Annotated in this window: 55 protein-coding genes (2 of these 55 only partly in view); 34 read left to right on the top strand and 21 right to left on the bottom strand. The window is 61.2% G+C overall.

What is annotated here, in order from left to right:
* Together fahA and hmgA are read right to left on the bottom strand one after the other, a co-directional pair.
* Nucleotides 1-954: the 5' portion of a fumarylacetoacetase gene (fahA, locus tag ACU688_RS07590; protein WP_448184242.1), read on the bottom strand. The gene continues 333 nt to the left of window position 1, outside the view; the window shows 954 of its 1,287 coding nt (coding positions 1-954); its start codon is at nucleotides 952-954; its stop codon lies beyond the left edge, outside the window.
* 3 nt (nucleotides 955-957) lie between these two features.
* On the bottom strand, nucleotides 958-2,241 hold the full coding sequence (gene hmgA, locus ACU688_RS07585) for a homogentisate 1,2-dioxygenase (protein WP_448184241.1): 1,284 nt from the start codon (nucleotides 2,239-2,241) through the stop codon (nucleotides 958-960).
* Between the two features lie 120 nt (nucleotides 2,242-2,361).
* Between hmgA and ACU688_RS07580 the strand changes: the two genes are divergently transcribed.
* On the top strand, nucleotides 2,362-3,141 hold the full coding sequence (locus ACU688_RS07580; protein WP_448184240.1) for an IclR family transcriptional regulator: 780 nt from the start codon (nucleotides 2,362-2,364) through the stop codon (nucleotides 3,139-3,141).
* Between the two features lies 1 nt (nucleotide 3,142).
* Here ACU688_RS07580 and dacB read toward each other — a convergent pair whose 3' ends face one another.
* From dacB to ACU688_RS07540, 8 genes are all read right to left on the bottom strand, one after another.
* Nucleotides 3,143-4,594 (bottom strand): D-alanyl-D-alanine carboxypeptidase/D-alanyl-D-alanine endopeptidase, encoded by a 1,452-nt coding sequence (gene dacB / locus ACU688_RS07575; protein WP_448184239.1) that lies wholly within the window; start codon nucleotides 4,592-4,594, stop codon nucleotides 3,143-3,145.
* Between the two features lie 54 nt (nucleotides 4,595-4,648).
* Nucleotides 4,649-5,680, bottom strand: coding sequence for a YncE family protein (locus ACU688_RS07570; RefSeq protein WP_448184238.1), 1,032 nt, complete (start codon nucleotides 5,678-5,680; stop codon nucleotides 4,649-4,651).
* A complete protein-coding gene (locus tag ACU688_RS07565; RefSeq protein WP_448184237.1) occupies nucleotides 5,680-8,100 on the bottom strand; it encodes a TonB-dependent siderophore receptor in 2,421 nt (806 codons plus the stop codon). Before ACU688_RS07565 ends, ACU688_RS07570 begins: the two co-directional genes overlap by 1 nt.
* Nucleotides 8,101-8,265: 165 nt before the next feature.
* Nucleotides 8,266-9,201, bottom strand: a complete 936-nt coding sequence (locus tag ACU688_RS07560) for a glutathione S-transferase family protein (RefSeq protein WP_448184236.1) — start codon at nucleotides 9,199-9,201, stop codon at nucleotides 8,266-8,268.
* A gap of 75 nt (nucleotides 9,202-9,276) precedes the next feature.
* Nucleotides 9,277-9,552 carry a GIY-YIG nuclease family protein gene (locus ACU688_RS07555; RefSeq protein ID WP_090409144.1) on the bottom strand — a complete coding sequence of 92 codons (276 nt, stop codon included), beginning with the start codon at nucleotides 9,550-9,552 and terminating at the stop codon, nucleotides 9,277-9,279.
* 37 nt (nucleotides 9,553-9,589) lie between these two features.
* Nucleotides 9,590-10,060, bottom strand: coding sequence for a nuclear transport factor 2 family protein (locus ACU688_RS07550; protein ID WP_448184235.1), 471 nt, complete (start codon nucleotides 10,058-10,060; stop codon nucleotides 9,590-9,592).
* A gap of 165 nt (nucleotides 10,061-10,225) precedes the next feature.
* On the bottom strand, nucleotides 10,226-10,861 hold the full coding sequence (locus tag ACU688_RS07545; RefSeq protein ID WP_448184234.1) for a response regulator: 636 nt from the start codon (nucleotides 10,859-10,861) through the stop codon (nucleotides 10,226-10,228).
* A 181-nt stretch (nucleotides 10,862-11,042) separates the two neighbouring features.
* Nucleotides 11,043-11,777 (bottom strand): response regulator, encoded by a 735-nt coding sequence (locus ACU688_RS07540; protein ID WP_448184233.1) that lies wholly within the window; start codon nucleotides 11,775-11,777, stop codon nucleotides 11,043-11,045.
* 418 nt (nucleotides 11,778-12,195) lie between these two features.
* On the opposite strand from ACU688_RS07540, the gene ACU688_RS07535 reads away from it, so the two are divergent.
* The 11 genes from ACU688_RS07535 (at nucleotide 12,196) to ACU688_RS07485 (ending at nucleotide 21,779) form a co-directional block, all read left to right on the top strand.
* Entirely contained in the window at nucleotides 12,196-12,690 is a 495-nt protein-coding gene (locus tag ACU688_RS07535) for a DUF1120 domain-containing protein (protein ID WP_448184232.1), read from the top strand.
* A gap of 62 nt (nucleotides 12,691-12,752) precedes the next feature.
* Complete coding sequence (locus ACU688_RS07530; protein WP_448184231.1) at nucleotides 12,753-13,331, top strand: DUF1120 domain-containing protein; 579 nt, start codon at nucleotides 12,753-12,755, stop codon at nucleotides 13,329-13,331.
* A 41-nt stretch (nucleotides 13,332-13,372) separates the two neighbouring features.
* Nucleotides 13,373-13,987, top strand: a complete 615-nt coding sequence (locus tag ACU688_RS07525; RefSeq protein ID WP_448184230.1) for a DUF1120 domain-containing protein — start codon at nucleotides 13,373-13,375, stop codon at nucleotides 13,985-13,987.
* Between the two features lie 31 nt (nucleotides 13,988-14,018).
* A complete protein-coding gene (locus ACU688_RS07520) occupies nucleotides 14,019-14,639 on the top strand; it encodes a DUF1120 domain-containing protein (protein ID WP_448184229.1) in 621 nt (206 codons plus the stop codon).
* A gap of 80 nt (nucleotides 14,640-14,719) precedes the next feature.
* The gene (locus tag ACU688_RS07515) at nucleotides 14,720-15,346 is read left to right on the top strand and encodes a DUF1120 domain-containing protein (protein WP_448184228.1); all 627 of its coding nucleotides are present in this window, start codon (nucleotides 14,720-14,722) and stop codon (nucleotides 15,344-15,346) included.
* A 2-nt stretch (nucleotides 15,347-15,348) separates the two neighbouring features.
* Nucleotides 15,349-16,098: a fimbria/pilus chaperone family protein gene (locus ACU688_RS07510; RefSeq protein ID WP_448184227.1), complete on the top strand. Its 750-nt coding sequence runs from the start codon at nucleotides 15,349-15,351 to the stop codon at nucleotides 16,096-16,098.
* A 137-nt stretch (nucleotides 16,099-16,235) separates the two neighbouring features.
* Nucleotides 16,236-18,671, top strand: coding sequence for a fimbria/pilus outer membrane usher protein (locus ACU688_RS07505; RefSeq protein ID WP_448184226.1), 2,436 nt, complete (start codon nucleotides 16,236-16,238; stop codon nucleotides 18,669-18,671).
* Nucleotides 18,672-18,682: 11 nt separating this feature from the next.
* Complete coding sequence (locus ACU688_RS07500) at nucleotides 18,683-19,810, top strand: DUF1120 domain-containing protein (RefSeq protein ID WP_448184225.1); 1,128 nt, start codon at nucleotides 18,683-18,685, stop codon at nucleotides 19,808-19,810.
* Nucleotides 19,811-19,821: 11 nt separating this feature from the next.
* Nucleotides 19,822-20,466: a DUF1120 domain-containing protein gene (locus ACU688_RS07495; protein ID WP_448184224.1), complete on the top strand. Its 645-nt coding sequence runs from the start codon at nucleotides 19,822-19,824 to the stop codon at nucleotides 20,464-20,466.
* A 35-nt stretch (nucleotides 20,467-20,501) separates the two neighbouring features.
* On the top strand, nucleotides 20,502-21,122 hold the full coding sequence (locus ACU688_RS07490; RefSeq protein WP_448184223.1) for a DUF1120 domain-containing protein: 621 nt from the start codon (nucleotides 20,502-20,504) through the stop codon (nucleotides 21,120-21,122).
* Between the two features lie 33 nt (nucleotides 21,123-21,155).
* Entirely contained in the window at nucleotides 21,156-21,779 is a 624-nt protein-coding gene (locus ACU688_RS07485) for a DUF1120 domain-containing protein (RefSeq protein WP_448184222.1), read from the top strand.
* Here the strand turns inward: ACU688_RS07485 and ACU688_RS07480 are convergent.
* Nucleotides 21,776-23,029 (bottom strand): CynX/NimT family MFS transporter, encoded by a 1,254-nt coding sequence (locus ACU688_RS07480; protein ID WP_448184221.1) that lies wholly within the window; start codon nucleotides 23,027-23,029, stop codon nucleotides 21,776-21,778. The two genes, ACU688_RS07485 and ACU688_RS07480, sit on opposite strands and share 4 nt — an antisense overlap.
* Nucleotides 23,030-23,205: 176 nt before the next feature.
* On the opposite strand from ACU688_RS07480, the gene ACU688_RS07475 reads away from it, so the two are divergent.
* Complete coding sequence (locus ACU688_RS07475; RefSeq protein WP_448184220.1) at nucleotides 23,206-23,517, top strand: type II toxin-antitoxin system MqsR family toxin; 312 nt, start codon at nucleotides 23,206-23,208, stop codon at nucleotides 23,515-23,517.
* Nucleotides 23,514-24,002, top strand: a complete 489-nt coding sequence (locus ACU688_RS07470) for a type II toxin-antitoxin system MqsA family antitoxin (protein ID WP_448184219.1) — start codon at nucleotides 23,514-23,516, stop codon at nucleotides 24,000-24,002. Before ACU688_RS07475 ends, ACU688_RS07470 begins: the two co-directional genes overlap by 4 nt.
* Nucleotides 24,003-24,055: 53 nt before the next feature.
* Here ACU688_RS07470 and ACU688_RS07465 read toward each other — a convergent pair whose 3' ends face one another.
* From ACU688_RS07465 to ACU688_RS07450, 4 genes are all read right to left on the bottom strand, one after another.
* Nucleotides 24,056-24,820: an amino acid ABC transporter ATP-binding protein gene (locus ACU688_RS07465; RefSeq protein WP_010444394.1), complete on the bottom strand. Its 765-nt coding sequence runs from the start codon at nucleotides 24,818-24,820 to the stop codon at nucleotides 24,056-24,058.
* Nucleotides 24,821-24,831: 11 nt separating this feature from the next.
* A complete protein-coding gene (locus tag ACU688_RS07460; protein WP_026136786.1) occupies nucleotides 24,832-25,929 on the bottom strand; it encodes an amino acid ABC transporter permease in 1,098 nt (365 codons plus the stop codon).
* 10 nt (nucleotides 25,930-25,939) lie between these two features.
* Nucleotides 25,940-27,121 carry an amino acid ABC transporter permease gene (locus ACU688_RS07455; RefSeq protein ID WP_124527387.1) on the bottom strand — a complete coding sequence of 394 codons (1,182 nt, stop codon included), beginning with the start codon at nucleotides 27,119-27,121 and terminating at the stop codon, nucleotides 25,940-25,942.
* Between the two features lie 72 nt (nucleotides 27,122-27,193).
* Entirely contained in the window at nucleotides 27,194-28,225 is a 1,032-nt protein-coding gene (locus ACU688_RS07450) for an amino acid ABC transporter substrate-binding protein (protein WP_257781572.1), read from the bottom strand.
* A gap of 344 nt (nucleotides 28,226-28,569) precedes the next feature.
* Between ACU688_RS07450 and ACU688_RS07445 the strand changes: the two genes are divergently transcribed.
* The gene (locus ACU688_RS07445) at nucleotides 28,570-29,226 is read left to right on the top strand and encodes an alpha/beta hydrolase (RefSeq protein WP_448184218.1); all 657 of its coding nucleotides are present in this window, start codon (nucleotides 28,570-28,572) and stop codon (nucleotides 29,224-29,226) included.
* A 95-nt stretch (nucleotides 29,227-29,321) separates the two neighbouring features.
* The gene (gene rhlB / locus ACU688_RS07440; RefSeq protein ID WP_448184849.1) at nucleotides 29,322-30,776 is read left to right on the top strand and encodes an ATP-dependent RNA helicase RhlB; all 1,455 of its coding nucleotides are present in this window, start codon (nucleotides 29,322-29,324) and stop codon (nucleotides 30,774-30,776) included.
* Nucleotides 30,777-30,933: 157 nt separating this feature from the next.
* On the opposite strand, the gene moaE is transcribed toward rhlB, so the two are convergent.
* The 5 genes from moaE to ACU688_RS07415 all read right to left on the bottom strand — a co-directional run bounded on the left by moaE (nucleotide 30,934) and on the right by ACU688_RS07415 (nucleotide 35,118).
* Nucleotides 30,934-31,386 carry a molybdopterin synthase catalytic subunit MoaE gene (gene moaE / locus ACU688_RS07435; RefSeq protein ID WP_448184217.1) on the bottom strand — a complete coding sequence of 151 codons (453 nt, stop codon included), beginning with the start codon at nucleotides 31,384-31,386 and terminating at the stop codon, nucleotides 30,934-30,936.
* Between the two features lie 2 nt (nucleotides 31,387-31,388).
* On the bottom strand, nucleotides 31,389-31,631 hold the full coding sequence (gene moaD / locus ACU688_RS07430; protein WP_448184216.1) for a molybdopterin converting factor subunit 1: 243 nt from the start codon (nucleotides 31,629-31,631) through the stop codon (nucleotides 31,389-31,391).
* Nucleotides 31,628-32,101 carry a cyclic pyranopterin monophosphate synthase MoaC gene (moaC, locus tag ACU688_RS07425; protein ID WP_017736740.1) on the bottom strand — a complete coding sequence of 158 codons (474 nt, stop codon included), beginning with the start codon at nucleotides 32,099-32,101 and terminating at the stop codon, nucleotides 31,628-31,630. Before moaC ends, moaD begins: the two co-directional genes overlap by 4 nt.
* 158 nt (nucleotides 32,102-32,259) lie before the next feature.
* Nucleotides 32,260-33,654: a PhoH family protein gene (locus ACU688_RS07420; protein ID WP_032877681.1), complete on the bottom strand. Its 1,395-nt coding sequence runs from the start codon at nucleotides 33,652-33,654 to the stop codon at nucleotides 32,260-32,262.
* Nucleotides 33,655-33,993: 339 nt separating this feature from the next.
* Nucleotides 33,994-35,118, bottom strand: coding sequence for a polysaccharide deacetylase family protein (locus ACU688_RS07415; RefSeq protein WP_448184215.1), 1,125 nt, complete (start codon nucleotides 35,116-35,118; stop codon nucleotides 33,994-33,996).
* Between the two features lie 119 nt (nucleotides 35,119-35,237).
* Between ACU688_RS07415 and yaaA the strand changes: the two genes are divergently transcribed.
* The 18 genes from yaaA (at nucleotide 35,238) to ACU688_RS07325 (ending at nucleotide 56,748) form a co-directional block, all read left to right on the top strand.
* Complete coding sequence (yaaA, locus tag ACU688_RS07410) at nucleotides 35,238-36,017, top strand: peroxide stress protein YaaA (protein ID WP_448184214.1); 780 nt, start codon at nucleotides 35,238-35,240, stop codon at nucleotides 36,015-36,017.
* Nucleotides 36,018-36,892: 875 nt separating this feature from the next.
* Nucleotides 36,893-38,209 carry a nucleotide sugar dehydrogenase gene (locus tag ACU688_RS07405; protein WP_448184213.1) on the top strand — a complete coding sequence of 439 codons (1,317 nt, stop codon included), beginning with the start codon at nucleotides 36,893-36,895 and terminating at the stop codon, nucleotides 38,207-38,209.
* A gap of 106 nt (nucleotides 38,210-38,315) precedes the next feature.
* Nucleotides 38,316-39,797 carry a mannuronan synthase gene (alg8, locus tag ACU688_RS07400; RefSeq protein ID WP_177414092.1) on the top strand — a complete coding sequence of 494 codons (1,482 nt, stop codon included), beginning with the start codon at nucleotides 38,316-38,318 and terminating at the stop codon, nucleotides 39,795-39,797.
* A gap of 36 nt (nucleotides 39,798-39,833) precedes the next feature.
* Nucleotides 39,834-41,000 (top strand): PilZ domain-containing protein, encoded by a 1,167-nt coding sequence (locus ACU688_RS07395; protein WP_448184212.1) that lies wholly within the window; start codon nucleotides 39,834-39,836, stop codon nucleotides 40,998-41,000.
* A 9-nt stretch (nucleotides 41,001-41,009) separates the two neighbouring features.
* Nucleotides 41,010-42,518 (top strand): alginate biosynthesis TPR repeat lipoprotein AlgK, encoded by a 1,509-nt coding sequence (gene algK / locus ACU688_RS07390; RefSeq protein WP_448184211.1) that lies wholly within the window; start codon nucleotides 41,010-41,012, stop codon nucleotides 42,516-42,518.
* Nucleotides 42,515-44,002, top strand: coding sequence for an alginate export family protein (locus ACU688_RS07385; protein ID WP_448184210.1), 1,488 nt, complete (start codon nucleotides 42,515-42,517; stop codon nucleotides 44,000-44,002). Before algK ends, ACU688_RS07385 begins: the two co-directional genes overlap by 4 nt.
* On the top strand, nucleotides 44,002-45,576 hold the full coding sequence (algG, locus tag ACU688_RS07380) for a mannuronan 5-epimerase AlgG (protein ID WP_448184209.1): 1,575 nt from the start codon (nucleotides 44,002-44,004) through the stop codon (nucleotides 45,574-45,576). The genes ACU688_RS07385 and algG overlap by 1 nt, the downstream gene beginning before the upstream one ends.
* A gap of 11 nt (nucleotides 45,577-45,587) precedes the next feature.
* Complete coding sequence (locus ACU688_RS07375; protein WP_448184208.1) at nucleotides 45,588-47,030, top strand: alginate O-acetyltransferase; 1,443 nt, start codon at nucleotides 45,588-45,590, stop codon at nucleotides 47,028-47,030.
* Nucleotides 47,031-47,038: 8 nt separating this feature from the next.
* The gene (locus ACU688_RS07370) at nucleotides 47,039-48,148 is read left to right on the top strand and encodes a mannuronate-specific alginate lyase (RefSeq protein ID WP_448184207.1); all 1,110 of its coding nucleotides are present in this window, start codon (nucleotides 47,039-47,041) and stop codon (nucleotides 48,146-48,148) included.
* Between the two features lie 232 nt (nucleotides 48,149-48,380).
* Nucleotides 48,381-49,805, top strand: a complete 1,425-nt coding sequence (locus tag ACU688_RS07365; protein ID WP_017738662.1) for an MBOAT family O-acyltransferase — start codon at nucleotides 48,381-48,383, stop codon at nucleotides 49,803-49,805.
* Nucleotides 49,806-49,815: 10 nt separating this feature from the next.
* Entirely contained in the window at nucleotides 49,816-51,000 is a 1,185-nt protein-coding gene (locus ACU688_RS07360; RefSeq protein ID WP_448184206.1) for an alginate O-acetyltransferase, read from the top strand.
* Between the two features lie 16 nt (nucleotides 51,001-51,016).
* On the top strand, nucleotides 51,017-51,670 hold the full coding sequence (locus ACU688_RS07355) for an alginate O-acetyltransferase AlgF (protein WP_448184205.1): 654 nt from the start codon (nucleotides 51,017-51,019) through the stop codon (nucleotides 51,668-51,670).
* Between the two features lie 72 nt (nucleotides 51,671-51,742).
* Nucleotides 51,743-53,194 (top strand): mannose-1-phosphate guanylyltransferase/mannose-6-phosphate isomerase, encoded by a 1,452-nt coding sequence (locus ACU688_RS07350; protein ID WP_124527404.1) that lies wholly within the window; start codon nucleotides 51,743-51,745, stop codon nucleotides 53,192-53,194.
* A gap of 266 nt (nucleotides 53,195-53,460) precedes the next feature.
* The gene (locus ACU688_RS07345; protein WP_017738666.1) at nucleotides 53,461-53,925 is read left to right on the top strand and encodes a hypothetical protein; all 465 of its coding nucleotides are present in this window, start codon (nucleotides 53,461-53,463) and stop codon (nucleotides 53,923-53,925) included.
* 14 nt (nucleotides 53,926-53,939) lie between these two features.
* On the top strand, nucleotides 53,940-54,752 hold the full coding sequence (locus ACU688_RS07340) for an SDR family oxidoreductase (RefSeq protein ID WP_448184204.1): 813 nt from the start codon (nucleotides 53,940-53,942) through the stop codon (nucleotides 54,750-54,752).
* The gene (locus ACU688_RS07335; protein ID WP_017738669.1) at nucleotides 54,752-55,153 is read left to right on the top strand and encodes a hypothetical protein; all 402 of its coding nucleotides are present in this window, start codon (nucleotides 54,752-54,754) and stop codon (nucleotides 55,151-55,153) included. Before ACU688_RS07340 ends, ACU688_RS07335 begins: the two co-directional genes overlap by 1 nt.
* A 220-nt stretch (nucleotides 55,154-55,373) precedes the next feature.
* The gene (ssp4, locus tag ACU688_RS07330; RefSeq protein WP_448184203.1) at nucleotides 55,374-56,306 is read left to right on the top strand and encodes an Ssp4 family T6SS effector; all 933 of its coding nucleotides are present in this window, start codon (nucleotides 55,374-55,376) and stop codon (nucleotides 56,304-56,306) included.
* Nucleotides 56,290-56,748, top strand: a complete 459-nt coding sequence (locus ACU688_RS07325) for a hypothetical protein (protein WP_448184202.1) — start codon at nucleotides 56,290-56,292, stop codon at nucleotides 56,746-56,748. The genes ssp4 and ACU688_RS07325 overlap by 17 nt, the downstream gene beginning before the upstream one ends.
* Nucleotides 56,749-56,786: 38 nt before the next feature.
* Here the strand turns inward: ACU688_RS07325 and ACU688_RS07320 are convergent, their stop codons facing one another.
* Nucleotides 56,787-57,134, bottom strand: the 3' portion of a protein-coding gene (locus tag ACU688_RS07320; RefSeq protein WP_448184201.1) for an efflux RND transporter periplasmic adaptor subunit. The gene runs 513 nt beyond the window's last position; only the last 348 of its 861 coding nucleotides appear in the window; the start codon falls outside the window, past its right edge; the stop codon is at nucleotides 56,787-56,789.

Below are 57,134 nucleotides of genomic sequence, written 5' to 3'. Positions count from 1 at the left end.
TTGCTCGCGCATCGCAGCGGTGGTCAGCAGCACTTCCAGTTCGATATCCAGCGCGCCAGCGGCCTGGTCGCGCTTGTCCAGCAGGTACGGCAGCGGTTGTGGATCGCCTTCGGGGCGCGCCGGTTGGGCCTTGCGGAACGGTTCCAGGGCTTCGGCGGTGACGACCCATGGCGAGATGGTGGTGATGAAGCTTTTCGACAGGAACGGCCCCAGCGGCTGGTATTCCCAGGCCTGGATATCCCGCGCCGACCAGTCGTTGAGCAGGCAGAAACCGGCGATGTGCTCGGCGGCGTCGCCAATGGCAATCGAGTCGCCCATGGCGTTGCCCTGGCCGATCCAGATGCCCAGCTCCAGTTCGTAGTCCAGGCGGGCGCACGGGCCGAACGTCGGCTCGGTGTGGCCAGCAGGCAAGGTCTGGCCTTTAGGGCGGCGTACATCTGTACCCGAAGGGCGAATGGTCGAAGCACGCCCGTGATAACCAATCGGCACATACTTGTAGTTCGGCAGCAACGGGTTGTCCGGACGGAACAGTTTGCCGACGTTCTGCGCATGTTCGATACCCACGTAAAAGTCGGTGTAATCGTTGATGCGCGCCGGCACATGCATCTGGCAATCGGCGGCGCGGTGCAGCACCTGGGCTTCACGGGATCGCAGCGGGCTGCCTTCGGCGAGCAGTTCCAGCAGGCGCTCGCGCAAGGCTACGCGCGGGCCACGGCCCAGTTCGAAAAACGCGTTCAACTGGCCACCGGCAGTGGCGTCGACAGCGCGGCGCGCCTCGCCTGCAAACGCATCGATGGCCGCGTGCAGGTCGAGGATCGAATCACCAATCGCCACACCGCTGCGCGGCGCCGAGCCGTTGATACTGAACACGCCCAGCGGCAGGTTTTGCAGTGGGAAATCGGCGTGACCGTTGGCAGAAGATACCCAGCTGCGGGTAGAAGTGGACTGAGTCATGGGTTATCTCCGATTCGGGTTGAAGGTGACGGGCAGCGAAGCCCAGCACGCGTCGTAAGCGGGTTGCAGTTGTGGGCAGTCCAGGGCGAACTGGGTCGGGCGCAGCACTTGGCTGGTCTCGAACATGAAGGCCATGGTGTTGTCGATCTTGTGCGGCGCCAGCTCGACGTTGATCGCCTTCGTGCAGGTCTCACCGTCCGGGCCGTGGGCGCTCATGCAGCTGTGCAGCGATGCGCCACCGGGCAGGAAGCCTTCGGCCTTGGCGTCGTAGGCACCCTGGATCAGGCCCATGTATTCGTTCATCAAATTGCGGTGGAACCACGGCGGACGGAAGGTGTTCTCGGCCACCATCCAGCGCGGCGGGAAGATTACAAAATCGAGGTTGGCCAGGCCGTGCACGCTGGTGGGCGAGGTCAATACGGTGAAGATCGACGGGTCCGGGTGATCGAAACTGACGGTGCCGATGGTGTTGAAGCGGCGCAGGTCGTATTTGTACGGCACGTTATTACCGTGCCAGGCGACCACGTTGAGCGGCGAGTGGTCGAGCTCGCAGGCCCACAGTTCGCCGAGGAATTTCTGCACCAGGGTTGTCGGTTGTTTCAGGTCTTCGTAGTGCGCGACCGGCGTGAGGAAATCACGCGGGTTGGCCAGGCCATTGCTGCCGATGGGGCCGAGGTCCGGCAGGCGCAGCGGCGCGCCGTGGTTTTCGGCGACATAGCCGCGCGCCTGGGCGTCCAGCAGTTCGACGCGGAATTTAAGGCCTCGGGGCAGCACGACGATCTCCAACGGCTCGACGTCGAGCACGCCCAGTTCGGTGGCGATACGCAGGCGGCCTTGCTCGGGGACGATCAGCAGTTCGCCATCGGCGTTGAAGAACACGCGCTCCATCGAGCGGTTGGCGCAGTAGTGGTAGATGCTGATGCCTGAAGGTTTTTCCGACGCGGAATTGGCAACCATGCCGACCAGCCCGTCGATAAAGTCCGTCGGCTCAGCGGGAATATCCAACGGGTTCCAGCGCAAGCGGTTCGGCGTCACCGCCCCCAGCGGCCCACCGGCCAATTGCCGCTCCAGCTTGATAAACGCCGGGTGATTGGCCGACGGCTGGATGCGGTACAGCCAGGTGCGCCGGGCTTCGCTGCGGACCATGGTGAAGGCAGTGCCGGAGAAGAGTTCGGTGTACAGCCCGTAGGGCGCTTTTTGCGGGGAGTTCTGGCCGACCGGCAATGCGCCGGGCAGGGCTTCGCTGGCGAATTCATTGCCGAAGCCCGACAGGTATTCGAGGTTCATGGATCATCCTCTATGCGGAAGTTGTTTTTATCGTAATCCAGTTACGCATAACGTAATTTGATCACTATCGACCGTCAAGCTATAAAGACGCCCATTCATCTCTCGGATTCTCGCCCCTCCATGGAAAAGCCCCGCGACACCGGTAAACAGAAAGTCCGCTCGGCCGAAGTGGGCACCGATATCCTCAAGGCCCTCGCCGAACTGTCGCCGGCCACCTCGCTGTCGCGCCTGGCCGACCATGTGCAGATGCCCGCGAGCAAGGTGCATCGCTATTTGCAGGCGTTGATCGCCTCGGGCTTTGCCGAACAGAACACCGCCACCAACCATTACGGCCTCGGCCGCGAAGCGTTGCGCGTGGGCCTGGCCGCGCTGGGCAGCATGGACGTGCTGAAGGTCGGCGCCCTGCCCCTGGCGGAATTGCGCGATGAATTGAATGAAACCTGCTTCCTGGCGGTCTGGGGCAACCAGGGCGCGACCGTGGTGCATATCGAGCCGGCGGTGCGTGCGATCACCGTGGTGACGCAACTGGGTTCGGTGCTGCCGCTGCTCAGTTCGTCCACAGGCTTGGTGTTCAGCGCTTTCCTGCCGTCGCGGGAGACGGTGGATTTAAGAGCGCGCGAGATCGAGGCCGGCATCGCCCACGCCCTGGCCGACGATCAGGCCTACGCCACCACGTGCGAACAGATCCGCAGCCGTGGCCTGCACTTTGTACATGGCTTGCTGATGCCGGGAGTGGATGCGTTGTCGGCGCCGGTGTTCAACGCCGTCGGGCAAGTGGCGGCGGTGATGACCGTGGTCGGCCCCACCTCGCTGTTCCACGCCGACGAAGACGGCCCGGCGGCGCAGCGCTTGCTGGCGGCGACCCGGGCCGTGAGTTGGCGCATGGGCTATCAGCCCTGAGTCACCAGTTGGCCAGGGTCAGCGCGACGCGGTTTTCCAGGGCCTTGATCTGCGCGCCGCTGGCCAGGTAATTGTTGCTGATCATCGAGAACACCAGGCGGCGCCCGTGGGCGTCGGTGATGTAGCCACCCAATGAGGAGACGCCGGCCATGGAGCCGGTCTTGGCGTGCAGGTTGTTCGCCGCCGGGGTTTCGCGCAGGCGAAAGCGCAGGCCGCCGCCGGTCATGCGCTCGCGGTTGCCGGCAATCGGCAGCGCGTTGTACCAGGCGTCGAACCAGGGTTTTTTGCTTGCGGCCAGCAACAGGTCGGTGAGGGTTTGCGAAGACACCAGGTTCATCCGCGACAGGCCGGAACCGTCCACCTGGCGCAACATCGTCGTATCCAGCCCCTGGCGCTGCATGAAGCCCGCCACCGCCGCCACGCCTGCCGTTGCAGTCCCGGCATTCGAAGCTTTACGCCCCATGGCCTTGAGCAAGGCTTCGGACATGTTGTTGTTCGACAGCTTGAGCAGCGGCGTAATCAGTTCCTGCAACGGCGCCGACTGATGCTCGGCCAGTACATTCGCTGTGGCCGGGCTGGCGCCGCCCATCACGCGACGACCGAGCACCGTGATGCCCTGCTGCGCCAGCGCCTGCTCGAACAGGTTGGCCACCAGTTGCGTCGGCTCCCACACGCTCACCAACTGCTTGCTCTGTTTGCCCGGTGCCACCGCGCCGCTGAGTTGCAACAGGTTGGTGCCGTGGCGCCGGTTGATCCCATAGCTGTTGCCCGGCCCGCTGATGGCGCGGTTGCTCAGTTGCAGGTAGTCGGTGGGCGGAAAGATCGTCACCGCCACCGGCTGACCAACCCGCTGCGGGGCCTTCGCGGTGACCAGCACCGTGCCTGCATCAAAATCCGCATTGGGTGACACCGTCAGCGCCGAAATCTGCGCGCCGTAGTAGGTGCTTTCGTCATCGTGGGACCAATCGACGCCCAGCCGCTCGGCGTCAAACCAGGTGTCATCGAACACCAGATCGCCCTGCACCTGGCGGATGCCCTTGCTTGCCAGTTGTGCGGCCAGGGCCTGGTAATCGGCGAATTGCAGGGTCGGGTCGCCCAGGCCGCGCAGGTAGAGATTGCCGCTGAGGCGCTCGCCCTGTTGCACACCGCTGCTCAACAGTTGGGTGGCAAAACGGTACTGCGGACCGAGCACATCCATCGCCGCCGCGGTGGTCAGCAACTTGAGGTTGGAGGCCGGCACCAGCCGCGTGCGCGGGTTGTGCTGATAGAGCGTGGTGCCACTGCGGGCATCGCGCACCGTCAGCGAAACCGTGGCGCCATGCAGCGCCGGGTCGGCCAGCAGTTGGTCGAGGCTCTGCCCGGTGGCCGTCTTCGACGGCGAGGCGCAACCGGCGAGTAGCAAGCCAAAGCCCAGCGCCATTGCACTGGTGTGTATCCATCGTCCCAACCGCATAAACCTGGCATTCCTGAAACGCAAAGAGTGCGCAGCTTGGTGAATTCACCGCGCTCAATCAAGTGCCAGGGTGGTGATGGAGAACGTGCCGGCCTGAAACTGTGGGTCGGCTTTCGGCTCGGCGGCCGGCAATACGTAGTCCATCGCCGGCAGATACACGCGTTGGCGTAGGGCATCGAACGCCATGTTGTAAGCCATCGGCAAGGTGCTGACGGTGGCGGCCAGGGCGTAGTGATCGGCGTCCTGCTGATCGATCACTTGCAGGTTCGCGTCGACGCCGCTGGGGATCAGCAGCCGACGGTGTTGCGCGTCGTAGGCAACGGCGTTGACGTCACGCCCGATCGGCAACTTCGCCTTCACTTCACCCGTCTCGCGGTCCGCCACGATCAACACCGGCGCATCGCCTCGGCACGCGATGAACAGGCGCTGACGCTCGACATCCTGAGCCAGCGCGCTGGGCTTGGGGCAGTCGGCGAATTGCCAGGTATCCAGCACCGCAAAAGTGCTGGCGGCATAACGCGCCACCTTGCCTTCATCGCGCATCGGCAGGAAGAAACTGCCATCGCCCTTGAGCAGCAACGGGTCGATTTTCTTTACCGCCAGTTCATGGGCGCCGGTGATGCGTTCGCTTTTTGGATCAAACTCAAACAGCGTCGAACGGTCCGCGCGGCGCCCGCTGACGATGATCACCTTGCCGATAGACGGCTCATACACCGCACTGTTGAGGTTGCTTTGCGCCACCGCAATGCGCTTGAGCGGCTTGAGTGTGGATAACTGCACCACGCCCAGGCTGCCGTCGGTATTCAGCACAAAGACGCGGTCCAACTCGGGCACGAACACCACGCCGTTGGCGCCCTCGGACTGGGCCACCGTCTTGACCGCGCGCTGGTGCTGCACGTCAAACACGGTCAGGCCGTTTTCGCGGCGGGCCACAAACAGGTAGGGGCGCGTCGGATCAATCCCGACAAAGCCCCAGCTGTGGCCGGCACCGGGCAAGGTCACCCGGTGTTCGCGGTGGTACGACGGCCCATCGGCCAGCGCTTGAGGGCTGATCAACAAGGCCAATACGGCAGCCAGCTTTTTCATCAGAACTCCAGGGTGCTGGACACCGAGAACTGCCGCGCATCCCCAATCGACACAAACAGGCGGCTGGCCGCCGAGGTGTAGTAGGTGCGGTCGAACATGTTCTTCACGTTGAGCTGGAACTTGACCTTCTGCCCATCGATCTTGGTGTTGTAGGTGGCAAACGCGTCCGCCACGGTGTAGCCCGGCAGGGTGAAGTCATTGGCCGCATCGCCTGCGCGCTCGCCGACGTAGCGGGCGCCAGTGCCCACGCGCAGCTGGTCGCCGCCGAAAATGCTGCCGAAGTCGTAGGCCACCGACAGCGAGCCGGTGTGCTTGGCAACGTTTTGCAGGCGGTTGCCTTCAAGCGTTGGGTCCTTGTCCTTGACGTCTTCGGCGTCGGTGTAGGCGTAGCTGCCGATCACGCTCCACTGGTCGGTCAACTGGCCGGTAGCGTCCAGTTCCAGGCCACGGGAGCGCACTTGGCCGGCAATGCTATAGACGGTGTTCGCGCCAGAGCCGACGGAAACCAACACGTTGCGCTTGTCGATATTGAACAGCGCCGCACTGGCAGTGATGCGACCAGGAATATCGAGCTTGGCCCCCAGTTCCCAGGACTTGGATTTCTCCGGCGTCAGGTCGCCGGTCAAGGTGCTGCCATCGGCCAAGGCGGCGATGGTGGAGTTGGGTTTGAACGATTCGGTATAGCTGCCATAGAACGACAGCTCATCGGTGTAGCGATACACCAGGCCCGCGCGCGGCACCCAAGCCTGGCCATTGCCGTTGGTGTTGGCCTTGAACGGCACGCCCTTGCCGGCGTATTGGTCGTACATCTGGTAGCGCGCACCGGCGACGAAGATCCACTGGTCGGTGAGGTGGATCGCGTCCTGGAAGAACAACGAGTCGCTGCGCAGCAGGTCGGTCTGGGCGCTGTCGGCGGCGCTGACGGTGGTGCCGGCGACTTCGTTGCCGTAGACCGGGTTGTAGTAGTTGAAGCTGCTGCGCGAGTTCTGGCGGATCAGGTCGGCGCGGTAGATCTTGCGGTACTCGTCGTCCATGCCGAACACCAGGTCGTTCTGCAGGCCGAACACATTGACCTTGCCTTCGAGGCTGGCGGTGGTGAAACGGTCGGTGGTGATCGCGCCCTTGGTGCCGTCCATCTTGCGGGTCAGGGTGCCGTCGGTGGCCACCGCGCTGACGCGTACTTGGCTGGCGTCGTAGGTCTCGCGGTTCCAGCTGTAGCCGAAGTGGGCTTTCCAATCGTCGTTGAGGTCGTGGTCGGCTTCGAAGCGGTACAGGTCGGAGCGGCCTTCCATGTTGTTGAAGGGCTCGTCCAGACGGCGGGTGGACGGGATGTCCAGCGGGTGGTTGGACTTGTCGATGGCGGTGCCACGGTCGAACGGTGAGAGAAACTCGCGGTGCTCGTAGGCAAACAGCAACTTGGTGTTGTCGCCGTACCAGGCCAGGGACGGCGCCACCAGCGTCTCGCGGTGGGTGCCGAAGTTGCGCCAGTAATCTTCGTCTTCATGGTCGACGATCAGCCGGTAAGCCAGACCGCTGTCGCCAATCGGGCCGGTGGTGTCGAGGCTGCCGCCGCTGCCGTTCTTGCCGTCGCCAAAGGTCGAGCCGCGCACGGTCAGGGCGGTGGATTGCACCAATTCGGGCTTTTTGCTGACGATATTGACCACGCCGCCCGGGTCCTGGATGCCGTACAGCAACGACGACGGGCCCTTGAGCACTTCGACGCGCTCGGCCGTGGCGTTCAGCGCCCGGCCCTGCACCACGGGCATGCCGTCGCGCATGATCGAGCCGTTACGGTTGTCGCCAAAGCCGCGCAGCATCACCGCATCCTGGGTGCTGGCGAGGGTGTTGGCCTGGGTGATGCCGCTGATATTGCCGAGGGCGTCATCCAGGTTGCGCGGGGTCTGGTCGCGCAGCACTTGGGCCGGGACGACGTTGACGGTTTGCGGGGTTTCCAGCAGCAGCGCCTTGGAGCGCATCACCGAGCTGGTGGGCGGCGGCTGGTAGCTGGTGCTGTCCTGGGTCTGTTGGCCGACGCCGCTGATGGTGGTGGCGCCGAGGTTGACCGCGCCTTCGGTCGGCAGCGGTTCAAGCGCCAGGGTGCGCGCGTCGATCTGGCGGAAGGTGAAGCCGGTATTGCTCAGCAGGCGTTGCAGGGCCTGAGTCGCGCTCATCTGCCCGCTGACCGCCGGGGCCTTGAGGCCGTAAGGCGCTTCATCGGTGTAGATCACGCTGATCCCGGTGACGCGGCTGAAATCGCTCAGGGCCTGGGGCAGCGGTTTGGCTGCCAGGGCAAAGTTGAACTGGGCGCTTTGTTGTTCCTGCGCCTGCGCCACGGCCAGGGGCAGCAATGCCAACCCCGAGACCGCCAATACCGAGGCTCCCAGCCACTGTTTAACCCAACCGCCCGCCGTCAACTTCATGCTGTGAGAACCCGTGTAGAAAACGCTGTTAATGCGAATTGATCGCAGTTTCAAGCACTACACGGATGGGCCGCAGGTTTACCTCACATAAAATTCAAAATATTTCCGAGCGTGCAAGACGCGGAGCGTCGGGGATGCGTTCCCACGCGGAGCGTGGGGACGATCTTATTGCGCCTGAATGCGGAAACCCATGCGTGGGAAATGCACATGCACGGTGCCGGCACGTTCGTCGCTACGGCGCAGGATCAGCTCTTCACGCCCGGCAAACAGCAGCTCACCGGCAACCGGGTCGGTGCCGTAGTCGGTGGCGCTGATGGTCACCTGCTGGCCCGGCGTGAAGCCATTCAAGTCGTCGAACACTTCGTCCGGCAGATTGGCCGGCGTGGCGTTGCGGGAAATTTCCAGGGCTTGCGCAGCAGTCATCTGCGTGGAGGTGCCATGGCCGAAGCTGAGCACGCGGTCCAGCCAGGCGGCGACAGTTGGGTATGCGTCCACCAGCGGCGCAGTCACCGAGGAGCCTTTGAGGAACCACAACGGATGAGCCAGCGAGAAGTCGGCAATCGAAGGCGCGCCGAACAGGAAGTCCCCGGCCTGGTGCTTCAATTGCTGATCGATGCGGCTGATGATCGCCGGCCACTGGTGCAGGGCCTGGTCCAATTGCACACGTGTTGCCGTGCCACCGCTGAACAGTTTGCCGCGGTCGGCCACCAGCACCTGGATCATTTCCGGTGGCACCTTGGCGAATTTCACCGCCAGGGATTCGGGTTGGAACACCAGCGCCACCGCATGGGAAAACACCACCGAATCGGCCCAGGCGGCGAAGCCTTGGGTGACCAGTTCCAGGCCTTGGGGAAACAGCGCCGGGGCGGCCTTTTCCTGCTCCAGGCGGCGGGCGATCAAGGCGGTGTCGCAGTAGATATCGGCGCCGACTTGCAGCACCGGGGTCTTGCGATAGCCACCGGTGAGGGCGGTGAAGTCCGGTTTTGGCATGACCGGCGGGATCAGCACCGAGTGCCAGGACACGCCTTTGAAGCCCAGCAACAGGCGGGCTTTTTCTGCAAAGGGGGATTGTGGGTAGTGGTGCAAAATCAACTCAGACATGCCGGACTCCGCTCTAGAAGTGAGCCGCTAGCTTAGCCTGCAAAAACCCGATTGGGGGCGATGGGAACCCATCAGTCAAATCAATGAGCCACTGGCCGCCAGGCACTCCTTGGCGCTTTTCTTCAACTTCTTGATCAGCCGTTCCTGGCGCAACGCCTCGCCCTTGCTCGCGCATTGCTCGGTGTACACCAGCGCCACGGCCGGGCTGGAGAGGAAAAACCGCGCGCCCTTGCCACTCTGGTGGGAGGCAAAGCGGCGTACCGGGTCATTGCTGATGCCGCAGTACAGCGCGCCATTGGCAGCGCGTACCAGGTAGACGAACCAGGGTTTGGGTTCAGAAGGATCAGTCACGGGTCGATTCGGCAAAACCAGAGGAGCGCCAAGCTTATCAACGACTGGCCTGGAATGCCTTCAAACCACGCAGCGCCTGGGCACGCACGGCGTTTTTGACGATAGGCGTCCAGCCCAGCAACAAGCCTTTGGTGCCCAGGGCCTGGCGCGACCAACGCCACAGGTCGAAGCTGTCATGGTGTTCGCAAATCTTGCCGTCGCGAAACACAAAGCGTGCCTGGATATCGTTGACCACAGTGTTGCCGGTAGCACTGAACAGGTAGGTGGCGACCCAGTGCGCACCACCGCTGCGTTCATCGCTGCGCACATTGTCGAAGGTCAGGGAGAAGTCCTTGGCGCGGGTGGTGAGCATGCGCCACATATCACCGGCATCGCGCCCGTGCAGTTCGCCGAAGGCTGGGTCGCTGAACACCACATCATCGGTGTAGCAGGCGGCCATGGCCTCGGCGTCCAGGCGCTGGAAGGCCTGATAGAAATGGTGGATCAGGGCGGTGTTGGCATCAGTCATGGGCAGGCTCCGGGTGCGAGTGTTATCCGGCTTGCACGATAGTCTGCCGATGCGCGCAACGCCATGCCCATTTGTGGCCGAAATGAAGGGGGTGCGATCAGAGATAGACCACGCCCAATATAAAGACAGCGCGGCATTCAAATATGCCTGATGCAACTTCTGCAACTAAGGCACCATCCCTACATCCCGCGCATACGCATATAAGTCCACATCCGTTGATATACACAATCTATTCATCGCCGTGCTCTTCTGCTTACTAATCGTGGAAATACTGCGATTAACCCGCGCGGCAATCTGGCTGACGGTCATGCCACTGGCCAACATACGCACCACCTCCTGCTCCTTGCCGGACAACTTGGGTGCCTGGGTCGGCTGCGCCAAACAGGCTTGATCAAGTTGCGCACGCAGACACTCACCGACAAATTGGCGGCCCTGCACCACGGTTTTCAATGCGATGGGCAACTCCCGCGCCGACGCACTCTTGGCAATCACCCCGCGTGCGCCATGGCCGAAAGCGGCACGCAGGGTGGCGATATTGGCGAACATGGTCACCAGAATCACCGGCACATCCGGGTACTGGCGGTTCAGCAACCCCAATAACCCGTAACCGTCGGCTTGTTGATTACCGGGCATGGCGAAATCGGTCACGATCACATCGCAGGGAATACGGCTGACCAACTCTAGAAGTTGATCCGGGCCATCGGCCTCGCCCACCACTTTGTACTTACCACTCGCTTCAATCACCACTTTCTGGCCTACACGAACAATAGGGTGATCGTCAGCAATAATGATGCGGATCATCAGTTTTTCCATGATGGCAATTTGAGACTGGCAAAATAACGCGATCGTGTTTTTGCAACAACAGGTAATAAATCATCAATTACGTGTTCCACCCCGCATTTAAAGGGTCATACATAACTGCCTACATAATTAAGAGAAATTACATACGGAAAAGGACTACGTAACAAAAGGATATATTCCTTCAAAGATGCGTCAGGTAATTCAGATATCGCTCGACATCATGGCGAAATTCATCCAGCGCCGAGCGACTCAATGCCATGCCGGTCAGCTGCACGCGTCGGATCAACTCCACGGCGCCTGCTTCCAGTCCGGTTTCTCCCAGGAAAGCCACACTCCCCACCAATCGGTGCAAACATTGGGCGGCCATCCTTGCATCCAGGACGGTCTGCGCGTGAAGCAACACGGCCAGGTCCGCGTGGGCCTCCTGGATCAGGCTGAACAGCATCGGCTCCACCACATCCCAGGAACCAAACGCCTCGATCAGGCTGGCCCGGCTAGGAAAGGTACTGCGCCGTGCCGAGGCCGCACCGCCACACTTGCCGGTGGTCGCGGCGATTTCGGACGGTGGCAGCCAGCAACGCAACACCTCGCGCAATTGCGCCAATCCAATGGGTTTGATCAGCCAGCCGTCCATGCCACTTGCCACGCATTGGCGGATGTCTTCCGGCCCCAGGCTGCCGCTCAGGCCCAACACGATGATCGGCCCACGGCCTTCGGCCTGCTCGCGCAGGCGCAGTTCACGGGTCATGGCGTAGCCGTCCATGACCGGCATGCGGCAGTCGCTGATCACCAGGTCGAACGGTTCGGCGCTCAGGGCGTGCAGGGCTTGCTGGCCGTCGATGCAGCAGCGGTGGGCCACGCCGAGCTTTTCCAGCAGTGAGCCCAGCAGCAGGCGATAGGTGTAATGATCGTCCACTACCAGCACTCGGGCTTCAGGCCATGTGCCAGGGGGATTTGGGTGTGAGCAGTGGCCAACCATATTGCCCTCGAAGAGAGCGATCGACTCACCCTGGCTTTTCGCAAAAAGACGATCACCCACAACCCGAATGAATGGCTAAAGGCAATCAAAGACCGCGGAAAATATCCGAATGCATGACCAACAGCGATACAACAACTACGACAACAGGCGCCAAACCCGGTTATTGCACGCCACACCCCCCTTTTGTCATTGCCACCCTGTCATTCGTATTAGTTGCATTTCCTGCCCCGCGTCCCGGCGATAAATTTCCTCCCGCTTTCCCTGTAATGGCGCGTGCCCTCAATAAAACCAGAACCCTGGGCAACTTCATCGCGCCGATCTGCCTCCCTGGCCCTTGTATAGGAATACCGTTCGCATGAAAGACTCTCTCGCGGCCCTCACCGGCGCCCTGTTGATCGTCTACGGAACTGTGGCGCTGGCCGCAAGCTCCGTGGACCTTTCCGTAAAGGGCGCGATCATCCCGAGCGTGTTCGCGCTGGATGTCCAAGACAATCGTTCGTCAATCGCGGGCCCCAGCGTGTCCTTCGTACTTGGGCGTATCAGTCCGACAAACTGGATCGCCGTCTACCTATTGACCATGGAAAACGTGAGCACTGACGACCCCGCGGCCTATCCGATCTACTCGATCGATAACGGATCGACCTGGATTTACAGCCCCCAACAAGACATACCCGCCAATACATTGAATGCTTTCGGTAATCGGTCTTCAGGTACGCGGGCACCGGTGCCTCTTTCTGAAGTGTCGCTCGACCTGGTAGTCCAATCCTTTATCTTTCCGAAAAACTATGTGCCGGAGGGTGAAACCATCGCTCTGGACGGTTCCGCCACTTTTGAGTTGCGCTATCTATGAATCGTCCGGCGCTGTGCCTTTGCGGCACATTCAGTTTATGGCTCGGCCTGGCTGCCACCGTTATGGCCGCCAGCAGTATCGATTTAGCGGTGCGCGGCAGCATCACGCCCAGTGCCTGCACCCCTGGTTTGAGCCAGGGCGGACAGATCGATTTCGGCAAAATGCCCGCTAAAGACTTGTCCGCCGACAGCCCCACCCGGCTACCGACGGTCATGCTCAAACTCACGGTCAACTGCGCGGCCCCGACACTGTTCGCCCTGCGCAGCAAAGACAACCGCGCCGGCAGTGCCTATCTGGACGATGGCTACACCTACGGAATGGGACTGATCAATGGGAACCAAAAAGTCGGTGGCTATCTGCTGACGCTGCGCGACCCCGTTTCGAGCACCGATCAGTTGTCCACCTTGACCAGCGTCAACGGCGGCGCGTCCTGGTGGAACTTCCCGCAGGGGGTTTTCCTGGTGTGGCACAACCTGTCGGCTTTCGGCAACAACGACAGCGGTGTTGCGGCGCCGGTGCCATTGCTTGATGTCACGAGCGACCTGTACGTCGAAAGCAAGATTGCCCCAGCCAACGGGCTCACCCTCGACCAGCAAGTGCCGCTGGACGGCGCCGCCACGCTGGACCTGATTTACCTGTGACACGCACCCACTCAACCCACACCTCACAAGGACTTGTGCCCATGGATAAACCCACCCTCGCCTTGCTGCTGGCGGCCCTTGCCCCCGGCGCTTTTGCCGCCAGCAGTACCGACCTGAACGTCTCCGGGACCATCACCCCCAGCGCCTGTGCGCCGGTGCTGTCCAATGGCGGCGTGATCGACCACGGCAAGATGACGTCCAAGGATCTCCAAGGGACATCACCCACCAGGCTCGATCCGGCCGAGATGCGCCTTGAAGTGCTGTGCGAGGGTGAGACCTTTTTTACCTTGACCACCGTGGATAACCGCGCGGGCACCTCCGCCATCAACCCGAGACACCATGGTCTGGGCCTGACCCCCGAGAAAGAAAAACTGGGCAGCGTGGCGTTCTCGCTGTTCGACCCGGTGGCCGACGACAAACCCGTCAAGACCATCATCTCAAGCAACGGTGGCGCCAACTGGTCCCCCTCAATCTACCTGGGGCATGAGGCGCTGACCTCGTTTGCTGCCCTGGACGGCCCCGACACACCCATCGCCCTGAAAACCCTGAATGCCCGACTGCGCGCATTCACCATCATCGTGCCTGCCGAAGCCCTGACGCTGCTTGATGAAGTACCGATCGATGGCCAGGCCACCTTGCAACTGAAGTACTGGTAAGCCGCTTTTTTACTCACTTAGGAGCAACACTATGAAAACCCTGAACGCCCTGTTCGCCACCCTGCTGCTCACCGGCGCAGGCACCGCCCTGGCCGCCTCCAGCGTGGACCTGACCGTACGCGGGCTGATCACGCCAAGTGCCTGCGAGCCGACTCTGTCAAATGGCGGAGTCGCGGATGTCGGCAAAATTTCTGCCAAGGACCTGAATGTTGATCGGCCAACAGGACTCGTACAACAAACCCTGCAACTGACCGTTATGTGCGATAGCGCAACCCTCATGGCCCTGGAGGCTACGGACAATCGCGCAGGTTCCAATTACGAAGATTACATAGGGAACTACGGCCTGGGGTTCATAAACACCACAGAAAAACTGGGCGACATGGAAATGCGCATTCTCAATCCAGTTGCTGATGGCGTGGCTGCCCGGGTAATCGTATCGGAAGACAGCGGATTGACTTGGTCCAACGGTCGTTATTTCGCGCGCGACAATATCGTTTCAGTCGCCAATACCAGCGTCGACGCCCCAATCCCCGTCCAGTTGTTCACGGGAGACCTGACTATTGCCCCGCGAATCGCGCCCACCAACACCCTGACCCTGACCGAAGAAGTGCCCATCGATGGCGCCGCAACCCTCACCGTCAAGTACCTGTAACGGAAACCGGGCGTAGCGCTCAAGCGTGCGCCCACCGCTGTTCTCACGGATGTCCCTCAACACGGTTCCAACAACAGACCATGAACACGCTCTCACGCCGCTTGATGACGCTCTGTCTATGCCTGACAGCCACCCCTGCACTGTGCGCCTCTAAGGTCGATGTAACGCTGAGTGGCAGTATCACCCCCAGCGCCTGCACACCGATTTTGTCGCCCAGCGGCATCGTCGACCATGGGCGGGTGCCGGCTCGCTCGCTCAACCAGTACGAGTTCACCGAACTGCCCATGCGCACGCTGGATATGAGTGTGAGCTGCAATCAGCCCGTGCTGTTCGTGCTGGTGGGTGTGGATAACCGTGCCGACTCCTCCGTGGGGCCAGGTTTCTATTACGGTCTGGGCAACAACGTCCACGCGCCGACCGAGCGCCTGGGTTCAGTGTCCCTGGCCATTCGCGAAGCGGTGGGCGATGGCCAGCGCGCCATTGTGCTGGCCTCCAGCAATAGAGGCCTGACCTGGTTTCCCGAAACCAACGCCTACCCGGATAACTACATGGGCTTTGCGCACCCCGGCACCCTGGTTCCGGACCCACACAGCGAGCTCACCGCCAAGCTGGAAATCAAAACATTGATCAACGCCGCCGCCTACCTGACCCTCGACCAAGAGGTGCCGCTGGACGGCTCCATCGTGCTAGACCTGAGGTATCTGTAGTCATGTTCCCTTTCCCTTGCGTTGCCAAAACCATTACACGGGTGTTCAACCTGGTTCGCTACACCTGCCTCTACCTCGCCGCCCTGACCCTGACATTGTGGGGCCCGACCCTGGTACTGGCTGACGGCATGGTGCCGGACACCTCGGTGGTGATCGTGCATGAGGCCGATGGCGAGGCCTCGGTGTCGGTGACCAACACCGACGCCAAGCTCGCCCTGCTGCACGTGACCCTCGAAGACATCCCCGAGGACACCGCGCCGCTGCTGTTTGTCACGCCACCCTTGACCCGGGTCGAGCCGTCCAAGAGCCAGTTGATCCGCTTCATCCTGCAATCGCCCACGCCCTTGACCACCCAGCGCTTGAAACGGGTGATCTTCGAAGGCATGCCCCAAGGCCGCGCCGAAGGCCAGGCCGGACATGCGCGGGTGGGTGTGACGGTGCGCCAAAACTTGCCGGTGATTTTGCATCCCAAAGGGCTCGCCCCCAATCGAACGCCCTGGACCGGCTTGGTCTGGAGCCTGAAAAACCAGCAACTGAGCGTGAACAACCCGACGCCCTACGTCGTACGCCTGGCCCAGGAACTCACGCTGCTGCCCGGCAAAGGCACGGCGTTGCTGCCACGTACCTACGTGCTGCCCGGCGAAACCTTGAGCGTCACCGCCAGCCAGGCCCAGGCCAGCACCGTGCAGATGCAACCGGCCACCGTCTACGGGTTTGCAGTGGCACCTTACGAAGCACCGATCACCCTCTGATCGCAGCGCCGGCGGGATCAATGCCGGCGCCCTGATAACGAAGTGGCCTCCCATTGAAGGTCACCGGGAGCTTGCCCGCCGCGAAGGATAGGCGCGGGCCTGCCTCCATTATTCGAGTACCACTTGTGAGCACAGTTATGACTGATCGCGACGGCGAAGCCGTGCCTGGCGTTTCATCCCAGCGGGCGCGCAGATGGCTGGCCAGCCTTGCGCTGGCCCTGGGCACCACACTGCCTACAAGCGAGCCATTGGCCGACGAAACGGCCGGCTCATTCGACCCGCAAACCCTGGCCCAACGCGGCATCGATCCGCAATTGGCCAACCTGTTGCTGGAAGCCCCGCGCTTCACCGCCGGGCGCCATGCGCTCAACCTCAACGTCAACGGTCAGCGACGGGGCCGGGTCGACGTGGTGTTCGACGGGCAAGGCGCGCTGTGTTTCAACCAGGCACTGCTGGATGCGGGCAACCTGCGCGTGCCGGGAGATGAAGCCGAGTGCCATGCCTTTCTCGGCGCTTACCCACAGACCGTGATCGAGCAAGACCCGGCCACCCTCAGCGTGTCGCTGGTGGTGCCCACCGATGCGCTGCGCCCCTCGGTGCGCGACGTCTCCGGCTACCAGACCGGCGGTTTTGCCGGGCTGCTCAACTATGACCTGAGCGGCCTGTACAACGACTATGGCGACGACAACAGCCGCTTCGGCTCGGCCAATACCGAGGTGGGTTTCAATGCCGGCGACTGGATCGTGCGCAGCCGCCAGGTGCGCACCTGGCAAGACAAGGTGACGCGCACCACCCACCTGGACGCCTACGCCCAGCGCACCTTTGCCGAACAACAAGCGGTGTTCCAGGCCGGGCAGATCAGCCTGTACAACCCGGTGCTGGCCGGCGCGCAGATCACCGGCGCCCAAGTGCTCACCGAGACGGCGCTGCAAGACCAGAACCAGGGCGCGACCATCACCGGTATTGCCAATAGCCCGGCCCAGGTGGAGATTCGCCAGAACGGCACGTTGATTCACTCCACCGTGGTGCCCGCCGGGCCGTTTGCCCTGGCCGATGTACGGCGCTTGAACAGCCGCTCGGATGTGGAAGTCACGGTCAAGGAAACCAGCGGCGAAGAACGCCGCTTCACCGTACCCGCCGCCATGCTTGGCCTGGGCCTGCCGGCGCCGGGTTACTCGGTGGCGGCCGGGCGCGTGCGCAAGATCGGCGCCGGCGACGGTACCGAACCCTGGGTGGTCAGTGGCGGCTGGAGCGGCGCGCTGCACCCGCAAGTCAGCGTCGGCGCCGGCGTACTGGGGGCCGAGGACTATCGTGCGGCGGGCGCCAGCCTGGGTTGGTTGCCGTGGCAAGACAGCCAGTTCCAGGTGTCGACCCAGATCGCCCAAGCCACGCGCAACGGCAACGAGCGCGGCGTGCAAACCGACCTGTCGTGGTCGCAACGCCTGGGCGAACGCTGGGCGATCACGACCGCCGGCTCCTGGCGCAGCCTGGGTTATCGCGACCTGGAAGACTCCACCTACGTCACCGAAACCCGCGAGCAACGTCAGTCCCGCTACCGCGACCAACAAAGCGCCACCGCATCCTGGTCCCACCCCGCGCTGGGCGCGTTCAGTGCCGGCATTTCACGTTCGTCGTCCTTTACCGGCGAAAGCAGCAGCCGCGCGCTGGCGTCGTGGGGCACCAGTTTTGGCCGGGTGTCGGTGTCCGCCAGTGCCGAGTGGCAAGTGGGCGGGCGCCAGCACAGCGATGACAGCGTGTACCTCAATATCAGTGTGCCTTTGGGCGAGAACCGTCGCGGCCGCGCCTGGGCACGCAATGCCGACGGCGAGCACCGCATCGGTGCCGGGGTCAGCGAGCAAATCAACGACCAGCTGAGCTACCAGGTCGGGGTCGAACGCGACAGCCGCGACCGCGAAGTGGAGTCCTCCGTAGGCGTTTCGGCGCTGCCCTATTACAGCCAGCTGGACTTCAACTACACCCGCAACAACCAGGAACGCTCCAGCTACCAGGGCGGCGCGCGCGGTGGCGTGGTGCTGCACGGCGACGGGCTGACCTTCTCGCCCTACCCGGTGCGCGAGACCTTCGCGCTGATGTCGGTGGGCGACATGGCCGGCATCAAGGTCAGCACCCCCAGCGGCCCGGTGTGGACCGACTGGCAGGGCCAGGCCGTGGTGTCGCAGTTGAGCCCCTATGGCCGCAGCCCGGTGGAAGTGCAAACCCGTTCGCTACCGCGCAATGCCGATATCAGCAATGGCCTGGCGGTGCTGTCGGCCGGGCGCGGCGCGGTGGACAAAGTCGAGTTCGGCGTAGCGCTCACTCGCCGTGCGCTGCTCAAGGTGTCGGGTGCAAACGGCCAGCCGTTGCCCCGTGGCGCCGCCGTCAGCAGCGCCGACGGCGAGTTCGTGACCCTGGTCCAGGAAGGCAGCCAGGTGTTTTTGCCGGATGTACTGGAGCGTCGCGAACTGTGGGTCAGCGCCCCCGGCCAAGCCCGTTGCCGCCTGGATTTCGAGCTGCCCGAGCGCGGCGATCCCGAGGTGTATTTCGAAACCGCACCGGCACGGTGCCTGCCATGAGGAACCTCACCATGGGCCTGAAACCTGTGTTGTTGTCACTGAGCCTGCTCGTGGGCGCCAACGCCTGGGGCATGGATGAATGCCAGTTGAACCTGAGCGAAACCGCCGTGGATTTCGGTCTGGTGAACCGAGCCGTGACCCAAGGATCGAGCACCGAACACCTGCTGGGTGAACGGCGTTTGAGCCTGACCCTGAACTGTCCCAACCCAAGCGAGCTGAGCCTGTTCTATCGCGCGTTTGCGGCCGGTGGCGAGCGCTTCCAATTCACCCCGCGCGGCAGCTACAGCCTGCGCGCCAGTGATGCGCTGCTCGACGGCCAGGCCGTGGAACTGGGCTTGTTGCCCGGCAGTGGCCAGCCTGCGGTCAGCAGCGGCTCGACCCTGGCCTGGCGCCCTGACCACGGGATGGTGCCGATGCGCGCTGGCGTGCCGGTGAGCGGGCGCAGTCTGTCGCTGCAACTGCTCGTCAGCGCCTGGGCCAGGGACAACGCCTTGCGCGTCAGCGATGCACTCACCTGGGACACCAGCGGCGTGTTCGACGCGGTCCACACCGGGCGCTCGCGGGAGCTGCGCCTGCAAGCACGCTTCGCCCCGGCGGCCTGCACGCCCAGCCTGTCCAACGGCGGCACGGTGGCCTTGGGCAAGTTGTCGGTCATGGACCTGCACCAGGACAAGGAAACCGCCCTGCCTGCCCGGCCCCTGGTGGTGAGTGTCACGTGCGATGCCCCGGCGACCTTCGCCCTGCGCCTGCAGGACAATCGCCAAGGCTCTGCCACCGGCCCGGCGGACGACACCACTTACGGCCTGGGCCTCGACGCCCGGCAGCAGAAGATCGGGCGCTACCGGTTAGTGTTCGACCCGCAACGCACCACCGCCGACAACCTTCCTCAGTTGTACCGCACCGACTCCCCCACCGGCGCCTTGCCCTGGAGCAGTGCCAGTGCAAGCCCGCTGGCGATTGGCGCGAGCCGCTTCCTCGGCTTCAGCGCCAGCGCCGGCACCACCAGCGGCCCCGAGCCGATTCAGAACCTGAGCGCCACCACGAGCCTGGAAGCGGTGATCGCACCGCTGGGCACGCTGGACCTGGGCAGCGAAGTACGCCTCGACGGCGCCGCCACCCTCGAACTCAACTACCTCTAGGAGCCTTCCCCATGAAACCGATCCTGCTGCCCGTGGCCGCACTGGCCATGCTCACCGGCACCGCCCACGCCGCCTCCACCGTCGACTTGGCCGTGACCGGGCTGATCACGCCCATGGCCTGCACGCCGCTGCTGTCAAGCGGCGGTCTGGTGGACTTCGGCAAGATCTCGCGCAATGACCTCAACCTCACCAATGGCACGCGCCTGCCCCACAAGTACCTGACCCTCACCGTCAACTGCAACGCGGCCGGGCGCTTTGCCCTGCGCATGCGCGACAACCGCGACGGCACGGCCCACGTCAACAGCGAGATTTTCTACGGTCTGGGCCTGGATATCAGCGGCAACAAGATTGGCGTGTATTCGGTGAGCTTCGACCCCAAGCAAACCGTGGTCGATGACCTGGCCGTGGTGTACGGCACCGAGTCCACCACCGGTGGCCTGGCGTGGCGCACCGCCAACCTCAACCCCATCGATGTCGGCTCGCGCAGCCTGCTCGGTTTTACCGATGTAGTGGGCAGTACTGCCGGCCCATCGGCCATCCAGACGCTGACCAGCACCTTGAAGCTGGAAGCCACGATCAACGCCCGGCAGAACCTGGACCTCAGCGTGGAAACGCCGATGGACGGGTCGGCCACGTTGGAAGTTGTGTACCTGTAACGCCCTTTTTCCTTCCCCCCTGTAGGAGCAACACCATGAGCATCACCCGTAACCTGTTGATCACCGCCTTACTGGCAGCAACCGGCAACGCAATCGCCGCCTCCAACGTCGACCTGAGCGTCAAGGGCACAATTACTCCAAGTGCCTGCTCACCCGCCCTTAGCAACGGCGGCGTGGTCGATTTCGGCAAGCTGTCAGCCAAGGACCTGCGCCCGACGCAGCACACCTACTTGCCCTTTCAGACCCTGCAAATGTCGATGACCTGCGAAGCCGCGACGCTGTTTGCGATTGCCGTCAAAGACAACCGTGAAGGGACCGAGTCCAGTCTCGACTATTACAACTTCGGCCTTGGCTTGAACAATGGCAGTGAAAAAATCGGCTATCTCACGATGGGGCTGACAGGCCCGATGGCGGATGACGTTTACGTACACGGCATTGCTTCACGGGACGGTGGCGTGTCCTGGGAGAACGATAGTTCGTTCATCGACGACGGACTTACGAGTGTTGCCCAATCGGGCTCCGTGGTGCCGATCCCAGTGCAACGCCTGGCCACGGGCCTGCAAGTCCAAGCGGTTATTGCCCCCTCCCAGGGCCTGACGCTGACCAATGAGGTCCCCCTCGATGGTTCCGTGACCGTGACAGTTAACTACCTGTAATCCCTTTAACTATCCCTGTAGAGGAGCAACACCTTGAGCAAATCCCTGAACGCCCTGATCGCCAGCCTGATTTTGGCCGGCACCGGCCACGCATTCGCAGCTTCCAGCACTGATTTGACCGTGCGCGGGTTGATCACGCCAAGTGCGTGCACACCCAGCCTGGGCAATGGTGGGAACATTGAACTGGGGAAGGTTTCCTCCAAAGACCTCAAGCCCAACGACTTCACCGGGTTGGGCGATTTTGTCACTCAAATCGCCGTTACCTGCGATGCGCCGACCCTGATGGCCATTGAGCCAAAGGATAACCGCGCAGGCTCAGAAGCCATGGGCGAGTCCGTCTACTTTGGCCTAGGGCTGATCAACGGCAACGAAAAGCTCGGGTCGATGTCCGTGTTCCTGGAGAAAGCGTTCGCCGATGGCGTAGCCAGCCGACCGATCGATTCGCTTGATGGCGGGGCTACCTGGGAACGCCACTTCGCCATTGGGCCGGACCGCATCACCTCGGTTGCCGACACTTCGACTTACGCGCCGATCCCGGTTCAGGCCTTTGAGGCCCAGATGACCGTCAGCCCGATGATTGCCCCCACCAGCGGCCTGACCCTCACCCAAGAAGTGCCCATTGACGGCTCAGTCACGCTGACCGTGCGTTACCTCTAAACCTTCTCGCTGGTCACCCCGACATACCGGGAACGACCTGCCCCCAACCCGGCGATGATCGCGCCCAGGCCGATGACGCCGAACACCCAGCCGGTGGCTGCCCAGCCACCGGTCCAGTCATGCAGCACACCCACCGCCAACGGGCCCAATGAGGCCAGCGTGTACCCGATACCCTGGGCCATGCCCGAGAGGTTGGCGGCCACGTGGGAATCCCGCGAGCGCAACACGATCAACGTCAGCGCCAGGCTGAACGTACCGCCCTGCCCCAATCCCAACAGAATCGCCCAGCCCCACAGCCCCTCGAGCGGCGCGTACAGGCAGCCGAACAGGCCGCCGAGGGTCAGCACCATCACGACCACAATCGCCAGGCGCTGGTCCTTGCCACGGGTGGCCAGCCACGGCGCAGTCAGGGCGCTGAGCAGTTGCACGATGATGGAACCGGACAACAGCAAGCCGGCTTCGGTGGCACTCAGGCCACGACTGATCAAAATTGATGGCACCCAGCCAAACACGATGTAGGCCAGGGAGGATTGCAGACCCATGTACAAGGTGACCTGCCAGGCCAATGGGTCGCGCAGCAAGCCTTTCACGCGATAGGCGACCTGATGGGCGCCGTGCTTCTGCCCGACTTGGGGTAGCCAGAACAGCGCCGCGACCAGCGCCGGCACAATCCAGAAACCCAGGCCGAGGGTCCAGCTGTCACCAAAGTAGTGACTCAGCGGCACCGTGGCCCCGGCCGCCAACGCCGCGCCCAGGCACAGCGCCATGGTGTAGACGCCGGTCATGGTCCCGGCCTGCTTGGCAAAGTCGCGCTTGACGATACCGGGCAACAGCACGCCGATGATGCCAATGCTGGCACCTGCGATCAGGCTGCCGGCGAATAGCCCGGCTTCGCCGAATGAGCTGCGCAGGATGATGCCGCCAGCCAGCGTGAGCAAAATCCCCAGCACCACCCGTTCGGCGCCAAAGCGCCGCGCGAGGATCGGCGCCAGCGGCGCAAACAGCCCCAGGCACAACACCGGCAAGGTGGTCAGCAAACCGGCCTTGGCGGCCGACAACCCCAGGCTGTCGGACACTTCACTAAGCAACGGCGAAAGACTCGACAGCGCCGGGCGCAGGTTCATTGCCACCAGGACCAGTCCCATGATCAGCAACCACGGACGACTCACCACCGGCGGGCGGTGTTGCACCACTTCGTCATCGGCTTCGGCGTCGATCAACAGTTCTTCGAGCTTGGTTTCGGAGGTCATTGATCCACTGCCGGCAGAGGGATGGGCATTTGCCCTGATCACAGGTTGAAAAGTCCCACAGCCTATTCGGACGCGCCTACAAGAGCAACGCACTAGGTTTTTTAGGCAGGAAAAGGAGCAGTATTTTCGATTGGTAAAATTACCCTTAGAGGGTAATTATTGGACTCAGGTGTCTTATGGAAAAGTACACACCTCATTACGATTTGGCGGTGGTAAAGGCGGATGTGAGACGGCTTGGCGCCAAGGCGTTCACACGTGCAGCAAAGAAAACCGCAGGAGCGCTCGACCTTGATCTCAGCGAGATGCAATCGATCATTTTCGCGCTGAAAAACAGGATGTTGTACAAGTCGATGACCACCTATGCCGATCATCGTGTCTGGCAGGACGTCTACCACATCCATTCACACGGTCTGGAGATTTACATCAAGGTGACGTATTGCTCCGGCAGTAACCCACCGGTGATCTCCTTCAAAGGGATGAACCTATGAATACCCAACATTGCTTCATCTGCGGAGCCCCCGACGCCATGGTGCGTTTTGAAGGCCGCAGTGAAACCCTGCGCATCAAAGGCATGGAGCGGTGCATTGAAGGTCTTTCGGGCTGGGAGTGCCAGGTGTGCGAGGACGGCATGTACGACCCCGATAGCTGCGAACGCCACGCCGAGGCCAGTGATGAGCTGCTCCACGCCGCACGGCGGAAGATGGGCGCCGAACTCAAGCGTATCCGTCGCAAGCTGCACCTCACGCAAAAAGAAACCGTGGCGTTGCTGTCCGGTGGCGGGCACAACGCCTTCTCACGCTACGAACGCGGCGAAATAACACCGCCCAAACCGTTGATGGTGTTGATGCGCCTGCTGGATCGTCACCCCGACTTGCTCGCCGATGCCAAAGAGCTGGCCGATGGCGCAGACCTGCGCAACGCCTTCACTTACACCCTCAACAACGAAACGCCAGAAGCCCTCAAAGCGTCCTGATCCTCAAAACAATAAACCCGGCACCAGGCCGGGTTTATTTATTCACACATTGATCAATGCAGAATCTGGCTCAAGAACAACTTGGTCCGCTCATTCTGCGGGTTGTCGAAGAAGTCATTCGGCGCTGCCTGTTCGACGATCTCGCCCTTGTCCATGAAGATCACGCGGTTGGCCACGGTGCGCGCAAAGCCCATTTCGTGGGTTACGCACAGCATGGTCATGCCGTCTTCGGCCAGGCCGATCATGGTGTCGAGTACTTCCTTCACCATCTCCGGGTCGAGTGCCGACGTCGGCTCATCGAACAGCATGATTTTCGGCTTCATGCACAGCGCCCGGGCAATCGCCACACGCTGTTGCTGGCCGCCGGACAGTTGCCCCGGGAACTTGTGGGCCTGCTCCGGGATACGCACGCGCTCCAGGTAGTGCATGGCGATTTCTTCGGCCTTGCGCTTGGGCATCTTGCGCACCCACATCGGCGCCAACGTGCAGTTTTGCAGGATGGTCAGGTGCGGGAACAGGTTGAAGTGCTGGAACACCATGCCGACTTCGCGGCGGATCGCTTCGATCTGCTTGAGGTCGTTGGTCAGTTCCACGCCATCCACCACGATGCGGCCTTGCTGGTGTTCTTCCAGGCGGTTGAGGCAGCGGATGGTGGTGGACTTGCCTGAACCCGACGGGCCGCACAGCACGATACGCTCGCCCTGCTTGACGTTGAGGTTGATGTCTTTCAACACGTGGAACTGGCCGTACCACTTGTTGACGCCCTGCATCTGGATAATGCCTTCAGGGCTCACAGGCTGTTTGATCGCTTCGCTCATAACATCAACTCCTAACGCTTGTGGCCTGTGTCGAGCTTGTGTTCCAAATGAATGGAATAGCGCGACATACCAAAACAGAAAATCCAGAACACCAGGGCGGCGAACACGTAGCCTTCGGTGGCCATGCCCAACCATTTCGGGTCGGCGGCGGCTTGCTTGACGCTGTTGAGCAGGTCGAACAGGCCGATGATGATCACCAGGCTGGTGTCCTTGAACAACGCGATAAACGTGTTGACGATGCCGGGGATTACCAGCTTCAGGGCTTGCGGCAGAATCACCAGGCCCATGCTGCGCCAGTAACCCAGGCCCATCGCGGCGGCCGCTTCGTACTGGCCCTTGGGAATCGCCTGCAAGCCACCGCGCACCACTTCGGCCACGTAGGCCGACTGGAACAGGATCACGCCGATCAACGCTCGCAGCAATTTGTCGATGCCCATGCCTTCAGGCAGGAACAACGGCAGCATCACCGAGGACATGAACAGCACGGTGATCAACGGCACGCCGCGCCAGAACTCGATGAAAGTCACGCAGACCACACGAATCGCCGGCATGTTCGAACGCCGCCCCAGTGCCAGCACAATGCCCAACGGCAAGGCGCCGGCGATACCGACGGTGGCGATCACCAGGGTCAGCATCAGGCCGCCCCATTGGCTGGTCGCCACGTTGCTCAGGCCGAAGATGCCGCCGTGCAACAGGAAGAACGCGATGATCGGGTACAGCACCAGGAAGCCCAGGCCGTAGATCGCCTTGCGCGGGAAGCGCGAGATGAACAACGGCGCCACGCCGACGATGGCCAGCCACACGGTCAGGTCCACGCGCCAGCGCAGGTCGCCGGGGTAGTAGCCGTACATGAACTGCCCGAAGCGCTGTTGGATAAACACCCAGCAGGCGCCTTCCTTGGTGCAATCGGCGCGTGTAGTGCCAACCCAGTTGGCATCCAGGATCGCCCAATGCAGGATCGGCGGCACCACCAGGTAGACCAGGTAGAACGCCAGCAACGTCAGCAGGGTGTTGAGCCAACTGGAAAACAGATTGGCGCGCATCCATGCCACCGGGCCGAACACTTTGCTCGGCGGCGGCATATCAGGTTTGAAAGTATGCGTACTCATGGGTGTGTCCTCACCGCTCGATCAGCGCAATGCGCTTGTTGTACCAGTTCATCAGCAGCGAAATGCTGATGCTGATCGCCAGGTACACGCTCATGGTGATGGCAATGACTTCGATGGCCTGGCCGGTCTGGTTGAGCACCGTGCCGGCAAACAGCGAAACCATTTCCGGGTAACCGATACCGGCGGCCAGCGAGGAGTTCTTCGCCAGGTTGAGGTATTGGCTGGTCAGCGGCGGAATGATCACCCGCAGGGCCTGCGGGATGATGACCTTGCGCAGCGTCGGTCCAGGGCGCAGGCCCAGGGAGCGCGCGGCTTCGGTCTGGCCGTGGCTGACGGACTTGATGCCCGACCGCACGATCTCGGCGATAAACGCTGCCGTGTAGACGGTCAGTGCCAGGGTCAACGCCAGCAGTTCGGGGATGAGTACCCAGCCGCCGACAAAGTTGAAGCCCTGCAACTTGGGCATTTCCCAGTGCAGCGGTGCACCGAAGATCAAGGCGCACAACGCCGGGATCACGATGAACAGCGCCAGGCCCGCCCAGAATTTGTGGAACGGTACGCCGGTCGCTTCGAAGCGCTTGTTGGCCCACCGCGCCATCAGCACGATTGCCACGATGGCCACCACGACGCTGACCACAAACGGCCAGAAGCCATCAGCGGCAAGCGCGGCCGGCATGTTCAGGCCACGGCTGCTGACAAAGAAGGTATCGCCGAAGTTATGACTGTTACGCGGCCCCGGCATGGTCAGGAACACCGCGAAATACCAGAACAGGATTTGCAGCAGCGGCGGAATGTTGCGGAACACTTCCACATACACCGTCGCCAGCTTGTTGATCATCCAGTTCGGCGACAGCCGTGCCACGCCGATGATGAAGCCCAGCAGGGTCGCGAGGATCACGCCGATCACGGTGACCAGCAAGGTGTTGAGCAGACCGATGACAAAGACCCGGGCATAGCTGTCCGATTCGGTGTAGTCGATCAAATGCTGCGCGATGCCGAAGCCGGCACTGCGCTCAAGAAAGTCGAAACCCGAGGTAATGCCCCGGTGCTGAAGGTTGGTCTGGGTATTGTTGAAGAGGTACCAGCCCAGCGAGACCACCGCCACAATCGTGATGATCTGGAAGAGCCACGCACGCACTTTGGGATCGCTGAAGCTGAGCTTCTGCTTGGGTGCGCCGATTTGATTTTGCATGAAGTGCCCCGGAAATAATGGAACAGAACATCACCCGGCGGTTGGCCCACCGGGTGACAGAACCATCAGCGATCAGCGCACAGGTGGTGCGTATTGAATGCCGCCGTTGTTCCACAGCGCGTTCAGGCCACGGTCGATTTCCAGCGGGGTGCTCTTGCCGAGGTTGCGCTCGAACACTTCGCCGTAGTTACCGACTTGCTTGACGATCTGTACCACCCAGTCTTTCTTCACTTTCAGGTCTTTGCCGTATTCGCCGTCGGCACCGAGCAGACGGGCGACGTCCGGGTTCTTGGTGGACTTGGCTTCAGCTTCAACGTTTTTCGAGGTGATACCGGCTTCTTCCGCGTTGAGCATGGCGTAGCCAACCCAGCGCACGATGGCCAGCCACTCGTCGTCGCCGTTACGCACGACCGGGCCCAGTGGCTCCTTGGAGATGGTTTCCGGCAGTACCACGTAGTCCTTCGGCGACGCCAGCTTGCTGCGCTGGGCGAACAGCTGGGACTTGTCGGAGGTCAGCACGTCGCAACGCCCGGATTCCAGCGACTTGGCGCTTTCATCGGAGGTATCGAAGGTGATCGGGGTGTATTTCAGGTTGTTGCCACGGAAGTAGTCGGAAACGTTCAGCTCAGTGGTGGTACCGGCCTGGATGCAGATGGTTGCACCGTCCAGTTCCTTGGCACTTTTCACGCCCAGCTTGTTGTTAACCAGGAAGCCGATACCGTCGTAGTAGGTAATGAAGCCTGGGAATTTCAGACCCATGCCGGCATCGCGGGAGCTAGTCATGGTGGTGTTGCGGGACAGGATGTCGACTTCGCCGGATTGCAGCGCGGTGAAACGCTCCTTGGCGTTCAACTGGCTGAACTTGACCTTGGTCGCGTCGCCGAATACGGCAGCGGCAACAGCACGGCACACGTCAGCGTCGATCCCGAGGATCTTGCCGCTGGCATCCGGCACCGAGAAACCCGGCAGGCCGTCACTCACGCCACATTGCACAAAGCCTTTCTTCTGCACGGCATCCAGGGTGGCGCCGGCTTGGGCGAAACCACTGACACCCAGTACAGTCGCCGCAGTCACGATGGCCAGGGTGGATTTCAATACCTTCATTCAAACCTCCAGTTGCTCTTGTTGTGTCGGAGCTAAAACCTCTGCGCACCCTTATGAGGCGATATCGACCCGTGTTGGCTTTTTTTAGGGTCAAGCAGCATGAGGCTTTCGCGGTAATTCCAGCGGCTATCCCACAACGGCAGTCACTGATAGTGTTACCGGCCCGGGATAGTTCTGACATCGACCTACACATAGCAAGGCGCGTACCAGAGTGGTGGCTGAGTCGTTTCAGCCCACTATCAAGAGCAAAAGATTCAACCTTGCGACATTCTCTTAACAGATCAACCTGTCGCGCACCGTTCCGTCGCACTTAATCGGAGCGCACGCACATATATGGAGCAGACATGACCGAACCCTTGATTCTTCAGCCCGCCAAGCCCGCAGACGCCTGCGTAATCTGGTTGCATGGCCTGGGTGCCGATCGCTACGACTTCCTGCCGGTGGCCGAAGCCCTGCAAGAAAGCTTGCTGACCACTCGTTTCGTTTTGCCCCAGGCACCGACCCGTCCGGTGACCATTAATGGCGGCTACGAGATGCCCAGTTGGTACGACATCAAGGCCATGAGCCCGGCCCGTTCCATCAGCCTCGAAGAGCTGGAAGAATCGGCGCGGATGGTCACCGATTTGATCAAGGAACAAAAAAGCAGCGGGATAGACGCTTCGCGGATTTTTCTCGCCGGTTTTTCCCAGGGTGGCGCGGTGGTTTTCCACACGGCGTTTACCAAATGGCAGGGTGCCTTGGGTGGCGTGATTGCACTCTCCACCTATGCTCCGACCTTCAGCGATGAGTTGGAGTTATCCGCCAGCCAACAGCGTATTCCGGCCCTATGCCTGCATGGCCAGTACGACGACGTGGTGCAAAACGCCATGGGCCGCAGCGCCTATGAGCATTTGCAGAGCCGTGGTGTCACCGTGACATGGCAGGAATACCCAATGGGCCACGAAGTGTTACCCGAGGAAATCCGCGATATCGGCGCTTGGTTGACCGCACGCCTGGGCTGAAACCTAAGTTTATGTAGCCGTATGACAGACGCACTACGCCGCGCCCGTTTCTTGCATTACACTGGCCGGCGTACATTCCTTAACCAATTAATGAGATCACCGTGCTCGAAGCACTCAAGAAGATGTTCGGCAAAAGCGAGGCCGAGCCGCTCGCGCCTGTTCCCAGTGCTCCTGTCCCGACTGCCGGCAGCCGCAATGACGGCCAACAGCCTGCTCGGACTGCGCCTGTCGCCCAGCCGACGACGCCTACGGTGACCGCGCCCGAACCGGTAAAAGAAGCTGCGCCGGCCCCCAAGCCGCGCCGTGAGCGCGCGCCCAAGCCGCCGGTAATCCCGTGGAAACTCGAAGACTTCGTCGTCGAGCCCCAGGAAGGCAAGACCCGCTTCCACGATTTCAAACTCGCCCCGGAACTGATGCACGCCATCCAGGACCTGGGTTTCCCGTACTGCACGCCGATCCAGGCGCAGGTGCTGGGCTTCACCCTGGCCGGCAAAGACGCCATCGGCCGCGCCCAGACCGGCACCGGCAAGACCGCCGCGTTCCTGATCTCGATCATCACCCAGCTGCTGCAAACGCCGCCGCCGAAAGAGCGCTACATGGGTGAGCCGCGCGCACTGATCATCGCCCCGACCCGCGAGTTGGTGGTGCAGATCGCCAAGGACGCCGCCGACCTGACCAAGTACACCGGCCTCAACGTCATGACGTTCGTCGGCGGCATGGACTTCGACAAGCAGCTCAAGCACCTCGAAGCCCGCCACTGCGACATCCTGGTGGCCACGCCTGGCCGCCTGCTGGACTTCAACCAGCGCGGCGACGTGCACCTGGACATGGTCGAAGTGATGGTGCTGGACGAAGCCGACCGCATGCTCGACATGGGCTTTATCCCACAAGTACGCCAGATCATTCGCCAGACCCCGCCGAAGAACGAACGCCAGACCCTGCTGTTCTCCGCGACCTTCACCGAAGACGTGATGAACCTCGCCAAGCAGTGGACCACCGACCCGTCCATCGTCGAGATCGAAGCGGAAAACGTTGCTAGCGAAAACGTCGAGCAACACATCTACGCCGTGGCCGGTGCCGACAAGTACAAGCTGCTCTACAACCTGGTCAACGACAACGGTTGGGAGCGCGTGATGGTGTTCGCCAACCGCAAGGACGAAGTGCGCCGCATCGAAGAGCGCCTGGTGCGGGATGGCGTCAACGCCGCGCAACTGTCGGGCGATGTGCCACAGCACAAGCGCATCAAGACGCTGGAAGGTTTCCGCGAAGGCAAGATCCGCGTGTTGGTGGCGACCGATGTGGCGGGCCGTGGGATTCACATTGATGGCATCAGCCACGTGATCAACTTCACCCTGCCGGAAGTGCCGGACGATTATGTACACCGCATTGGTCGTACCGGTCGTGCTGGCGCGGCGGGTGTGTCGATCAGCTTTGCGGGGGAAGATGATTCGTATCAGTTGCCGTCGATCGAGACACTGCTGGGGCGCAAGATCAGTTGCGAGACGCCGCCGACGCATTTGTTGCGAGCTGTAGAGCGCAAACGCCCGTAAAGCTGAAATACGATAAAAATGTGGGAGCGGGCTTTTGTGGGAGCTGGCTTACCTGCGATGGCATCACCTCGGTTCAACTGAAAAACCGAGGCGCCTGCATCGCGGGCAAGCCCGACTCCCACAAAAGCCCGCTCCCACATTGGGTTTTGTGTTCGACCTAAGACTTCCAGCGATCCGCTGCGGCATGGTCGCTACTGCGCCCTTCCACCCAACGCGGCCCTTCGCTGGTATTTTCCTTTTTCCAGAACGGCGCCCGCGTCTTCAAGTAGTCCATCACAAACGCACAGGCATCAAACGCCGCCTGCCGATGGGCACTGGCGGCGCCTACAAACACAATTGGCTCCCCCGGTTCCAGCGCGCCGATGCGGTGCAGCACTTCCAGCTTGAGCAATGGCCAGCGCTGTTCGGCTTCCACGGCAATCTTGGCCAGGGCTTTTTCGGTCATGCCCGGATAGTGCTCCAGGAACATCCCCGCCACGTCCAGGCCATCGTTGAAGTCGCGCACGTAGCCGACAAAACTCACCACCGCGCCAACGCCGACATTGGCCGCGTGCATGGCATTCACCTCGGCACCCGGATCGAACGCCTGGGCCTGCACCTGAATGGCCATGATCAGCCTCCGGTCACGGGTGGGAAGAACGCCACTTCGTCACCCGCCTGCACCGGCTCATCGCGGCGGCACAACTCTTCGTTGCGCGCGCACATCAGGCTGGGCTCGTTGAGTACGGCAAACTCCGGGTCACTGGCCAGCGCGAGGCGCACCGCATCGACGGTGGCGAAGTCGCCTTCCACTTCCAGCGAATCAAAGCCTACCGCCTCTGCGTAACGCGCAAAAAACAATACGTTGATGCTCATGCCTGATCCGCCTTGAAGTGCCCGCTCTTGCCGCCCAGCTTTTCCAACAGGCGGATGCTTTCGATGGTCATGCCACGGTCCACGGCCTTGCACATGTCGTAGATCGTCAGGGCAGCGACGCTGGCGGCGGTGAGGGCTTCCATTTCCACGCCGGTCTGGCCGGAGAGTTTGCAGCGCGCCAGGATGTGCACCGAGTCTGCGCCATCGGCGCTCAGTTCGACCTTGACGCCCGTCAACATCAACGGGTGGCAAAGCGGGATCAAATCACTGGTTTTTTTCGCCGCCTGGATCCCGGCGATGCGGGCCACGGCAAACACGTCGCCCTTGGGGTGGGCGCCGTCGACAATCATTTGCAGGGTCTCGGGCAGCATGCGCACCCGGGCTTCGGCCACCGCTTCACGGAACGTCACGGACTTGTCGGTGACGTCGACCATATGGGCGCGACCTTGGGAATCGAGATGAGTCAGCACAGGGATACTCCTGATCAGGAGCACCGATTGTAAACCCGGCGGTCAGATTTGCGCATGCCTTTGTGGGAGCTGGCTTGCCTGCGATGCAGGCACCTCGGTGGATCAGAGAAACCGAGGTGATGCTATCGCAGGCAAGCCAGCTCCCACATTGACCGCGTTTATAGATGAGATTCGGCGTATTCAGCCAAGATCGAACGTGGAACACCCTGCAGCGCAATGTGCACGCCGTTCGGGAAGTCCTTGAAGCGTTCCGTCAGGTAGGTCAGCCCGGAGCTGGTCGCGGACAGGTAAGGGGTGTCGATCTGTGCCAGGTTGCCCAGGCACACCACTTTGGAACCAGCGCCGGCACGGGTGATGATGGTTTTCATCTGGTGCGGGGTGAGGTTCTGGCATTCATCGATCAAGATCAGGCTTTGCTGGAAGCTGCGACCCCGGATGTAGTTGAGGGATTTGAACTGCAACGGCACTTTGCTGAGGATGTAGTCGACGCTGCCATGGGTGTTTTCGTCATCCATGTGCAAGGCTTCGAGGTTGTCGGTAATCGCCCCCAGCCACGGCTCCATTTTTTCCGCCTCGGTGCCGGGCAGGAAGCCGATTTCCTGGTCCAGGCCCTGCACGCTGCGGGTGGCGATGATGCGGCGATAGCGCTTGGTCACCATGGTCTGCTCGATGGCGGCAGCCAGGGCGAGAATGGTTTTACCGGAACCGGCGGCACCGGTCAGGTTGACCAGGTGGATGTCCGGGTCGAGCAGCGCGTACAGCGCCAGGCTCTGGTAGATGTCACGCGGTTTCAGGCCCCAGGCTTCCTGGTGCAACAGGGGTTCCTGATGCAGGTCGAGGATCAGCAGCTTGTCGACCTGGATCTCTTTGATCCAGCCCACGAAGCCCTGTTCATCGACGATGAATTCATTGATATGCACCGCTGGCAGGTTGTCGATCAGTTGCACCTGGTGCCAGGTGCGGCCATGGTCCTGGCGGGTTTCAACCTTGCTGACACGGTCCCAGAACGAGCCGGTCATCATGTGATAACCACGGGACAGCATCGACACGTCATCGACCAGTTGGTCGGTGCTGTAGTCCTCGGCCGCGATCCCACACGCACGGGCCTTGAGGCGCATATTGATGTCTTTGGTCACCAGCACCACGCGCAGGTCCTTGTCACGCGCGTGCAGGTCGATCAATTGGTTGATGATCTTGTTGTCGTTGAGGTTTTCCGGCAGCAGGCTGTTGGGCTCGCTGCGCTTGCTCATCAGGATCGACAGCAAGCCCTTGGGCCCGCTTTTGCCACGCTGGATCGGTACGCCCACCTCGACGTCTTCCGGCGACGCTTCGCCCAGCGTCTTGTCGATCAGGCGGATGGCCTGGCGGCATTCGGCGGCAACGCTGTGGTGCCCGCTTTTGAGTTTGTCGAGTTCCTCAAGCACGATCATCGGGATAGCGACGTGGTGTTCTTCGAAGTTGAGCAGTGCGTTTGGATCGTGGATCAATACGTTGGTATCAAGCACATAAAGGATTGGCTGGTCGGAAGAAGGGGTGCGTCCATGATCATCCATACTCGGTCACCTTTTGTGGGAGCCAGTCGACGCAATACCTGGGCGGTGCTGCGCCTCGATTCGACCACCGAATGCACCTGAGGGACGTCAAGTGCATGCCCACATGAGGAGTCTGGAAAGACGCCACCTGTGTTGCAGGTTTCGGCGATCTGACTTCGTAATACCGCAAAACATGTGACAGGAAAAAGCACTTTGACGCTTTTTTGAAGTTTATTTTTCAGGATGACGAATAGCACTAGCCGAGTGCCATGCACCCCGTTAAAGTCGGAAGTCCGCCTGCATCGATTTGTCGCACAAAATCACCCCACAAATGCCCCGAACCCAACAGGGCCGGGCACTTCAGCGAAACGCCTCGCGGCAGTCCTGCCAACCCAAGCCACTCTGTGCCGTCGCCTGCATCAACTGCGGTAAAGCGACCCGCGCCTTGTCCTGGGTGTCGTGAAACACAATCACGCCTTTGCGCCACAGCAGCATCAGCGTCAACACCCGCTGCGCCGACTCATCGGCCTTGAGTTTGCCCGGTTCGTCCTGGGAATCGATGTCCCACAACGCCACCTGCAAGCCCTGGGACTGGAAAAAACCCTGGCTGTCAGCGCGGCGCTGGCCGTACGGCGGGCGGAACAGCGGCACATAGTTTTCCGGCATCAGGTTCTGCGCCAGCGAGGCGCTGCGGGTGATCGAGCTCTGCCAATCGACCCAGTGGCTGTGGGAACGGTACTGCCAGCCCTGGGTGCCCACGCACTGGCCCTGGTACAACGCCTGCACATCGGCGGCGGAACTGCGCTCCACCCGCGTTTGCAGGCTGCTGCCGAGGACAAAGAAGGTGGCGTTCATCTTTTGCTTGCGCAGGTAGTCGGCGAGCCAGTCGGTATTGCCACTGACCGGCGCGGGGCCACCATCAAACGTCAGCAGGAACAGGCGGTCGTTGAATTCATCGCCATTGCGCTCGTGGTCGCCGAAGCGCGCGATTTCGCTGCTGATCTGCGGGAACAGCGCGGCCTTGCGCAGCAGTTCATCCAGATAGCGTTCGTGAAAGACATGGCTGGGCGCGGCCCAACCTATATAGAAAGAATTTTCGCTGACCTCGAACTTGCCGGCCTGCTCGCGCAAGTCGTCCATGTTCTCCACCAGGTAGCAGAACGAGGCGTCCTCCTCGCAGCTCTGCTGGGCGAAGGTGTAGTTCTCCAACAAGCGCTGCCAGAGTTGCCGGCGCAAGTCGTCGATAGCCGCCAGGTTGACGATCTTCAACCCCAGGCGCTGTTTGAGGGCGCTTTCATCCTGGGCTTCGCTGGCCAGCAGGCTGTGGGCGAACATGAGGATTTCTGCGCGCGAGGCCACATCGAACAGCGCCGGGCTGCTGAGCTTTTCGGGCCAGGTGCCACGGTCCAGGCTGGCTACATCCGCCGGGGCGGCCTGGACATTCAGGCATAGCAGGCATGCCGACAATAAAAGCGCTATTCGCACGCAGGGTCTTCCTTTCCAGAGTTACCGCCCATCATAGCGGATCATGCCTATCGCCATCATAGGTGGAGTCAAACCGCCCAACCCCCTAGAATCCCCGCACGATTTAAGGAGACGACTTCATGCTGACGGTGATTTCCCCCGCCAAGACCCTCGATTTCGAGACCGCGCCTGCCACCGAGCGCTTTACCCAGCCGCAGTACCTGGACCATTCGCAGGCGCTGATCGAGCAACTGCGCGAACTCAGCCCGGCGCAAATCAGCGAGCTGATGCACGTCTCCGACAAGATCGGCGGCCTCAACGCTGCGCGCTTCGGCAGCTGGACCCCAGCCTTCACCCCGGCCAACGCCAAGCAGGCGCTGCTGGCGTTCAAGGGCGACGTGTACACCGGCCTGAACGCCCAGACCTTCAGCGACGCCGACTTCACCTACGCCCAGGACCACCTGCGCATGCTCTCGGGCCTCTACGGCCTGCTGCGCCCCCTGGACCTGATGATGCCGTACCGCCTGGAAATGGGCACCAAGCTGGCCAACGCCCGTGGCAAGGACCTCTACGCCTTCTGGGGCACGCGCATCAGCGAATGGCTGAACGAAGCCCTGGCCGAGCAAGGTGACGACGTGTTGCTGAACCTGGCGTCCAACGAGTACTTCTCGGCGGTCAAGCGCACGGCCCTGAACGCGCGGATCATCAACACCGAGTTCAAGGACCTGAAGAACGGCCAATACAAGATCATCAGCTTCTACGCCAAGAAGGCCCGGGGCATGATGAGCCGCTTTGTGATTGAAGAACGCATCAACGACCCGGCCAAGCTGAAAGAATTCGACGTGCAGGGTTATCGCTTCAATGCGGAGCAGTCCAAGCCGGACAAGCTGGTGTTTTTGCGCGATCACGCACCGGAATAAAGCTCTCAAAAGCACAGATATTCCAATGTGGGAGCTGGCTTGCCTGCGATAGCGGTGTATCAGTAGTAGAAATGCTGGCTGATCCACCGCTATCGCAGGCAAGCCAGCTCCCACATTTTTGCCTGCATTTCACCGCCGAAATAGTCATTATTTTGGCGTCAAAAAACATTTTGACGTACTCCTAACAATTCTTTCACTCGACATTCGTCATTTTTTTTCGTAGTGGCACCACTTTTTTCAAACACTAGTGGCACAAAACTATCCCCGCGCACCAACTCCCCATAACGACTGGCCCAAATAGCAAGTGCTATCAATATAGTACTAGTGCCATCTTTACTAATATTTCAAGAAATTTCTGGAAACAGGATGAGCGGGCTGGAACTTCGTCAAAATGGACGGCTCATACCACCGGTAACGAAATTCTCTGTTTCTGTAGGAGATAACTTACACAGCGATCCAAGGAAGTAGCAAAGTTGCCCCCGCAACTTTGACTCATGGGTCACATCATCAACTGATATGAGTTGAGGGCAGCGATAAGGATTAATTGCTAACCCCTATAGGCCAAGGCAGCGCTTACCCAAATGTGTCAGTGATGACACCCAAGGTATTGATATTTAAGGGCCTAACGCCTCTATCAAGACCCTGCGGCACTGGCGCCGAACCCTTCCCCCAGGAAGGCCGGCTGCATTTGAGGGCAAGCCCCAATAACAAGGCCAAGTTGCGCACAACTTGAGTGCAATAGTTAGTCACTCGTTATTCAACATGCCTGTACACGGTAAGTCGGCGTCTATTCGCCCAACTTTCGTGGCATCAGTGACGCTTGCAAACATGAACTCCGGCCAATTATTGGCATGAATATTAAAGAGGTAAATGCGATGCGCATCAGCATATTTGGTCTCGGTTACGTTGGCGCAGTGTGTGCCGGTTGCCTGTCTGCCCGTGGCCACGAAGTGGTCGGCGTAGACATCTCCAAGGACAAGATCGACCTGATCAATGCAGGCAAATCGCCGATCGTTGAACCAGGTCTGGGTGAACTGTTGAGCCAGGGTATTGCCACCGGCCGACTGCGCGGCACCACCAACTTCGCCGACGCCATCCGCGATACCGACCTGTCGATGATCTGCGTCGGTACGCCGAGCAAGAAAAACGGCGACCTGGAACTAGACTACATCGAAGCCGTGTGCCGCGAGATCGGTTTTGTCCTGCGTGACAAGACCACCCGCCACACCGTCGTGGTGCGCAGCACCGTGCTGCCCGGCACCGTGGCCAACGTGGTGATCCCGATCCTCGAAGACTGCTCCGGCAAGAAAGCCGGCGTCGACTTCGGTGTGGCGGTCAACCCGGAATTCCTGCGCGAATCCACCGCCATCGCCGACTACGACCTGCCACCGATGACCGTCATCGGCGAGTTCGACAAGGCCTCCGGCGATGTCCTGCAGTCGCTGTACGAAGAACTCGACGCGCCGATCATCCGCAAGGACATCGCCGTCGCCGAAATGATCAAGTACACCTGCAACGTGTGGCACGCCACCAAGGTCACTTTTGCCAACGAGATCGGCAACATCGCCAAGGCCGTCGGCGTCGATGGCCGTGAAGTGATGGAAGTGGTGTGCCAGGACAAGACCCTCAACCTGTCCCAGTACTACATGCGCCCAGGCTTCGCCTTCGGCGGTTCGTGCCTGCCCAAAGACGTGCGTGCCCTCACCTACCGCGCCAGCTCCCTGGACGTGGAAGCGCCGCTGCTCAACTCGCTGATGCGCAGCAACGAGTCCCAGGTGCAAAACGCCTTCGACATCGTCAACAGCCACGACAAGCGCAAAGTCGCCCTGCTGGGCCTGAGCTTCAAGGCCGGCACCGATGACCTGCGCGAAAGCCCGCTGGTGGAGCTGGCCGAGATGCTGATCGGCAAGGGTTTCGACCTGAGCATCTACGACAGCAACGTCGAGTACGCCCGTGTCCACGGCGCGAACAAGGACTACATCGAAGGCAAGATCCCCCATGTGTCGTCCCTGCTCAACTCGGACTTCGATGACGTGATCAACAACTCCGACGTGATCATCCTCGGCAACCGTGACGAGAAATTCCGCGCCCTGGCGCAGAACGCCCCGCACGGCAAGCAAGTGATCGACCTGGTGGGCTTCATGTCCAAGGCCACCTGCACCACCGGCCGCACCGAAGGCATTTGCTGGTAACAGAAGAGTAGCGGCAAGTTTCGAGCCGCAAGCCGCAAGTAAAAGCATTTCCACATGCAGCTTGCGGCTTGCAACTTGCCGCTTTCATCACCTTCGGATGACGCTTATGTCCAAGTTAAAACATGTACTGCTGCAATCCGCCGGCTGGCTGTTCTTTCTCAGCCTGCTGATGGGACTCGCCCTGCTGTTGCCGGCGAGTACGTTCGACTCGGAGTCGAAGAATTTTATTTTCCTGATTGGCGCCGTCGGCATCTGGCGCTACTCGATGGGTGCTACGCATTTCTTTCGCGGCATGCTGTTCCTGTACGTGGTCTACCCGCACCTGCGCCGTAAAGTGCGCAAGCTGGGCAAGGCCGCCGACCCGTCCCATGTGTTCCTGATGGTCACCAGTTTCCGTATCGATGCGCTGACCACCGCGCAGGTCTACAGCTCGGTGATCCGCGAAGCCATCGAATGCGGCTTCCCCACCACCGTGGTCTGCTCGCTGGTGGAAATGTCCGATGAGCTGCTGGTGAAAAGCCTCTGGGAACGCATGAATCCGCCAGAGCACGTGAAGCTCGACTTCGTGCGTATCGCCGGCACCGGCAAGCGCGACGGCCTGGCCTTCGGCTTCCGTGCGATCTCCCGCCACTTGCCGGATGACCGCGCCGTGGTTGCCGTGATCGATGGCGACACCGTGCTCGCCGAAGGCGTCGTGCGCAAGACCGTGCCGTGGTTCCAGCTGTTCGGCAATGTCGGCGGCCTGACCACCAACGAATTCTGCGAAGTGCGCGGCGGCTACATCATGAGCGAGTGGCACAAGCTGCGCTTTGCCCAACGCCACATCAACATGTGCTCCATGGCCCTGTCCAAGCGCGTGCTGACCATGACCGGGCGCATGTCGGTATTCCGCGCCAGCGTGGTCACCGACCCGGACTTCATCGCCGACGTCGAAAGCGACTCGCTGCAACACTGGCGCCTGGGCCGCTTCAAGTTCCTGACCGGCGACGACAAGTCCAGCTGGTTCAGCCTGATGCGCCTGGGCTACGACACCTTCTACGTGCCCGACGCCGCGATCAACACCGTGGAACACCCGCCGGAAAAAAGCTTTATCAAGGCCAGCCGCAAACTGATGTTCCGCTGGTACGGCAACAACCTGCGCCAGAACTCCCGCGCCCTCGGCCTGGGTGTGCGTCGCCTGGGCCTGTTCACCAGCGTGGTGCTGTTCGACCAGCGCGTGTCGATGTGGACCTCCCTGCTCGGCCTGACCGTGGCGATCATCGCCACCTTCAAATACGGCGGCGCCTTCATCCTCGCGTACCTGCTGTGGATCGGCATCACCCGCCTGATCCTCACCCTGTTGCTGTCGTGCTCCGGTCACAAGATCGGCCCGGCGTACCCGGTGATTCTCTATTACAACCAGATCATGGGCGCGCTGGTGAAGATCTACGTGTTCTTCCGCCTTGATCAACAGTCCTGGACCCGCCAGGACACCAAACTGACCCGCGATTTGGCCAGCTTTCAACGTTGGTTCAACACCTGGTCGTCTCGGACCATGACCTTCTCCGCCGGCAGCATTTTCGTCGCCGTGTTGCTGATGATGGTCTGACCCTGCCAAGCCTGAATTAACTAGGAACTACACACCATGAATAGCCAAGCAAACGTCAACGTTGTCCACGAATCCGAAGCCCAGCGCCAACATGCGCGGGTCAAAATCCCGGCCAAGCTGCGCTTCTTCGGCAATGACGGCAAACCCACCGAAGCGCGGGTGATCGACCTGTCCGCCGGTGGCCTGGCGTTCACCGCCACCCAGCCGCTGAACGTCGGCGAAGTGCACAAGGGCCGCCTGCAATTCGTGATCGATAACCTGGGCCTGGCGATGGACGTGGAGTTGCAAATCCGCTCCCACGACCGCCAGAGCGGCCGCACCGGTTGCCAGTTCCAGAACCTGGAGCAGCAGGACATTTCCACCCTGCGCCACCTGATCACGTCGCACTTGTCCGGTGACATTGTGTCGATGGGCGAGGTATTGGCGACCCTGCAACGCGACAACTTCACCAAGGCGCGCAAGGTCAAGGACAGCGGCAGCGGCATGACCGCCTTCGGTCGCCTGCGTGCCGTGGTGTTCAGCGCGGGGATCTTCATCGTCGGCCTCGCCGCGTTTGGTTTCGTCTTCAAGTCGGTGTACGGCATGTACTTCGTCAGCCACGCCCAGGCCGGTCTGGTCAGCGTGCCCGGCATGAACGTGACCATGCCCCGCGACGGCACCGTGCAAAGCCTGCTCAAAGGTGACGCAATCGCCGCCAAAGGCGCGCCGCTGGCGACCTTCAGCACCAGCATGCTGGATGTGCTCAAGGGCCACCTGGACGAAGACCAGTTGCAACCGGCCAAGGTTGAAGAACTGTTCGGCAAGCAAATGACCGGCACCCTGACCTCGCCGTGCGATTGCGTGGTGGCCCAGCAAATGGTCGCCGACGGCCAATACGCCAACAAAGGCGACGTGATCTTCCAACTGGTGCCGCGTGGCAGCCAGGCCAACGTGGAAGCGCGCTTCACCTATCGCCAGTTCGCCGACGTGCGTCCAGGCACCCAGGTGAGCTTCCAGGTCGCCGACGAAGAACAGACCCGCACCGGCACCATCGTCAGCAGCACCAGCCTGAACAGCGCCGACCTGTCCTCCGACATCCGCGTGCAGATCAAGCCTGATGCGCCGCTGGACAGCACCTACGCCGGCCGCCCGGTGGAAGTGACCAGCGACCGCGGCCCGTCGCTGAACTGGCTGATCGACAAAGCCATGGCCAACGGTCTGTAAGCAGAGGACATGCCTGTGAACCCTATTTCAACAACAACACCGGCCAATGTGGGAGCCGGGCTTGCCCGCGATGGCGGTGGTGAATTCAAAACCGTCATCGCAGGCAAGCCAGCTCCCACCCAGAGCAGAGCGCACTTCGCTTCAGCCTACTGCGCGCTGGCACTGGCAATCTCTTTGACCGGTTGCACCGGCCTGCCCGACCAACGCCTGGCCAACGAAGCCCTGAAACGCGGCGACACCGTCACCGCCCAGCAGAATTACCAGCAACTGGCCGACCTGGGCTACAGCGAGGCCCAAGTCGGCCTGGCTGATATCCAGGTGGGCACCCGCGACCCGGCGCAGATCAAACAGGCCGAAGCCACCTACCGCGCAGCGGCCGATACCTCGCCGCGCGCCCAGGCCCGTCTCGGTCGCCTGCTAGTGGCCAAGCCCGGCAGCACCGAAGCCGAACACCGCGAAGCCGAAGGCCTGTTGAAAAAAGCCTTTGCCAATGGCGAAGGCAACACCCTGATCCCGCTGGCGATGCTGTACCTGCAATACCCCCACAGTTTCCCGGACGTGAATGCCCAGCAGCAGATCAGCAAATGGCAGGCCGCCGGTTACCCGGAAGCCGGCCTGGCCCAGGTGCTGCTGTATCGCACCCAAGGCACGTACGACCAGCATTTGGCTGATGTAGAGCGCATCTGCAAAGCCGCGCTGAACACCACAGACATCTGCTACGTCGAGCTGGCCACGGTCTACCAGAAACAAGCCGCGCCCGAGAAACAAGCCGAGCTGCTCAAGCAAATGGAAGCCGGTTACAGCCGTGGCACCGTCACTGCACAGCGTGTCGACAGCGTCGCCCGTGTACTCGGTGATGCCAGCCTCGGTACCCCGGACGAAAAAACCGCCCAGGCTCTGCTGGAAAAAATCGCCCCCGGCTACCCGGCGTCCTGGGTCAGCCTGGCGCAACTGCTCTACGACTTCCCCGAACTGGGCGACGTGGACCAGATGATGAAGTACCTGGAAAACGGCCGCGCCGCCGACCAGCCGCGCGCCGAGCTGTTGCTGGGCAAGCTCTACTACGAAGGCAAGTGGGTGCCGGCCGACGCCAAGGCCGCCGAAGCGCATTTCCAGAAAGCCCAGGGCAAGGAAGTCGCCGCCGATTACTACCTCGGCCAGATCTACCGCCGTGGCTACCTCGGCCAGGTCTACTCGCAAAAAGCCCTGGACCACCTGCTGACCGCTGCGCGCAACGGCCAGAACAGCGCCGACTTCGCCATCGCGCAATTGTTTTCCCAAGGCAAGGGCACCAAGCCCGACCCATTGAACGCCTATGTCTTCAGCCAGTTGGCCAAAGCCCAGGACACACCGGAAGCCAACGACTTGGCCACCCAGCTAGAAGCCCCATTGACGCCGGAACAACGCGCCCAAGGCCAACGCCTGGTGCAACAGGAACTGGCGACTCGCGGCACCCTGGCCCAGAGCACGTTGCAACTGCACGCCCTGGAAGAAGACGACGGCGAGGAATCCCTATGAAGCTCAACCCATTCGTCAAGGCCGGCATCGGCCTGACCTTCGCCCTGCTGTGGTCGTGCCCGACCCTGGCCGCACTCACCGAAGCGAAGAACTTCGGCCTCGAAGTGAAAATCACCGGCCAGTCCGAAGACGACCGTGACCTCGGCACGCAGAAAGGCGGCGACGTCAACGGCATCGGCCTCGACGTGCGCCCATGGGTCTACGGCGAAAGCGGCGCGTGGAGCGCCTACGCCATGGGCCAGGCCGTGGCCTCCAGCGACATCATCGAGACCGACACCCTGCAACAGTCCGCCGATGACGAGAACCAGCAGACCAGCAACAACGACCGCAAGACCAAGAAAAACTACTTGGCCCTGCGCGAGTTCTGGGTCGGCTACAGCGGCTTCACGCCCTACCCTGGCGAGATCCTCAAGCTCGGCCGCCAACGCCTGCGCAATGACGACGGCCAGTGGCGCGACACCAATATCGAAGCGCTGAACTGGACCTTCGACACCACCCTGCTGAAAGCCAATGTGGGCGTCGCCGAACGCTTCAGCGAATACCGCACCGACCTCAAGGAACTGGCGCCCGTCGACAAAGACCGCCAGCACCTCTACGCCGACGCCGCCTACCAGTGGACGCCCGGCCAGTGGATCGGCCTGCGCGGTCACCACACCCATGACAACGGCAAGCTCGACTACCCGCAGCCGGGCGTGGCCACCGACTCGCTGGACAAGCGCGAGAACGGCGACCTGACCTGGCTCGGCATCGAAGCCAACAGCGACGCCTACAACTGGCGCAACACCAACACTGTCAACTACTGGGCCAGCCTCACCGGCATGCGCGGTGACCGCGACAAGGTCAACGCCTTGCAGGCCGACGGTTCGAGCCCCGCCCAAGCCAAGCGCAGCGATGACTTGAGCGGCTGGGCCACCGACATCGGTATCCGCCTGCGCCTCGACCCGCAGTGGCAAGTCGGCGCCGCCTACTCCCGTGCGAGCGCCGAGTACGAGCAGAACGGCCTGCAAAGCAACCGCTCGAACTGGACCGGCACCCAGTCCCGCGTGCATCGCTTCGGCGAAGCGTTTCGCGGCGAGATGAACAACATGCAGTCCATGAGCCTGTTCGGTTCGTGGCAGCTGCGCGAGGACTACGACGCCAGCCTGGTCTATCACAAGTTCTGGCGCGTGGACGGCAACAAACCGGTGGGCAGCAACGGCATCGATGCGGTGCAGAACAACACCGACGACGTGACCGGCGCGATTGTCTCCAGCACGTCCTTGCCGCTGGCAGACGGCAAGAAAGACCTTGGCCAAGAGATGGACCTGGTGGTCACCAAGTACTTCAAGAAGGGCCTGTTGCCCGCCGCCCTCAGCCAGTCCATCGACGAGCCGTCGGCCCTGGTGCGTTTCCGCGCCGGTGTATTCAAGCCGGGCGACGCCTACGGCAGCCAAGTCGATTCCTACATGCACCGCGCCTTTGTTGATGTGGTGTGGAAATTCTGATGGGAGCCTGCGCGATGAAACCTCATACGTTGCTGGTCGCTGCGATGCTGATGGCCAACGCCACAGCCTTCGCCGACACCACGCAGCCGGTCAAGGCGCCGACCATCGCCAAAGGGCTGCAACAAGCCAAGACCTACACCATTTCCAGCCCGCCGACGGCGCCGCTGGAAATGGCCAAGCCGGCCTTGCCTGACCTGTCGGGCTACACCGCTGCGGCGATGGAAAAAAAGATCGTGCGCACCAAACAGGGCAAGACCAGCATCCGCCGCATGATGCAGGAAGACGCCCTCAAGGACTTTATCGGCGGTGACAACAAGATGGCCGAATGGGTGGTGCGCCAACACGGCATTCCCCAGGCGATCTTTGTCGACGACGGCTACATGAACCTCAAGGACCTGCTCGGCAAAGTGCCCAAGCAGTACTTCAGCGAGACCTCGCCGGGTGTGTTCCTCGCCAAGCTGCCGATTGTGGTCGGGCGCAAGGGCATCCTCGATATCGACGGCAAGACCCAGGAGTTGCGCCTGTCCCAGGAAGCCGGCTCGTTCCTGATCAACGACGGCCAACTGTTTGTGCGTGACACCAAAGTCACTGGCTGGAGCGAAAAAACCAACGGCCCGGCGCTGTTCAAATCGCCGAAGGAATTCCGCCCGTTCCTGCTGGCCTGGGGCGGCACCGAGACCTATATCTCCAAGACCAAGATGGCCAGCTTTGGCTACGCCAACAGCAAGTCCTACGGCGTGAGTATTTCCCAGTACACGCCGAACATGGCCAAGGTGCTCAAGCGCTCCGAGCCGACCGGCTGGATCATCGACTCCGAGTTCTCGGACATGTGGTACGGCTTCTACTGCTACGAGACCGAAGGCTTTGTGATCAAGGGCAATACCTACAAAGACAACATCGTCTACGGCATCGACCCCCACGACCGTTCCCACGGCCTGATCATCGCCGACAACACGGTCTACGGGACGAAGAAGAAGCACGGCATCATCATTTCCCGCGAAGTGAACGACAGCTTCATCTTCAACAACCGCAGCTACGACAACAAGCTCTCGGGCCTGGTGCTCGACCGTAACAGCGTCAACAACGTTGTGGCCGACAACGAGTTCTACCGCAACCACACCGACGGCATCACCCTCTATGAGAGCGGCGACAACCTGCTGTGGGGCAACAAGGTGATCGCCAACCGTCGCCACGGCATTCGCGTGCGCAACAGCGTGAACATCAAGCTGTACGAAAACACCTCGATGGCCAACGGCCTGACCGGCCTCTACGGCCACATCAAGGACCTGACCGACACCGACCGCGACATCGCCCTCGACCCGTTTGACGCGAAAGTCTCGCTGATCGTTGTCGGCGGCGAACTCGCGGGCAACGGCAGCGGGCCGCTGTCCATCGACTCGCCGTTGAGCGTGGAGTTGTACCGCGTGTCGATGCTGGCGCCGACCAAATCCAGCGGCATCAGCTTCAACGGTGTGCTGGGTGATCGCCAGGAAGAGATTCTCGACCTGCTGGTGCGCCAGCAGAAAGCCGTGCTGATCGACCCTGTCGAACGCCAGACCGAAATGCAGGACTGAGGATGACCCTTATGCACCCACACATGATCAAACTGCTGAGCCTCTCGGGTCTGACCCTCGGCCTGCTCGCGGCCAGCCAGGGCGTGCGCGCCGATGAAGTACAAGCGCCAAGCTTCAGCGCCGAACCGTGCTGCAGCCTGTGCCCCGCCGCCCACGACGCGAAGAACTACACCACGCGCTACCAGCAGAACTTCACCACCCTGGTGCAAGCCCAGGGCGACTGGCTGTTCCGTACCCAGGAAGACCTGCGCACCGAATTCGACACCACCCCGGCTGGCTACAAACGCATGCAGCAACTGCACGATGCGTTCAAGGCCAAGGGCGTGGAACTGGTGGTGGTCTACCAGCCGACCCGTGGCCTGGTGAACCGCAACAAGCTCAACCCCGAAGAGAAAGCCAAGTTCGATTTCGACAAGGCCCTGGGCAACTACAAGACCATGCTTGGCCGTTTCGCCAAGATGGGCTACGTGGTGCCGGACCTGTCGCCGTTGACCAATGAGCAACTGCCGGATGAGCTGCCGGCCCACGATTTCTACTTCCGTGGCGACCAACACTGGACGCCGTACGGCGCCCAGCGCACGGCAAAAATCGTCGGCGCGAAAGTGCGCGCCATGCCCGAGTTCGCCGATATTCCCAAGCGCGAATTCGAGACCACGCGCTCCGGGCGCATGGGCAAGACCGGCACCCTGCACAACATGGCCGGGCAATTGTGCGGCACCAGCTACGCAATCCAGTACATGGACCAGTTCACCACCGAGCCCAAGGGCGAAGCGGGCGACGGCGACCTGTTCGGCGATTCGGGCAACCCACAGATCACCCTGGTGGGCACCAGCCACAGCGGCAAGAACTACAACTTCGCCGGTTTCCTCGAACAGGAAATCGGTGCCGACATCCTCAACGTCGCCTTCCCCGGCGGTGGCCTGGAAGGCTCGATGATCCAGTACCTGGGCAGCGATGAATTCCAGAAGAGCCCGCCGAAAATCCTTATCTGGGAGTTCTCGCCGCTGTACCGCCTGGACCAGGAGACCATCTACCGCCAGATGATGTCCCTGCTGGACAACGGCTGCGAAGGCAAGCCCGCGCAGATGAGCGCGAGCACTTCGTTGAAACCCGGCAAGAACGAATTGATGGTCAACAGTTCGAACAAAGACCTGCGTAATGCCAATCACCAGGTTGATATCCGCTTCGCCGACCCGTCGGTGAAAACCCTGCAAGCCACCCTCTGGTACATGAACGGGCGCCACGAGGACATCAAGATCGACAAACCCGAGACATCCGATACAGACGGGCGTTTCGCCTTCGAACTGCGCACCGATGAAGACTGGGCCGCGCAGAACCTGCTCGCCGTGGAAGTGCAGGGTCCAGAAAAGGGCACGCAGAAGGTTGAAGCGAAAATTTGCACACGCAACGTATTCCCAGCCGGTGGTCAGCAGACCGCCTCAACTGGGCAATGAGGTTACCTATGCAGAAGTTATTGATCCCCACGTTGCTGGGCCTGGCGATGTTCGCCGGCGCAGTCAACGCCGCCGCGCCACTGCGTCCGCCCCAGGGTTATTTCGCCCCGGTGGAAGCGTTCAAGACCGGCGACTTCAAGAATGACTGCGACGCCATGCCGGCGCCGTACACCGGCTCGCTGCAATTTCGCAGCAAGTACGAAGGTTCGGACAAGGCTCGCGCCACCCTGAACACCCAGTCCGAAAAAGCCTTCCGCGACAGCACTGCTGACATCACCAAGCTGGAAAAAGACACCAGCAAGCGCGTGATGCAGTTCATGCGCGACGGGCGCCCGGAGCAGCTGGAATGCACCTTGAATTGGCTCACCAGCTGGGCCAAGGCCGACGCGTTGATGTCCAAGGACTTCAACCACACCGGCAAGTCCATGCGCAAATGGGCGCTGGGCAGCATGGCGTCGGCCTATGTGCGTTTGAAGTTCTCCGACTCGCACCCGCTGGCCAACCACCAGCAGGAATCGCAGTTGATCGAGGCGTGGTTCAACAAACTCGCCGACCAAGTGGTCAGCGACTGGGACAACCTGCCGCTGGAAAAAACCAACAACCACTCCTACTGGGCCGCGTGGTCGGTGATGGCAACGTCCATCGCCACCAACCGTCGCGACCTGTTTGATTGGGCGGTGAAGGAATACAAGGTCGGTGTGAACCAGGTCGATGACCAGGGCTTCTTGCCGAATGAGTTGAAGCGTCAGCAACGCGCCCTGTCGTACCACAACTACGCCCTGCCGCCGCTGTCGATGATCGCCAGTTTTGCCTTGGTCAACGGTGTGGACCTGCGCCAGGAAAACAACAGCGCGCTCAAGCGCCTGGGTGAAAAAGTGCTGGCTGGGGTGAAAGACCCGGACATCTTCGAGCAGAAGAACGGCAAGGAACAGGACATGAAGGACCTCAAGGAAGACATGAAATATGCCTGGCTTGAGCCGTTCTGCAACCTCTACACCTGCGCGCCGGATGTGATCGAGCGCAAGCATGGGATGCAACCGTTCAAGACCTTCCGCCTGGGGGGTGACCTGACCAAGGTCTACGACCCGGCGCATGAAAAAGGCAACAAAGGCAGCTGATACATAGCTCCAACTGTGTGAACTGGCTTTATGTGGGAGCTGGCTTGCCTGCGATAGCGGTCTGACATTCAACATTGATGTCGACTGACACAAAGCTATCGCAGGCAAGCCAGCTCCCACAGTAAACCAGGTTCCTTCAGTGAAATTGCAATACAGCCCTCCCCCAAAATTGGGTGGGGGGGTTTGGGGGGGCTGCGGCCCTTGACTGTTGGTTAAACATGGAGAGATCGGGATGGTTTTCTCGTCCAATGTGTTCCTGTTTCTGTTCTTGCCGATCTTCCTCGGCTTGTACTACTTGAGCGGGCAACGCTATCGCAACCTGCTGCTGCTGATTGCCAGCTATGTGTTCTACGCCTGGTGGCGAGTGGACTTCCTGGCGCTGTTCGCCGCCGTCACGCTGTGGAACTACTGGATCGGCCTCAAAGTCGGTGCAGCGGGCGTGCGCACCAAGCCGGCCCAGCGCTGGCTGTTGCTCGGCGTGGCCGTCGACCTGTGCATCCTCGGCTACTTCAAATACGCCAACTTCGGCGTCGACAGCATCAACCTGATGATGAAGTCGGCGGGCCTGGAGCCGTTTATCCTCACCCACGTGCTGTTGCCGATCGGGATCTCGTTCTACATCTTCGAGTCCATCAGCTACATCATCGACGTGTATCGCGGCGACACCCCGGCCACGCGCAACCTCATCGACTTTGCGGCGTTCGTGGCGATCTTCCCGCACCTGATCGCCGGCCCGGTCCTGCGTTTTCGCGACCTGGCCGACCAGTTCAACAACCGCACCCACACCCTCGACAAATTCTCCGAGGGCTGCACGCGGTTCATGCAGGGTTTCATCAAAAAGGTGTTCATTGCCGACACCCTCGCGGTGGTGGCCGACCATTGCTTCGCCCTGCAAAACCCGACCACGGGCGATGCCTGGCTTGGCGCGCTGGCCTACACCGCGCAGCTGTACTTCGACTTCTCCGGCTACAGCGACATGGCCATCGGCCTGGGCTTGATGATGGGTTTTCGCTTCATGGAAAACTTCAAGCAGCCGTACATCAGCCAGTCGATTACCGAGTTCTGGCGGCGCTGGCACATCAGCCTGTCCACCTGGCTGCGTGACTACCTGTACATCACGTTGGGCGGCAACCGTAAAGGCACGCTGACCACCTACCGCAACCTGTTCCTGACCATGCTCCTCGGTGGCCTGTGGCACGGCGCGAACATCACTTACATCCTGTGGGGTGCGTGGCACGGCATGTGGCTGGCGATTGAAAAAGCCATCGGCCTGAACACCTCGCCGCGCAGCTTCAACCCAGTGCGTTGGGCGTTCACCTTCCTGCTGGTGGTAGTCGGCTGGGTGATCTTCCGCGCCGAGAACCTGCACGTCGCCGGCCGCATGTATGGCGCGATGTTCAGCTTCAACGAGTGGTCGCTGTCGGAACTCAACCGCGCCAGCCTCACCGGCCTGCAAGTGGCAACCCTGGTGGTGGCGTATGCAACGTTGGCGTTCTTTGGCCTGCGGGATTTCTACCGCGACCATCCGGCCACGCCAAACCCGGCGCGCACCGTACCGGGCTACGCCATGCGTGCCTGTGTGCTGCTGCTGTTCGCGGCGTCGATCCTGAAACTGTCGGCGCAGAGTTTCTCGCCGTTCCTTTACTTCCAATTCTGAGGGAGCCGACATGACCCGTTCATTCCGCGTGCTCTACATCACTGTGTTCCTGGCCATGCTGTTGCTGCTGGGGCTGTGGTCGACGCGCAGTTTCCTGGGCTTCAGCACCAACGCCGACGCGACGGTGCTTAACGGTCGCTGGACCAAGGCCGTCGAGACCCACTACGACGACGAGTTCCCGATCAAACGCATCGGCACCAACCTCTGGGCGGCGCTGGACTACAAGCTGTTCAACGAAGGCCGCCCCGGCGTGGTGCTGGGCCGCGATCACTGGTTGTACAGCGACGAGGAGTTCAACCCCATCGTCAACGAAGACCAGAACCTGCAAGGCAACTACGCGCTGGTCGAGGGCGTGCGCCAGAAGCTCAAGGCCCAAGGCATCCAGTTGGTCATGGCGATTGTCCCGGCCAAGGTGCGCCTCTACCCGGAACACGTCGGTGATGTGAAACCGGCGAGCATCCACGCCAACCTGTACCAGGACTTCCACGCCCGCGTCGCCGCCGACAAGATCCCGGCCCCCGACCTGCTCGGCCCGCTGCAACAGGCCAAGCTGGCTGGCAAGCAAGTGTTCCTGCGCACCGACACCCACTGGACGCCGGACGGCGCCGAGATCGCGGCCAAGCAGTTGGCCAAGGGCATTGCCGAGAAAACCCCGCTGAGCGGCGAGCCGCAGCGCTTTGTCACCGAGGCCGAGAACACCGCGCCGCATAAAGGCGACCTGCGTCTGTTCCTGCCCCTGGACCCGCTGTTCGAAAACCTGATGCCACCGAAAGAACCGCTGGAAAAACGCGTCACGCACCTGGCCGAAACCGGTGGCGACGATGCGCTGTTCAGCAACAGCGACACCCCGGTGGCACTGGTCGGCACCAGCTACAGCGCCAACCCCAACTGGAACTTCGTCGGTGCACTCAAGCAAGCCCTGCACAGCGACGTCATCAACTATTCGGAAGACGGCCACGGCCCGATCCTGCCGATGCTCAGCTACCTGAAAAGCGATGACTTCAAGAACAACCCACCGCAAGTGCTGATCTGGGAATTTCCTGAACGTTATCTGCCCGTGAACAACGAAATCGGTGATGCCGACCCGTCGTGGGTTGCGCAGCTTAAACAAGCCGGTTCGCGCCAACAGAACATGGCTTTGAACACCCCAGTTAAAAACCAAAAATCCGAGACGCCCGACCGGGCGCAAAACTGAAAGAGAGGTAACTCACATGACTTTCACTACAACTCCTCGTCGTCTCGCTAAAACCCTGGCGCTTGCAGCCGGCCTGAGCGTGGTTTCCCTGTCGGCCTTTTCCGGCGATGCGGCCTTGTACGGTCCTGTCGCGCCAAAAGGCTCCAGCTTCGTGCGGGTCTACAACGCCTCGAACCAGGAAGTCAGCGCGACAGTGGGCGCCACCAACCTGAGCGACGTTGCGCCCCTGGCCAGCAGCGATTTCAGCTTCATGCCGGGCGGTGACTACAGCGCCAAGATCGGCAGCCAGACCGTGCCGGTCAAACTCGCCGCCGACCACTACTACACCCTGGTCAACAACGGCAGCGGCCAGCCACAACTGATCGAAGAACCGCCGTTCAAGAACAAGCAGAAATCCCTGGTACGCGTGCAAAACCTGAGTGACAAGGCCCTGACCCTGAAGACCGCCGACGGCAAGACCGATGTGGTCAAGTCGGTGGCCGCCAAGGGCCGTGGCGAGCGTGAGATCAACCCGGTGAAAGTGAGCCTGGCGTTGTATGACGGTGACAAGAAAGTCGGTGATGTGAAGCCGGTTGCGTTGGAACGTGGTGAAGCGGCGGTGCTGTATGTCACAGGCTCCGGTTCGAGCCTGTCGCCAGTCTGGGTGAAACGCCCAGTGTCGACCCGCTGATTAGCTTTTCAACTTGAGGCCCGCCCCTGTGGGGGTGGGCTCTGACCCCAATCGATTCAAGGAGAAACACCCATGATCCCAGTAATCCTTTCCGGTGGTAGCGGCTCACGTCTTTGGCCGCTTTCCCGCAAACAGTTTCCTAAACAATTCCTGGCCCTGACCGGCGAGCACACGCTGTTCCAGCAAACCCTGGAACGCCTGGTGTTCGAAGGCATGGACGCGCCGATTGTGGTCTGCAACAAGGACCACCGCTTCATCGTCAACGAGCAACTGAGCAACCGCAAACTCGACTGCCAGCGCATCCTGATGGAACCGTTCGGCCGCAACACCGCGCCGGCCGTGGCCCTGACCGCGATGATGCTGGTCAACGAAGGCCGCGACGAGCTGATGCTGGTGCTGCCGGCCGACCACGTGATCGACGACCAGAAAGCCCTGCAACGTGCGCTGGCCCTGGCCACCGTGGCCGCCGAGCGCGGTGAGATGGTGCTGTTCGGTGTGCCGGCAACTCGCCCGGAAACCGGCTACGGCTATATCAAGTCCACCGCCGACTCGCTGCTGCCCGAGGGCGTGAGCCGCGTCGAACAGTTCGTGGAAAAACCCAATGAAAAACGTGCGGTCGAGTTCGTCAAAAGCGGCGGGTATTTCTGGAACAGCGGCATGTTCCTGTTCCGCGCCAGCCGCTTCCTCGAAGAGCTGAAAAAGCACGACCCGGACATCTACGACACCTGCCTGCTGACCCTGGAACGCAGCGAACAGGATGCCGACACCGTGTCCTTCGACGAAGCCACCTTCGCCTGCTGTCCGGACAACTCCATCGACTACGCCGTGATGGAAAAAACCCAGCGCGCCTGCGTGGTACCGCTGAGCGCCGGCTGGAGCGACGTGGGTTGCTGGGCCTCGCTGTGGGCGGTCAACGATAAAGACGCCAACGGCAACGTGACCAAGGGCGACGTGGTGATCCAGGACAGCAAGAACTGCATGATCCACGGCAACGGCAAGCTGGTGTCGGTGATCGGCCTGGAAAACATCGTGGTGGTGGAAACCAAGGACGCGATGATGATTGCCCACAAGGACAAGGTTCAGGGCGTCAAGCAGATGGTCAACACCCTCAACGAACAGGGGCGCAGCGAGACCCAGAACCACTGCGAAGTCTATCGTCCGTGGGGCTCCTACGACTCGGTGGACATGGGCGGGCGGTTCCAGGTCAAGCACATCTCGGTCAAGCCGGGTGCGTGCCTGTCGCTGCAAATGCACCACCACCGCGCCGAGCACTGGATCGTAGTCAGCGGCACGGCCGAAGTGACCTGCGACGAGAATGTGTTCCTGCTGTGCGAGAACCAGTCCACCTACATCCCGATTGCCTCGGTGCACCGCCTGCGCAACCCGGGCAAGATCCCGCTGGAGATCATCGAAGTGCAATCGGGCAGCTATCTGGGCGAGGACGACATCGAGCGTTTTGAAGATATCTACGGGCGTTCGACGCCGGTGGAGCGTGGCGTGTCGGTGAAAACCATCGCGCAGTAATACCGCTGTACAAAAAGCCCCCGTCCAGCCCATTGCGTCCCCTATCCGCAGTGGGTTGGGTGGGGGCTTTTTTTTGTGGTGACTGTGAGTGCCTCATCGCAGGCAAGCCAGCTCCCACAGTTAACCGCGTACATCCTTTGGAATGCAGTCGAATGTGGGAGCTGGCTTGCCTGCGATGACGGCCTCCCAATCAACACTTGCCTCAAGCCGCCCAATCCCACCTACGCTTAAGTTAGGATGCTCGTTCCCCATTCGAGGTGGTCTCCATGTTCTTCGGCGTTCTCCTGATCATCACCTGGCTGATCCTGCTGCTGCGCTACCCCGCCAAGGCCTTGCCGGTATCCCTCGCCGCTGCTGTCGGCCTGGGTTTTGTCGCCATCTGGGTGGTCTGGCTGGACAACCGCGAAGCCTCGCAACTGGCACGCCTGGAACTGCGCATCACCTACGCGCCCGAGGAATGTCCGGCTGACCGGCCGCTGAAACTGATCCTCAACAACGGCAACGACGTGCCCCTCACCGAACTGCGGTGGCGCGTCGCGGCCTATGCGCCGGGCGACACCGTCAACCTGGCCGACAACGTCTACGCCGCCCCGCGCTACCGCGGCCCCGGCGAGTTGCAGGCCGGCGCCACCTGGGACGATTGCCTGCCCGCCCCACCGCTGCGCCCCGGCTACCGCCCGCAAACCCTGGAATTTCGCGCCGAGCACCTGCAAGGCAGTTTCTCGGACTGACAAAGGACTGATCCATGCCCAACGTACTTATCACCGGCTGCTCCAGCGGCATCGGCCGCGCCCTGGCTGACGCGTTCAAAGCCGCCGGCTACAGCGTGTGGGCCAGCGCCCGCCGCCCGGAGGATGTCGCCGCCCTTGCCGCTGCGGGCTTCAATGCGGTCGAGCTGGACGTCAACGACAGCGCCGCCTTGCAGCACCTGGCTGAACAGCTGGGCGAACTGGATGTGCTGGTCAACAACGCCGGCTACGGCGCCATGGGCCCGCTGCTCGATGGCGGCACCGAGGCCATGCAGCGCCAGTTCGAAACCAATGTGTTTTCCATCGTCGGCGTGACCCAGGCGCTGTTCCCGGCCCTGCGTCGCAGCAAAGGCCTGGTGGTGAACATCGGCAGCGTTTCCGGGGTATTGGTCACGCCATTTGCCGGGGCCTACTGCGCGTCGAAAGCCGCCGTACATGCATTGAGCGACGCACTGCGCATGGAACTGGCGCCGTTTGGCATTCGCGTGATGGAAGTACAGCCGGGGGCTATCGATACGAGTTTCGCGAAAAACGCCGGCGCCCAGGCCGAGCTGTTGATCAACGAACAATCCCCCTGGTGGCCGTTGCGCGACGGCATCCGCGCGCGCTCCCAGGCTTCGCAGGACAACCCCACCCCGGCGACCAAGTTTGCCGCGCAGGTGCTCAAGGGCGTGCAACAACCCGCGCCGCCGCGCCTGTTGCGTGCCGGGAATGGCAGCCGCGCGCTGCCGTTGATGGCGGCGTTGTTGCCCAAAGGTTTATTGGAGAGTGTCTTGAAGAAGCGCTTTGGCTTGGAACGGAGTTTGTAATGATCGACTACAGCGATTTTTTTGAAGAAGTGATCCAGACCCACGTCGAGATCGAGCAATGGTTCGCCGGCGTCGCGCCGGAGGGCACCTTGCAAAGCCTGCTCGCGCGTTTCTCCCCGGAGTTCAGCATGGTCGCCCCGGCCACCGGAACACGGGTGAATGCCGCCGGGGTCAACGCGTTGTTCACGCGCCTGGGTGGGATGCGGCCGGGGTTGAAAATCACCTTGAGTGAAATGGCCGGGATCGACCGGCATGCGCGTGGGGCGACGGTGACTTACCGTGAGCATCAGGTGGATGACAGCGGCACCCAGACCGACCGCCGCGCCACCGTGGTGTTCGAGAAACAGGCCAGCGGCGCCCTGCTGTGGCGCCATCTGCATGAGACCTTCATCAAGGCCTGATGCGGTTAAACATGTGGGAGCTGGCTTGCCTGCGATGGCGGACTGTCAGTTGCAGCATTTGCCGCTGACCCACCGCTATCGCAGGCAAGCCAGCTCCCACAGGTTAGTTTTGTGTTTGGCTCGTAGGGCCAGGTACTACAAGAAACAGCGAAGCGCCTGACATCCTTTCAAGGAACCAATCCTCAGGCTCTTTCACCTCTGTCTACCCACAGGTGAAAGGATGCCAAGGGATTTCCTGCAAAGCGGCGTGCCAACCGCGCACACCACCACGCGCCAGCGCCTGACCAGCCTGCTGGACCTGCCAAAACTCTATCAAACCATTGACGCCGACCCGGCCATCGTCGGGGCTGGGGTGGTGCATATTGGCAGTGATTATCAGGTGACGGTGCTCCGGGAGTTTGTACCGCTGTGCAGTGTCAGGCCCAAGCGCGTGATTTTACGGGAGACAGTAGAGCAGGCAGTTACCACTGAAGACTATGCACAGCAGGTGGCAAGTTCACCTCGTGAGCCTCAGCTGTGGCGTGAGGCATCGGGAATGACCCTTTCCTGCGGCGGGGCAGTGATTAGTTTCGTTGTCGCAAAGGCCGGCATAGCCGCAGCGCCGTTTAGTGGCGGCGCAAGCCTCGCCTTGACCTATGTGTCATACGCAGGCCTGGCCGCCAGCGGCGGACAGTGCTTTAACGGTGTATGGAGGACCCGTAACGAGTTAACTAACCCTGCCAAGAATGACTACTACGACACCCTGGCTTGGTATCAAGCAATGACCGTTGCTCTGGATGGTATTTCATTGGTCGGCGCAGGGGCATCCACCGTTGCAACGGTCAGAACCGTGATGGCTATCAAACGCTCGACCGGGCGCGAGATGATGGACATATTAAGACCCATGAGCCGTCAAGAACGCGCCAAATTAACGAACGAAGTTCTTCGGCTGAACAATCCCCGCCATCCCTGCGAAATAATTCGTCTGAAGCAGTTGGCTGGACAATTGCCCAGACGCTACAGCAACCCCGAGTTACGACTGCGCATAATCACGCAAATAAGGGATCAAGTTAGCGCGACTTTAGCTATCACAGGCAGCGTACTTTTCGGAAATATCAACGCGTTAGTTATCGCCCTGTACGAGGAGTTCGACGACTATGAATTTCGGCATTGATCCCTTTCGGGAGTATCTAATTTGGCGCCGTAATGCCTACCGTTTTTTACCGTCATTTGGAGGGGCGATGCTGCTTAGCCTAAGCAGTATCGCAATCAACACTTCGACAAGTCTTTCGTATTACGCCCAAATTTTAGGCCTGCCGGATGAAACCGCTTTCGGAGCCGGAATGGTGCTGTGCCTGATTTTTTACGTAGGCCAAATTGGTCTAAGTGAAGGATTCCGACATGCGCCTCGAATACTCATCCTCGTAGCAATCGCAAACCTCCTGCTCTCGGTAGCCTATCTTGGCAATCACTCTCCGACGCTGCTCAACTTGTCTGCGTTGTTTACATCTCTGTTCTACATCTTGGTCCTCAACTCAAAAAACCACCGACGGTATACCAGCATGCTGCGGGTCAAACGACGACGCAAAACCAGAGCGAATACCAGCCGGATTTAAGGTCGCAGGGTTGTCCTGCAACATAGAATCTCCCACATTCAGTTCTGTGTTTGGTTCACGATAACGGTGCAAGTAATACCGGCAGCCAGCAGTACACCCTCCGGCACTTCATCAATATGAATCCGCACCGGCACCCGCTGGGCCAGCCGCACCCAGTTGAACGTCGGATTCACATCTGCCACCAACTCACGGCTCTCGGGGTTGTCACGGTCGTATATACCCCGCGAGATGCTTTCCACATGGCCCTTCAAGGTCTCGCCGCTCATGAGCTGCATGTCGGCTTTATCGCCGACCTTCACATGGGGCAGCTTGGTTTCTTCAAAGAAGCCGTAGACCCAGAAGGAATTCATATCCACCACAGCCATCTTTGCCTCGCCGATGCGCGC

This window comes from Pseudomonas acericola (SeqCode) (assembly GCF_053456465.1).
Note: the sequence above shows the minus strand (reverse complement) of the source record. Positions and strands in the feature narration are given on the sequence as shown.

Coding starts and splice junctions, on each gene's coding strand:
- hmgA (WP_448184241.1), bottom strand. CDS start 2,241: ATGAACCTCGAATACCTGTCGGGCTTCGGCAATGAATTCGCCAGCGAA.
- ACU688_RS07580 (WP_448184240.1), top strand. CDS start 2,362: ATGGAAAAGCCCCGCGACACCGGTAAACAGAAAGTCCGCTCGGCCGAA.
- dacB (WP_448184239.1), bottom strand. CDS start 4,594: ATGCGGTTGGGACGATGGATACACACCAGTGCAATGGCGCTGGGCTTT.
- ACU688_RS07570 (WP_448184238.1), bottom strand. CDS start 5,680: ATGAAAAAGCTGGCTGCCGTATTGGCCTTGTTGATCAGCCCTCAAGCG.
- ACU688_RS07565 (WP_448184237.1), bottom strand. CDS start 8,100: ATGAAGTTGACGGCGGGCGGTTGGGTTAAACAGTGGCTGGGAGCCTCG.
- ACU688_RS07560 (WP_448184236.1), bottom strand. CDS start 9,201: ATGTCTGAGTTGATTTTGCACCACTACCCACAATCCCCCTTTGCAGAA.
- ACU688_RS07550 (WP_448184235.1), bottom strand. CDS start 10,060: ATGACTGATGCCAACACCGCCCTGATCCACCATTTCTATCAGGCCTTC.
- ACU688_RS07545 (WP_448184234.1), bottom strand. CDS start 10,861: ATGATCCGCATCATTATTGCTGACGATCACCCTATTGTTCGTGTAGGC.
- ACU688_RS07535 (WP_448184232.1), top strand. CDS start 12,196: ATGAAAGACTCTCTCGCGGCCCTCACCGGCGCCCTGTTGATCGTCTAC.
- ACU688_RS07530 (WP_448184231.1), top strand. CDS start 12,753: ATGGCCGCCAGCAGTATCGATTTAGCGGTGCGCGGCAGCATCACGCCC.
- ACU688_RS07525 (WP_448184230.1), top strand. CDS start 13,373: ATGGATAAACCCACCCTCGCCTTGCTGCTGGCGGCCCTTGCCCCCGGC.
- ACU688_RS07520 (WP_448184229.1), top strand. CDS start 14,019: ATGAAAACCCTGAACGCCCTGTTCGCCACCCTGCTGCTCACCGGCGCA.
- ACU688_RS07515 (WP_448184228.1), top strand. CDS start 14,720: ATGAACACGCTCTCACGCCGCTTGATGACGCTCTGTCTATGCCTGACA.
- ACU688_RS07510 (WP_448184227.1), top strand. CDS start 15,349: ATGTTCCCTTTCCCTTGCGTTGCCAAAACCATTACACGGGTGTTCAAC.
- ACU688_RS07505 (WP_448184226.1), top strand. CDS start 16,236: ATGACTGATCGCGACGGCGAAGCCGTGCCTGGCGTTTCATCCCAGCGG.
- ACU688_RS07500 (WP_448184225.1), top strand. CDS start 18,683: ATGGGCCTGAAACCTGTGTTGTTGTCACTGAGCCTGCTCGTGGGCGCC.
- ACU688_RS07495 (WP_448184224.1), top strand. CDS start 19,822: ATGAAACCGATCCTGCTGCCCGTGGCCGCACTGGCCATGCTCACCGGC.
- ACU688_RS07490 (WP_448184223.1), top strand. CDS start 20,502: ATGAGCATCACCCGTAACCTGTTGATCACCGCCTTACTGGCAGCAACC.
- ACU688_RS07480 (WP_448184221.1), bottom strand. CDS start 23,029: ATGACCTCCGAAACCAAGCTCGAAGAACTGTTGATCGACGCCGAAGCC.
- ACU688_RS07475 (WP_448184220.1), top strand. CDS start 23,206: ATGGAAAAGTACACACCTCATTACGATTTGGCGGTGGTAAAGGCGGAT.
- ACU688_RS07470 (WP_448184219.1), top strand. CDS start 23,514: ATGAATACCCAACATTGCTTCATCTGCGGAGCCCCCGACGCCATGGTG.
- ACU688_RS07465 (WP_010444394.1), bottom strand. CDS start 24,820: ATGAGCGAAGCGATCAAACAGCCTGTGAGCCCTGAAGGCATTATCCAG.
- ACU688_RS07460 (WP_026136786.1), bottom strand. CDS start 25,929: ATGAGTACGCATACTTTCAAACCTGATATGCCGCCGCCGAGCAAAGTG.
- ACU688_RS07455 (WP_124527387.1), bottom strand. CDS start 27,121: ATGCAAAATCAAATCGGCGCACCCAAGCAGAAGCTCAGCTTCAGCGAT.
- ACU688_RS07450 (WP_257781572.1), bottom strand. CDS start 28,225: ATGAAGGTATTGAAATCCACCCTGGCCATCGTGACTGCGGCGACTGTA.
- ACU688_RS07445 (WP_448184218.1), top strand. CDS start 28,570: ATGACCGAACCCTTGATTCTTCAGCCCGCCAAGCCCGCAGACGCCTGC.
- moaE (WP_448184217.1), bottom strand. CDS start 31,386: ATGGCCATTCAGGTGCAGGCCCAGGCGTTCGATCCGGGTGCCGAGGTG.
- moaD (WP_448184216.1), bottom strand. CDS start 31,631: ATGAGCATCAACGTATTGTTTTTTGCGCGTTACGCAGAGGCGGTAGGC.
- ACU688_RS07420 (WP_032877681.1), bottom strand. CDS start 33,654: ATGGATGATCATGGACGCACCCCTTCTTCCGACCAGCCAATCCTTTAT.
- yaaA (WP_448184214.1), top strand. CDS start 35,238: ATGCTGACGGTGATTTCCCCCGCCAAGACCCTCGATTTCGAGACCGCG.
- ACU688_RS07405 (WP_448184213.1), top strand. CDS start 36,893: ATGCGCATCAGCATATTTGGTCTCGGTTACGTTGGCGCAGTGTGTGCC.
- alg8 (WP_177414092.1), top strand. CDS start 38,316: ATGTCCAAGTTAAAACATGTACTGCTGCAATCCGCCGGCTGGCTGTTC.
- ACU688_RS07395 (WP_448184212.1), top strand. CDS start 39,834: ATGAATAGCCAAGCAAACGTCAACGTTGTCCACGAATCCGAAGCCCAG.
- algK (WP_448184211.1), top strand. CDS start 41,010: ATGCCTGTGAACCCTATTTCAACAACAACACCGGCCAATGTGGGAGCC.
- ACU688_RS07385 (WP_448184210.1), top strand. CDS start 42,515: ATGAAGCTCAACCCATTCGTCAAGGCCGGCATCGGCCTGACCTTCGCC.
- algG (WP_448184209.1), top strand. CDS start 44,002: ATGGGAGCCTGCGCGATGAAACCTCATACGTTGCTGGTCGCTGCGATG.
- ACU688_RS07375 (WP_448184208.1), top strand. CDS start 45,588: ATGCACCCACACATGATCAAACTGCTGAGCCTCTCGGGTCTGACCCTC.
- ACU688_RS07370 (WP_448184207.1), top strand. CDS start 47,039: ATGCAGAAGTTATTGATCCCCACGTTGCTGGGCCTGGCGATGTTCGCC.
- ACU688_RS07365 (WP_017738662.1), top strand. CDS start 48,381: ATGGTTTTCTCGTCCAATGTGTTCCTGTTTCTGTTCTTGCCGATCTTC.
- ACU688_RS07360 (WP_448184206.1), top strand. CDS start 49,816: ATGACCCGTTCATTCCGCGTGCTCTACATCACTGTGTTCCTGGCCATG.
- ACU688_RS07355 (WP_448184205.1), top strand. CDS start 51,017: ATGACTTTCACTACAACTCCTCGTCGTCTCGCTAAAACCCTGGCGCTT.
- ACU688_RS07350 (WP_124527404.1), top strand. CDS start 51,743: ATGATCCCAGTAATCCTTTCCGGTGGTAGCGGCTCACGTCTTTGGCCG.
- ACU688_RS07345 (WP_017738666.1), top strand. CDS start 53,461: ATGTTCTTCGGCGTTCTCCTGATCATCACCTGGCTGATCCTGCTGCTG.
- ACU688_RS07340 (WP_448184204.1), top strand. CDS start 53,940: ATGCCCAACGTACTTATCACCGGCTGCTCCAGCGGCATCGGCCGCGCC.
- ACU688_RS07335 (WP_017738669.1), top strand. CDS start 54,752: ATGATCGACTACAGCGATTTTTTTGAAGAAGTGATCCAGACCCACGTC.
- ssp4 (WP_448184203.1), top strand. CDS start 55,374: ATGCCAAGGGATTTCCTGCAAAGCGGCGTGCCAACCGCGCACACCACC.
- ACU688_RS07325 (WP_448184202.1), top strand. CDS start 56,290: ATGAATTTCGGCATTGATCCCTTTCGGGAGTATCTAATTTGGCGCCGT.